The sequence below is a fragment of the Pseudomonas sp. 1176_21 genome (assembly GCF_052850635.1).
In genome coordinates this window covers 386,766-444,436 of record NZ_VXCV01000001.1, presented here as the reverse complement: position 1 = coordinate 444,436, position 57,671 = coordinate 386,766, and the positions used below count along the sequence as shown (strand labels likewise).

Annotated in this window: 36 protein-coding genes and 1 pseudogene (2 of these 37 cut by a window edge); 13 read left to right on the top strand and 24 right to left on the bottom strand. The window is 60.8% G+C overall.

The window, feature by feature from the left end; all coding sequences use genetic code 11:
- On the top strand, positions 1-1,254 hold the 3' portion of the coding sequence (gene preA, locus FW760_RS02240) for an NAD-dependent dihydropyrimidine dehydrogenase subunit PreA (RefSeq protein WP_043863980.1). The gene continues 21 nt to the left of window position 1, outside the view; 1,254 of the gene's 1,275 nt are visible here — the last part of the coding sequence; the start codon falls outside the window, past its left edge; its stop codon occupies positions 1,252-1,254.
- On the opposite strand, the gene FW760_RS02235 is transcribed toward preA, so the two are convergent.
- Complete coding sequence (locus FW760_RS02235) at positions 1,236-3,725, bottom strand: UvrD-helicase domain-containing protein (RefSeq protein ID WP_446443544.1); 2,490 nt, start codon at positions 3,723-3,725, stop codon at positions 1,236-1,238. The genes preA and FW760_RS02235 overlap by 19 nt on opposite strands.
- Before the next feature lie 222 nt (positions 3,726-3,947).
- Here FW760_RS02235 and FW760_RS02230 point away from each other — a divergent pair, with 222 nt between their 5' ends.
- Positions 3,948-4,646, top strand: coding sequence for a pirin family protein (locus FW760_RS02230; RefSeq protein WP_229590174.1), 699 nt, complete (start codon positions 3,948-3,950; stop codon positions 4,644-4,646).
- Positions 4,647-4,735: 89 nt separating this feature from the next.
- Here FW760_RS02230 and pgm read toward each other — a convergent pair whose 3' ends face one another.
- From pgm to FW760_RS02205, 5 genes are all read right to left on the bottom strand, one after another.
- Entirely contained in the window at positions 4,736-6,376 is a 1,641-nt protein-coding gene (pgm, locus tag FW760_RS02225) for a phosphoglucomutase (alpha-D-glucose-1,6-bisphosphate-dependent) (RefSeq protein ID WP_446443543.1), read from the bottom strand.
- Between the two features lie 95 nt (positions 6,377-6,471).
- Complete coding sequence (locus FW760_RS02220) at positions 6,472-8,733, bottom strand: ATP-dependent DNA helicase (protein ID WP_058540291.1); 2,262 nt, start codon at positions 8,731-8,733, stop codon at positions 6,472-6,474.
- Positions 8,730-10,382: a VRR-NUC domain-containing protein gene (locus FW760_RS02215; RefSeq protein WP_058540292.1), complete on the bottom strand. Its 1,653-nt coding sequence runs from the start codon at positions 10,380-10,382 to the stop codon at positions 8,730-8,732. Before FW760_RS02215 ends, FW760_RS02220 begins: the two co-directional genes overlap by 4 nt.
- A 71-nt stretch (positions 10,383-10,453) precedes the next feature.
- Positions 10,454-11,863 carry a hypothetical protein gene (locus FW760_RS02210; RefSeq protein WP_446443542.1) on the bottom strand — a complete coding sequence of 470 codons (1,410 nt, stop codon included), beginning with the start codon at positions 11,861-11,863 and terminating at the stop codon, positions 10,454-10,456.
- Positions 11,864-12,409: 546 nt separating this feature from the next.
- Positions 12,410-13,432 (bottom strand): zinc-dependent alcohol dehydrogenase family protein, encoded by a 1,023-nt coding sequence (locus tag FW760_RS02205; protein ID WP_043863985.1) that lies wholly within the window; start codon positions 13,430-13,432, stop codon positions 12,410-12,412.
- Between the two features lie 198 nt (positions 13,433-13,630).
- Between FW760_RS02205 and FW760_RS02200 the strand changes: the two genes are divergently transcribed.
- Positions 13,631-14,545 (top strand): LysR family transcriptional regulator, encoded by a 915-nt coding sequence (locus FW760_RS02200; protein ID WP_058540294.1) that lies wholly within the window; start codon positions 13,631-13,633, stop codon positions 14,543-14,545.
- A 731-nt stretch (positions 14,546-15,276) separates the two neighbouring features.
- Here FW760_RS02200 and FW760_RS02195 read toward each other — a convergent pair.
- From FW760_RS02195 to FW760_RS02165, 7 genes and pseudogenes are all read right to left on the bottom strand, one after another.
- Positions 15,277-15,381, bottom strand: a pseudogene (locus FW760_RS02195) (IS66 family transposase); the annotation flags it as partial.
- Positions 15,382-15,533: 152 nt separating this feature from the next.
- Positions 15,534-16,367 carry a hypothetical protein gene (locus FW760_RS02190; RefSeq protein WP_147303872.1) on the bottom strand — a complete coding sequence of 278 codons (834 nt, stop codon included), beginning with the start codon at positions 16,365-16,367 and terminating at the stop codon, positions 15,534-15,536.
- 149 nt (positions 16,368-16,516) lie between these two features.
- Positions 16,517-19,798 (bottom strand): hypothetical protein, encoded by a 3,282-nt coding sequence (locus FW760_RS02185; protein WP_116053792.1) that lies wholly within the window; start codon positions 19,796-19,798, stop codon positions 16,517-16,519.
- A 156-nt stretch (positions 19,799-19,954) separates the two neighbouring features.
- Positions 19,955-24,493: an ATP-binding protein gene (locus FW760_RS02180; RefSeq protein WP_147303871.1), complete on the bottom strand. Its 4,539-nt coding sequence runs from the start codon at positions 24,491-24,493 to the stop codon at positions 19,955-19,957.
- A gap of 202 nt (positions 24,494-24,695) precedes the next feature.
- Positions 24,696-25,529 (bottom strand): hypothetical protein, encoded by an 834-nt coding sequence (locus tag FW760_RS02175; protein WP_069552390.1) that lies wholly within the window; start codon positions 25,527-25,529, stop codon positions 24,696-24,698.
- Positions 25,526-27,604, bottom strand: a complete 2,079-nt coding sequence (locus FW760_RS02170) for an AAA family ATPase (protein ID WP_116053787.1) — start codon at positions 27,602-27,604, stop codon at positions 25,526-25,528. Before FW760_RS02170 ends, FW760_RS02175 begins: the two co-directional genes overlap by 4 nt.
- A 97-nt stretch (positions 27,605-27,701) precedes the next feature.
- The gene (locus FW760_RS02165) at positions 27,702-29,222 is read right to left on the bottom strand and encodes an Hsp70 family protein (protein WP_147303870.1); all 1,521 of its coding nucleotides are present in this window, start codon (positions 29,220-29,222) and stop codon (positions 27,702-27,704) included.
- 984 nt (positions 29,223-30,206) lie between these two features.
- Between FW760_RS02165 and FW760_RS02160 the strand changes: the two genes are divergently transcribed.
- The 3 genes from FW760_RS02160 to FW760_RS02150 all read left to right on the top strand — a co-directional run bounded on the left by FW760_RS02160 (position 30,207) and on the right by FW760_RS02150 (position 34,698).
- On the top strand, positions 30,207-32,276 hold the full coding sequence (locus FW760_RS02160) for an ATP-dependent endonuclease (protein WP_116053781.1): 2,070 nt from the start codon (positions 30,207-30,209) through the stop codon (positions 32,274-32,276).
- A complete protein-coding gene (locus FW760_RS02155) occupies positions 32,269-33,993 on the top strand; it encodes a UvrD-helicase domain-containing protein (protein ID WP_116053779.1) in 1,725 nt (574 codons plus the stop codon). The genes FW760_RS02160 and FW760_RS02155 overlap by 8 nt, the downstream gene beginning before the upstream one ends.
- A 531-nt stretch (positions 33,994-34,524) precedes the next feature.
- Complete coding sequence (locus FW760_RS02150) at positions 34,525-34,698, top strand: JAB domain-containing protein (protein WP_116053777.1); 174 nt, start codon at positions 34,525-34,527, stop codon at positions 34,696-34,698.
- 46 nt (positions 34,699-34,744) lie between these two features.
- On the opposite strand, the gene FW760_RS02145 is transcribed toward FW760_RS02150, so the two are convergent.
- Positions 34,745-35,911: a hypothetical protein gene (locus FW760_RS02145; protein ID WP_116053774.1), complete on the bottom strand. Its 1,167-nt coding sequence runs from the start codon at positions 35,909-35,911 to the stop codon at positions 34,745-34,747.
- 94 nt (positions 35,912-36,005) lie between these two features.
- Positions 36,006-36,317, bottom strand: coding sequence for an nSTAND3 domain-containing NTPase (locus FW760_RS02140; RefSeq protein WP_116053771.1), 312 nt, complete (start codon positions 36,315-36,317; stop codon positions 36,006-36,008).
- Between the two features lie 1,156 nt (positions 36,318-37,473).
- On the opposite strand from FW760_RS02140, the gene FW760_RS02135 reads away from it, so the two are divergent.
- From FW760_RS02135 to FW760_RS02105, 7 genes are all read left to right on the top strand, one after another.
- On the top strand, positions 37,474-38,346 hold the full coding sequence (locus tag FW760_RS02135) for a helix-turn-helix transcriptional regulator (protein WP_043863996.1): 873 nt from the start codon (positions 37,474-37,476) through the stop codon (positions 38,344-38,346).
- A gap of 17 nt (positions 38,347-38,363) precedes the next feature.
- Complete coding sequence (locus FW760_RS02130; RefSeq protein ID WP_100632663.1) at positions 38,364-39,944, top strand: hypothetical protein; 1,581 nt, start codon at positions 38,364-38,366, stop codon at positions 39,942-39,944.
- Between the two features lie 5 nt (positions 39,945-39,949).
- Complete coding sequence (locus tag FW760_RS02125; protein ID WP_446443541.1) at positions 39,950-44,269, top strand: AAA family ATPase; 4,320 nt, start codon at positions 39,950-39,952, stop codon at positions 44,267-44,269.
- 169 nt (positions 44,270-44,438) lie between these two features.
- Entirely contained in the window at positions 44,439-44,609 is a 171-nt protein-coding gene (locus FW760_RS02120) for a hypothetical protein (protein WP_157811395.1), read from the top strand.
- 20 nt (positions 44,610-44,629) lie between these two features.
- A complete protein-coding gene (locus FW760_RS02115) occupies positions 44,630-45,850 on the top strand; it encodes a hypothetical protein (protein WP_157811394.1) in 1,221 nt (406 codons plus the stop codon).
- Positions 45,851-45,861: 11 nt separating this feature from the next.
- On the top strand, positions 45,862-46,752 hold the full coding sequence (locus FW760_RS02110; RefSeq protein ID WP_185061928.1) for a JmjC domain-containing protein: 891 nt from the start codon (positions 45,862-45,864) through the stop codon (positions 46,750-46,752).
- Positions 46,752-47,771, top strand: coding sequence for a radical SAM protein (locus tag FW760_RS02105; protein ID WP_446443540.1), 1,020 nt, complete (start codon positions 46,752-46,754; stop codon positions 47,769-47,771). Before FW760_RS02110 ends, FW760_RS02105 begins: the two co-directional genes overlap by 1 nt.
- Positions 47,772-47,816: 45 nt before the next feature.
- Here the strand turns inward: FW760_RS02105 and FW760_RS02100 are convergent, their stop codons facing one another.
- The 9 genes from FW760_RS02100 to FW760_RS02060 form a co-directional block, all read right to left on the bottom strand.
- Positions 47,817-49,277 carry an aldehyde dehydrogenase family protein gene (locus FW760_RS02100; RefSeq protein ID WP_446443539.1) on the bottom strand — a complete coding sequence of 487 codons (1,461 nt, stop codon included), beginning with the start codon at positions 49,275-49,277 and terminating at the stop codon, positions 47,817-47,819.
- 21 nt (positions 49,278-49,298) lie between these two features.
- Complete coding sequence (locus FW760_RS02095; protein ID WP_043864003.1) at positions 49,299-50,480, bottom strand: pyridoxal phosphate-dependent aminotransferase; 1,182 nt, start codon at positions 50,478-50,480, stop codon at positions 49,299-49,301.
- A gap of 44 nt (positions 50,481-50,524) precedes the next feature.
- Positions 50,525-51,214, bottom strand: a complete 690-nt coding sequence (locus FW760_RS02090) for an ABC transporter permease (RefSeq protein WP_043864004.1) — start codon at positions 51,212-51,214, stop codon at positions 50,525-50,527.
- A 10-nt stretch (positions 51,215-51,224) separates the two neighbouring features.
- Complete coding sequence (locus FW760_RS02085; RefSeq protein WP_043864005.1) at positions 51,225-51,938, bottom strand: ABC transporter permease; 714 nt, start codon at positions 51,936-51,938, stop codon at positions 51,225-51,227.
- 36 nt (positions 51,939-51,974) lie between these two features.
- Positions 51,975-52,751 carry a transporter substrate-binding domain-containing protein gene (locus FW760_RS02080; RefSeq protein ID WP_054914377.1) on the bottom strand — a complete coding sequence of 259 codons (777 nt, stop codon included), beginning with the start codon at positions 52,749-52,751 and terminating at the stop codon, positions 51,975-51,977.
- 80 nt (positions 52,752-52,831) lie between these two features.
- Positions 52,832-53,611 carry an ABC transporter ATP-binding protein gene (locus FW760_RS02075; protein WP_043864096.1) on the bottom strand — a complete coding sequence of 260 codons (780 nt, stop codon included), beginning with the start codon at positions 53,609-53,611 and terminating at the stop codon, positions 52,832-52,834.
- Positions 53,612-53,684: 73 nt separating this feature from the next.
- The gene (locus tag FW760_RS02070; protein ID WP_116053753.1) at positions 53,685-55,286 is read right to left on the bottom strand and encodes a 5-guanidino-2-oxopentanoate decarboxylase; all 1,602 of its coding nucleotides are present in this window, start codon (positions 55,284-55,286) and stop codon (positions 53,685-53,687) included.
- Positions 55,287-55,472: 186 nt separating this feature from the next.
- Positions 55,473-56,474 (bottom strand): CobW family GTP-binding protein, encoded by a 1,002-nt coding sequence (locus tag FW760_RS02065; RefSeq protein ID WP_100632656.1) that lies wholly within the window; start codon positions 56,472-56,474, stop codon positions 55,473-55,475.
- A 14-nt stretch (positions 56,475-56,488) separates the two neighbouring features.
- Positions 56,489-57,671 carry the 3' portion of an amidohydrolase gene (locus FW760_RS02060; RefSeq protein WP_116053751.1) on the bottom strand. It continues 554 nt past the right edge of the window, so the window shows 1,183 of its 1,737 coding nt (coding positions 555-1,737); the start codon falls outside the window, past its right edge; its stop codon occupies positions 56,489-56,491.

Here is a 57,671-nt window from a genome sequence, read left to right as displayed (position 1 = left end):
TTCGCTGGCATCAAGGCGCCCAACCCGTTCTGGCTGGCCTCCGCACCGCCCACCGACAAGGCCTACAACGTGATACGTGCGTTCGAGGCCGGCTGGGGTGGCGTGGTCTGGAAAACCCTGGGCGAAGACCCCGCCGCCGTCAACGTGTCGTCACGCTACTCGGCGCACTTCGGGCCCAACCGCGAGGTGCTGGGCATCAACAACATCGAGCTGATTACCGACCGCTCGCTGGAGATCAACCTGCGCGAGATCACCCAGGTGAAAAAGGCCTGGCCCGACCGCGCGCTGATCGTGTCGCTGATGGTGCCGTGCGTGGAGGACGCGTGGAAAACCATCCTGCCGCTGGTGGAGGCCACCGGGGCGGACGGCATCGAGCTGAACTTCGGCTGCCCCCACGGCATGCCCGAGCGCGGCATGGGCGCGGCGGTGGGCCAGGTGCCGGAGTACGTCGAGCAGGTGACACGCTGGTGCAAGACCTACTGCTCGCTGCCGGTAATCGTCAAGCTCACCCCCAACATCACCGACATCCGCCAGTCGGCCCGCGCCGCGCACCGCGGCGGCGCCGACGCGGTGTCGCTGATCAACACCATCAACTCGATCACCAGCGTCGACCTTGAGCGCATGATCGCCCTGCCGATCGTCGGCGAGGCCAGTACCCACGGTGGCTACTGCGGTTCGGCAGTGAAGCCGATCGCGCTGAACATGGTGGCCGAGATTGCCCGCGACCCGGCCACCCACGGGCTGCCCATCAGTGGCATCGGCGGCATTGGCAGCTGGCGGGATGCTGCCGAGTTCATTGCATTGGGTTGCGGCTCGGTGCAAGTGTGCACCGCGGCGATGCTGCATGGTTTTCGCATCGTCGATGAAATGAAGGACGGCCTCTCGCGCTGGATGGACAGTCAGGGCTACCACAGCCTGCAGGACTTTCGCGGGCGCGCGGTGGGCCACACCACCGACTGGAAGTACCTGGACATCAACTACCAGGTGATCGCCAGGATCGACCAGCAGGCCTGCATCGGCTGCGGGCGCTGCCACATTGCCTGCGAAGACACCTCGCACCAGGCCATCGCCAGCCTGGTCAAGGCCGAGGGCGGGCACCGCTACGAGGTGATCGACGCCGAGTGCGTGGGGTGCAACCTGTGCCAGATCACCTGCCCGGTCGAGGGCTGCATCGAGATGGTGCCCCAGGACACCGGCAAGCCGTTCCTGGACTGGCTGCACGACCCACGCAACCCCTACCGCGAGGCGTCCTGAGGCTGCGCCCCGCGCAGGTCTTCGAAGCAGGCCTTGTTCCCGTCCACCTGAACAGACGCCCGGGGCAGGTTCGCCGCCTCCCCGGTCGGCGTCTCCACATGCCAGTAGCAGTGCTTGATCGCGCGGGTGATGGCCACGTAGGCCAGGCGCAGGATCTCGTCCTTCTGGGCGTTGTCGTAGCCTTCGGGGTCGCCCGCGCGGCCCAGCCCGGCCTGGCGGTACACCTGGTTCTTGTACGGCGAGCGCGTCAGGTGCTGGCAGTCACCGAGCATGAACACCGCATCGGCCTGCAGGCCCTTGGCGCTGTGGTAGGTGAGCTGGCGGAACCGCCGCTGCGCCGCCGGCAGGCCGGCCTCGTGGTTGAGCAAGGGCTGCAGGTGCTCGGCAATCACCGACTTGTCGACGCTTTTGCGGTACAGCAGCATCACCGACTCGCCATCGCGGTAGTGATCCATCAACTGCCGGGCCAGTGTGGCTTCGTCGCGCTCCATCACCATCACCGGCACCGGCTGCTCGGCCGCCGGGCCGCAGGCACGGGCCTTCTTGCCGGCAATTGCCGGGGCCGACTTAACGATATGCTCGGCTGCATCGATGATGTGCTGGTGGCTGCGGTAGTTGTCGGCCAGCATCACGCGGGTGGTGCTGGGGGCGACGAACTGCTTGGCGAACTCCATGAAGTACTTGGGCGAGCTGCCGCGCCAGCCATAGATCGACTGCCAGTCGTCCCCCACGCACAGCAGCGAGGAATGCTGCGCCACCTGCCCCACGTGCATGGCCGGGCCGCGCCGGCGGATCTCGCGCAGGCAGGCGCGCAGCCACGAGACGATCTGCGGCGACACGTCCTGGAACTCGTCGATCATCAGGTGCGACAACGGGCGCAGCATCGGGTCGGGCAGCAGGCGCAGGTTTTCCGGGTTGTTCTCGCCGAACAGGGCGAACATGCGGTTGTAGCTCATGATCGGCGGCGACTGTGCCAGCAGGTGCGCCTCCAGCGCCTTCCAGTACAGGCTCAGGGCCTCGAAGAACAGCGCGTCGGTGTCGCCCTGCGGGAAGCTCATGCCGCCCACCGCCACGCTCACATCCAACCCCAGGTTCTCGATGAACCCGGCAGCGCCGACGAACGCATCCAGCAAGGGCGCCGCGCCCAGCTCGCCCTTTACCTTGTAGTCAAAGCCCGGCCCGGCCACCGCATCGCCGGCCAGCGAGGCGGTGAGGCGTTTGGCCGCCGCGTAGTTTTCCAGCCAGATCACCGGCTTGTCGCAGAACGCCTGGAACAGCGTGCGCTTGATCACCCATTCGGCCCACACCGGCAGCTTGGCGCCGGGGCGCTTGTATTGCTGATTCTCCTTGGGGTCGAAACCCAGCACCACCCAGGCGTCCAGCTCGGCGATATGGCCGTGGAAATGAAAGCGGCTGCCGTTGATTTCGACGGTTTCGCGGCTGGGCTCAATGCCCTTGATCGGCCAGGCACCCGCCTGGAACCACAGGTCTTCGATCACGTCGCACAGCTCTTCGTCGCGCCCGGACGACAGCTGTGTCACCGCCACGCGCTTCTGCACGTCGGGGTGGTCGCGGTCCAGGGCCTTGAGCTGCAACGCTTCGCGGCGCAGCCCGGCAATCAGCTCGGCGAACCGCGGGCTGGTGTGCAGCAGGTCGCGGTAGCACAGGTTGAGTTGCTGGCGCTGGGCATCGTTGATGCGCAGGTCGAACGGGTTGCTGTCCACGCCCGCCTCGCTGCCCCCTGGCTGCTCGCTGCCCAGGGTCTCGAATGCCCGCACCTGGCTGAAGCCCGGCAGGCTGCGCACCAGGGGCAGGATGCGCGAATGGAAGGTGCGCACCAGCTCACGCGCCTGCACCGGGCTCAGGGCCAGTTGCCACAGGCCGAACACCTGCACCAGGCGGGCAATGAAGTCCTTGCGCGACTCGCGGGTGAAGGTGACCACGGTCATGGCCTCCAGCTCGAAGCCCAGGTAATGGCGCAGCAACAGGATACGCAGCACCAGCGAGGTGGACTTGCCAGCGCCGGCGCCGGCGATCACGCAGGTGGACGGCGTGTCGCTGAAGATCATCTTCCACTGCGCTGCGCTGGGTTGGGCGTGGGCCGGCAGGCGCGCGGCGACGTCGGCCTTGAAGCGCTTCTTCAGCTCGGGGGTCAGCGGCAGGCGCCAGTCGTCGAACAGGGCATCGTCCAGCCCCGGCACGCCGTGGGCATCCGGGCGCGTATCGCGGATCACCAGCACCTGGCGCCCGGCCTCGAAACCGTCCACGCGCCCTTCTTCATAGCCTTCACGCAGCCCGTCGGCATGCCCGGTGCGCTGGCCGTTGGCATGGCCCTGGAACCACGAATCTCGGTGCTGTGCCTGCAACCGGCTCAGGCCACGGCCCAGCAGGCGTGCGGCCAGACGTCTGACCCAGGGCAGTTGCGCGGGTGGGGTTAGATCCGTGGGTAGCTTGGGACGCTCGTGTGACACACCGACTCCGGCAATCAATTCAATCAGCGGCCATGTTCGCCTTATCACGACCAAATCACCAGCCGAATGCTTTCACATCAGTGGATTAGGCGACGAAGCGGCGAAACTACCGCAGGTTATATATCGAATATAACGATCATATTTAGCCGATATTTACGCTTTTTTTCGATGTTTATCGAGAGGATCATCAGCGCCATCCACCTGATTACCGAGGACACGAGCATGCTGCAACTGCGCCCCTTCGACACCCTTGGCCACGCCAACCATGGCTGGCTGGATGCCCACCATCACTTCTCCTTTGCCGAATACCACGATCCGCGCCGCATGAACTGGGGCACGCTGCGGGTATGGAACGACGACCTGATCGCCGCCGGCAGCGGGTTCCCGCCGCACCCGCACCGCGACATGGAGATCATCACCTATGTGCGTGAAGGCGCGATCACCCACCAGGACAGCCTGGGCAACAAGGGCCGTACCGAAGCCGGTGACGTGCAGGTGATGAGCGCCGGTACCGGCATCACCCACAGCGAGTACAACGTGGAGGCCGTGGACACGCGGATCTTCCAGATCTGGATTGTGCCCCAGCGTGTGGGCCAGGCACCGTCGTGGGGCGTGCGGCCGTTTCCCAAGGGCGAGCGCGACGAAGGGTTCGTGACCCTGGCCAGCGGGCGCGAGGGGGATGAAGGCAGCCTGGGGATCCGCGCCGATGCGCGGCTGGTGGCGGCGACGCTGAAGGCCGGGGAAAGCGCCGAGTACCGCATCGATGCGGGTCGCCGGGCCTACCTGGTGCCGGCCAAGGGCGTGATCGAGGTCAATGGCCTGCGCGCCGAGGCCCGCGACGGGGTGGCGGTGGAGGATGAGCAGGTGCTCAGGGTGGTGGCGCTGCAAGACAGCGAGATTGTGCTGGTGGATGTGGCGTAGGTACCGACGTCATCGCGGGTCAAGCCCGCTCCCACAGGGTTTGCGAACGCCGCAAAACCTTGTGGGAGCGGGCTTGACCCGCGAAGCTTTTAGGCGATGGCAGCGTCCACCAGCTCCTGCGCCTCACCCACCAGGCGCTGCAGGTGCGCGTCGTCGACGAAGCTCTCCGCATAGATCTTGTAGATGTCTTCGGTGCCCGACGGCCGCGCCGCGAACCAGCCGTTGGCCGTCATCACCTTCAAGCCGCCAATCGCCTGGTCGTTGCCCGGCGCATGGCTGAGAATCTGCTCGATCGGCTCGCCCGCCAGCGTGGTCGACTTGACCTGCTGCGGCGACAGCTTGCCCAACTGGGCCTTCTGCTGCGGCGTGGCCTTGGCATCCACCCGGGTGGAGAACGGCCTGCCCAGCGCCTCGGTCAGCGCCTCGTATGCCTGGCTTGGGTCGCGCCCGGTACGGGCGGTCATCTCTGCCGCCAGCAGTGACGGGATCAGGCCGTCCTTGTCGGTGCTCCACACCGTGCCGTCCTTGCGCAGGAACGAGGCGCCGGCGCTCTCCTCCCCACCAAAGCCCAGCGAACCGTCGAACAGGCCATCGGCGAAATACTTGAAGCCCACCGGCACTTCGTACAGGCGACGCCCCAGGCGTGCCGCCACGCGGTCGATCATGCCGCTGCTGACCACGGTCTTGCCCACGGCCGCATCGGCGCGCCATTGCGGGCGGTTCTGGAACAGGTAGTCGATGGACACCGCCAGGTAGTTGTTCGGCGCCAGCAGGCCGCCTGACGGGGTGACGATGCCGTGACGGTCATGGTCGGGGTCGCAGCCGAACGCCACGTCGAACCGATCGCGCAGGCCGATCAGGCCCTGCATGGCGTAAGGCGAGGACGGGTCCATGCGGATCTGGCCGTCCCAGTCCACGCACATGAAGCGGAACGTGGGGTCGACCTCGGTGTTGACCACGTCCAGGTCGAGCTTGTAGTGCTCGGCAATCGCCGACCAGTAACGCACCCCGGCACCGCCCAGCGGGTCGACACCCAGGCGCAGGCCCGCACCACGAATCACATCGAAATCAATCACATTGACCAGGTCGCTGACGTAACTGCCCAGGTAGTCGTGACGGTGCGTGGTGCTGGCCTTGAGGGCCTGTGCATGGCCCATGCGCTGCACGTCTTTGAGGCCATCGGCCAGCAGTTGGTTGGCCTTGGCCTCGATCCACTTGGTGACGTCGCTATCGGCCGGGCCGCCATTGGGCGGGTTGTACTTGAAGCCGCCACTTTGCGGCGGGTTGTGCGACGGGGTGATCACGATGCCGTCGGCCAGGCCACGGCTGCGGCCACGGTTGTAGCAGATGATGGCGTGGGAGATGGCCGGGGTCGGGGTGTACTCGTCATCCTTGGCCAGCATCACCTCGACGCCGTTGGCTGCCAGCACCTCCAGTGCGGTAGCTGCCGCCGGGGTCGACAGCGCATGGGTGTCGATGCCGATGAACAGCGGCCCGTCGATGCCCTGCGCCTTGCGGTACAGGCAGATGGCCTGGCTGATGGCGAGCACGTGCGCTTCGTTGAAGCCCAGGTCCACGGAGCTGCCGCGGTGCCCCGACGTGCCAAAGGCAACGCGCTGGGTGGCGACGCCTGCATCGGGCTGGCCGGTGTAGTACGCGGTCAGCAGCTGGGGGATATCGACCAGCACGGAGGCTGGCGCCGGTTTACCCGCCAAGGGACTGAGCTTCATGCAAAACCTCAAGTAAAGATGTACAGGGTGATGAAAATACGCAGTTTACTGGCACTTCGACCACAACGCGACGGCGGCGATCCCGCCCGCCGCGACTATTTGTACTGCGGTGCCCACCAGCCGGGAAACATCCGCTGCACCCGGGGCTCGGCAAAACGGTCGTCGATCAGCATGACCACACCGCGATCTTCAGTGCCACGTATCACTCGCCCGGCCGCCTGGATCACCTTCTGCACGCCGGGGTACAGGTAGGTGTAGTCGAAGCCCGCGTCGAACAGAGCGCCCATGCGCAGCTTGAGCTGTTCGTTCACCGGGTTGACCTGGGGCAGCCCCAGGGTGGCAACGAAGGCGCCGATCAGCCGGGTGCCCGGCAGGTCGACCCCTTCGCCGAACGCCCCGCCCAGCACGGCGAAGCCCACGCCCTGCCCGTCTTCGACAAAGCGTTCGAGAAAGCCCTTGCGCTGCGCCTCGTCCATGCCGGGCGACTGCGACCATTGCACGATGTGCGGGTAGCGCTCGGCCAGCAGCCGCGCCACCTGCTGCTGGTAGTCGAAGCTGCTGAAGAACGCCAGGTAGTTGCCCGGCTGGAGGCGGTACTGCTCGGCGATCAGTTCCACGATCGGCGCCAGTGACGCCTGCCGGTGCTGGAAACGCGTCGACACGCTGCTGATCACGCGCACCTGCAACTGCTCGGCGGCAAACGGCGAGGCCACGTCCAGCCACGCGGTGTCGGCCGGCAGGCCGAGCAGGTCGGCGTAGTAATGGCGTGGGCTGAGGGTGGCGGAAAACAGCGTGACGCTGCGCGCAGCGGCCATGCGCGGGCCGATCAGCGGCGCCGGCACCACGTTGCGCAGGCACAGGGTGGACAGGCTGCGCCGGCCCGGGCCGTCGCGCTTGCTGATGTCGAACACGAAATGCTCGTCGAACACCTCGCACAGGCGCAGGAACTGCGAAGCCTGAAAGAAGAGCTGCAACAGCGGCCCTTCGACGCCGGCAGGCTGCTGGTTCATGCTGTCCTGCACATGGCTGACAAAACGCTGCAGCGCCTTGAGAAAGGCCTCGGGCAACTGGCCGGTGGCGCGGTAGGGAACGTCCTGGTCCTTGTGCACGGCGTTCCAGGCCCGGTCAAGGCGCTGCAAGGCATTGGCCATGCCTGCCGGGGGATCACGCCGCAGGGCCTTCAATTGCCATTGATCGAGGCTCACGCTGTACATCTGGCGTGCACGCTCCACCAGGTTGTGCGCCTCGTCCACCAGCACCGCCACCCGCCACTGGTCGAGCTGGGCCAGGCCGAACAGCAAGGCGCTCTGGTCGAAGTAGTAGTTGTAGTCGCCCACCAGCACATCCACCCAGCGCGCCATCTCCTGCCCCAGGTAGTACGGGCACACCTGGTGCGCCAGGGCTACCTCGCGCAGGCGGGCCTGGTCCAGCACCGGCTGCTGCGCGGCGGCCTGGCGGGCGGCGGGCAAGCGGTCGTAGAAGCCCTTGGCCAACGGGCAGGCTTCGCCGTGGCATGCGGTGCCGGGGAACTCGCAGGCCTTTTCCCGTGCCACCAGTTCCAGGCTACGCAGGGCCAGCTCGGGGCTGGCGTGCATGACCCGCTGCACGGCCTCCAGCGCCAGCGCCCGCCCCGGCGTCTTGGCGGTCAGGAACAGCACCTTGTCCAGTTGCTGCGGCACCATCGCCTTGAGCAACGGGAACAGCGTGCCCAGCGTCTTGCCGATGCCGGTGGTGGCCTGGGCCATCAGGCAGCGGCCGGTGCTTACCGCCTTGTACACGGTCTCGGCCAGCTCGCGCTGCCCGGTACGAAAGCTGGCGTGGGGGAACGCGAGCGCCTGCAGGCCGCTGTTGCGCAAGGCCTGGCGTTGCATCTGCTGCTGGGCCCAGCGCAGGAACAGCGTGCACTGGGCGATGAAGAACTGCTCGAGTTCGGCGGCGGTATGGCGGGCCTCCACCAGGGTTTCGCGGTCGCTGTCCACGTCTAGGTACACCAGCGCCAGGTTCACCTCGGCCAGTTCTCGCTGCTGGCACAGCAGCCAGCCATACACCCTGGCCTGTGCCCAGTGCAGTTGGCGGTGGTTGTCGGGCTGGCTGGCCAGGTCGCCGCGGTAGGTCTTGATCTCTTCCAGGCGGTTGAGCGCCGGGTTGTAGCCGTCGGCGCGCCCGCGTACCTGCAACTGCTCGAACTGCCCCGCCAACGCCACCTCCGACTCATAGCCCCGACCCCGGCGCGTAACCACCGTGCGGTGGCCGGTGATGCCCTCCTGCGCCGAGGGCGACGGGGTGAAGCGCAGGTCCAGGTCACCGACCTTGGCGGTGAACTCGCACAGCGCACGCACCGCTACCTTGTAGCTCATGCTGCCGGCTGTGCCCACTGCACGTGGCACACCTCGACGGGCAGGCCGTGCTCGGTGCAGAAGGCGATCCAGCGCAGCTGGTTGTCCTGCAGGCGATCGCCCGGGCCCTTCACTTCGATCATGCGGTAGCGCCGTTGCCCGGGCCAGAACTGGATCAGGTCGGGCATGCCGGCGCGGTTGGCCTGGATATCCTCCAGCAGGCGCTCGAAGCAGCGCTTGAGGTGCGCCGCCGGCAGGCAGTCCAGGGCCTGCTGCAACAGCGTGGCATCCAGCAGTTCCCAGTACACGAAGGGTGATTGCAGGCCGTGCTTGGCCTGGTAGTTGGCCAGGATGGTGTGGCGGTAGCGCTCATCGTCCAGCTGCCCCAGGCAGGCGGCAAAATGCTCGGCGCGGCGCGCCTGGAAGCCGGCATCGTGCAGGTCCAGCGGGCCGCTCTGGAACGGGTGGAAGAACGCGCCGGGCACGGGCGCGAAGATGGCTTCCCAGCACAGCAGCCCGAACAGGCTGTTGAACAGGGTGTTCTCGACGTAGTGCACCGGCCCGTCATCGGCCGCCAGGTGCACCTGCACCGCCTGCTCCACGCCAAGCGTCGACAGATCGACAGGCAGGCACAGGTCCAGCCGGCTGATCGCTGCCGGGGCGCGCCGACGCTGTGGCGGGCCGCCCAGCTTGCGCTGCAGGCGGGGCACGATGCGCGCCAGCGCCTGGACCTCCAGCGCGTTGGCCGGTTTGGCGCCCACTACGCTGGCAAGCTCCAGGGCGGCGGCATGATCGGCGCTGCGCTCCAGCACGCGGATATGCCGGATGCGTGCCTGGGGGTGGTTGCTGCGGGGGTAGATGTTCAGGGCCTGGGCCCAGTCGCCGCTGCGCTCGCAATGCTGGCCAAGCTGGAACAGCAACCTGGCGCGGCGCCGTTCCAGCCACGGGTTGCTCGGCTGCAGGCCGTCCAGCAGTGCCAGCACCTGCTCGACCGGCTGCCCGGCCTCGAGCTGCTCGGCACAGGTGTGCAGGGCCAGGCACAGGTCGATATCGGCGCGCTCGCGCAGCGCCCGGGAATCCTCGCCGAACGCGACCTGCTCGTAGCGCAGCAGGCCAAGGTCGGCGAGCACGAACTCCGACCAGTCCTGGTGCAGGTTGCCGAAAAACAGCAGACGCAGACGATCGCACAGCGCCTGCAGGTGCAGCACGTACACCGGTTCGTCGAATTCGGGCCACCACTGACGCAGGGGCCTGGCCTCGGCATACAGCGCCGACAACTGTTCGAGCAGTTCGCCCTTGGCAGCCCGCGGGCGCTCCAGCACGTCGGCGAAACAGCGGGCGATTTCGTCCTTGCGCAGCAACTGGAACAGGTGGTCCAGGCCCAGGCTCGGCTGGTCGTCGAGCCAGCCCAGCGCCACCAGCGGCGCGGCGGCAGGCTCGATGGCGCCGATTTCCAGGTAGGTCAGCTTGCTGGCGCGAAACATCACGCCCTTGCGCATCACCATGCGTACCAGCAGGGCCTGGGAGGCCTGACCCAGCGTCGCGAACTGTTGAATGAAGGCGTGTTCGTGTTCATCGAGCAGGTCGGCGTAGCGCAGTTGCACCCAGGCCAGTACCTGCTGAAAGTTGCACAGGTAATAGAACGGGTCGGCGACGGAATGGGCGATCACGGAGCGGGTAACCAGCAGAAGGAATCCACTGGTTATACATACAGACAGGTGAGCTTGGCAACCTCAGCGGATCAATGGCGCAACCGGCCCGGATCGCTATCCCGGGCCCGCGCCAGCAGCGAACGTCCACCGGCGGCCGCTTCACTTTCTCGCTGGTAGAGCATCTGCAGCGTGCTCAGGGACAAGCCGCTGATCTCCTCCAGCCATTGCACCATGGGCTGTGGCGAGGGTACGCCCTTGAGTGCCTTGTGCAGGTAGGGCAGCGCCGCCTGCATGCCGGGGTGCCGCGCCTGTACGAAGCGCTCCAGGTTGCGCCCGCGGTCGACGAAGGGCGCGAACAGCAGGCAGGCCAGCTGTTCTTCGTTGAGGTTGTAGCCCTGCAGGGCGAAGTCGTCCGCCAGGCGGCGGCGCTGGCCGTGGCGCTCGCGGTCTTGCCAGGTTTCCATGGCCAGTGCCTGCAGCGCCGCCGGCACCGGTTTGCGCCGCAGCTGGGCCTTGACCTGCTGCAGGTGCTCGGCAATGCCCAGCGCATAGTCCTGCCCCTGCACGCACTGCGCGCGCAGCCCGGCAAGGTGTGCCATCAGCAACGGGTTGGCACAGGCCGACTGGCTGAAACCCAGGGCCAGCTCGTCATAGCGAAACCTGAGAAATTCGAGCAGCAGCACGCTCTGCCCCTGCTGGCTGTCCTGCAGCAGGTCGGCGATGTCGATGAAGCGCGGGATACGGCGGGGGCCCGGGACCTGCCGAAGGGGCTCGGCTGGCAGCCCCAGCACCTCGTTGAGGTAGATGCGGCGCAGTTGGCCAAGGCCCTGCAACAGGGCGCCAGGGTGTGAGTGGGCCGGCCTTGCACTGCTCAACCCGGCCTCGCGCATCATGCGGCGGCCCCACGCCAGGTAGCGTTTGCGCTCGGGCATCGGGTCGGCGTTGATCAATGCGTCCACCCCGCCCTCCCAGCCCATGCCCTGGCGGTACAGTTCGGCCAGCGCCAGGTAGAAGCGATTGCAGAACATCGGCCGCACCTGGCCGGCGGTCAGGTGCCCGGCAACCAGGGTGTCGAAGCGCTCGACCTGCTGCTGACGCGGCGACAGCGGCTTGAGTGCATCGAAGTGCTGGAGGCCGCCGTCGTCCAGCACCAGCAGCTCGACCCGCAGGTCGTCATGCAGCACCAGCGCCGAATAGCCACGCTCGATGTTCTCGATCACCGCCGTCGACATGCCCACATGGCGGGCGGTGACCACGCGCAGCTCGAAGGTGGCCGGAGCACGCGCCGCAATGCTCAACTGCGCGGCGCGCAGAAACGCAAGGGCGAAGGAGCTGTCCTTGCCGCCGCCATGGGCCAGCATCACCTTGAAGTCGCCTATGCGCTCGATCCCGCCGGCGGCCACCAGCATGCGCTGGATAAGCAATTGCAGCGACGCGCGCTGGCCCTGGGTAAGGCACTCGAGCAGTCGCTGCAGGACCTGCTGGTAAATGTGAGTCATGGCTTGATCGTGGAGGGTACTCATGGTGTATACCTGATTCGATAACGACTGCCGGCAGCCGGAAGTTACCCGATGCGGGTAACAGGACATCGTTGCGCAACAACGGCAAAGTGAATTAAAAAAAGAATGATGGTCTTAGGATGTTTCTTACAACTTCCTACGATTGTTCCGACTCAGATCGAAACAGCATCGCCCGATGACCACCCTTGCCCCGGACAGCGCCCCCCGGCGCGTTGCGTGCGAGGGCCCCACCTCCATGAACAGTACAGCTGGCACACCATATCTCGCTCCTTGAGATGATTGATGGTTGGATGAACAGCGCCGCCTTAGGCACGACAGTGCCCGACGCCCATAGGAAACAGCAGCCCTTCCACGCGAAGATGTAATTTTACGGACACCGGAAAGTCTTTATTCCCACGCCCACAACATAACGCAAGCGCCGTACTTAGTCCGCACAAGTTAAATAGGAAACATCTGAAACTTTAATAAGAAATTTCCACAAAAAAGCCCGAGACTCGGCTCGGGCTTGGCGTGTCGCGCAGCCTGTCAGGCGTCAGGCAGCACCAGTACCACGCGGCCTCCACACGGGCACTCGTCCATGTGGCGGTGTGCGGCGACGACCTCGTCGAACGGGTAGGCCTTGATGATGTGTGGCAATACCTGGCGGTCGGCGGTGAACTGGTTGATATCGCGCAGTGCGCGCTGCAGCGCCACCTGGTCCTGGGTGATGCCCAGCTCCGGCTTGCCGGTGAAGTTGCTCACGCAGTGCACGAAGAACTGGATGTTCTTCTGGAACGCCGCACAGGCCGGGAACGGCGTCTGGTTGCCGCCCTGCAGGCCGTACAGCACCAGGCTGCCGCGTGGCGCCAGCACATCGCCCAGCAACGACATCTGCGGGCCACCCAGGCCATCGAGCACCATGTCCACGCCGCGGTTGTCGGTGTACTTGTTGATCTGCATGAGCAGGTCCTGCTCTTCGGTCACGATGACCTTCTCTGCCCCCAGCTTGAGCAGGTTGTCGCGCTCGGCGCTGTCCTTGGTGGCGGCGATCACCTTCAGGCCCAGGGCCTTGCCCAGCTGCACGAAGGCCGGCCCGGCGCAGTGGCTGGCGTCGGTGACCAGGGCGGTCTGCCCGGCCTTGGCCCGCGCCAGGTCGACATAGGCGAAATAGGCGATCAGCAGCGGCGTGTAGTGCACGCTGGCCTCGATCGGGCTGAGGATATCGGGGTAGCGGGTCAGTGCGTTGCGCGGCAACACGATGACCTCGCCATACACCGGGTGCTCGTTGGGGCTGGTGGCCGGAAAGCTGGCGACCTTGTCGCCGATGGCCAGGTCGTCGACGCCGGCGCCGAGGGCGGTCACCACACCGGCCATTTCGTGGCCGATGCCGGCCGGCAGGCGCGCATGGGACGGCGCCAGGTTCTGCCGCCACAGCACGTCGTACCAGCTGATGCCGATAGCCTGCACCCGCACCTGTACTTCACCGGCAGCCGGTTGCGGCGTGGCCACGTCCTCGCACTTGAGCACCTCGGCCTGGCCGAATTTGTGAAAACGGATCATGCGGGACATCGCAAACCTCGCCTAGTGAACCTCTAATACCCGCAACTCTATCGGGGCTATAGCGGTTAGACCATCAGTGGCCATTAATAGTCAACATGCCTGTCATTGATTGGTGATAGCGCCTGCTGCGCAATTTATGCGGTGCAGGGTACCGTCTTTGCCCTTAAGATTCACCCCTGCCCCGACCAGACCTATGAAGCGAAGCCGATGAACCGTAACGACTTGCGTCGCGTCGACCTGAACCTGCTGATCGTGTTCGAGACCTTGATGCACGAGCGCAGCGTCACCCGCGCCGCGGAAAAACTGTTCCTCGGCCAGCCGGCCATCAGTGCGGCGCTGTCGCGCCTGCGCAGCCTGTTCGACGACCCGCTGTTCGTGCGTACCGGGCGCAGCATGGAGCCCTCGGCGCGGGCGGTGGAGATCTTCGCCCTGCTCTCCCCGGCGCTGGACTCCATCTCCACGGCGGTAAGCCGCGCTGCCGACTTCGACCCGGCCACCAGCACGGCGGTGTTTCGCATCGGCCTCTCCGACGACGCCGAGTTCGCCTTGCTGCCGCAACTGCTCAAACGTGTGCGCGCCGAGGCGCCGGGCATCGTGCTGGTGGTGCGCCGGGTCAACTACCTGCTGATGCCCTCGCTGCTGGCGTCGGGTGAAATCTCGGTGGGCGTGAGCTGGACCAGCGACCTGCCGGCCAACGCCAAGCGCAAGGTGCTGCGTCGCAGCAGGCCCAAGGTGCTGCGTGCCGACAGCAAGCCGGGCAGCCTGAGCCTGGATGAATTCTGCGCACGCCCGCATGCCCTGGTGTCGTTTGCCGGCGACCTGAGCGGGTTCATGGACGAGATCCTCGAGAAGCTGGGGCGCAAGCGCCATGTGGTGCTGGCCGTGCCGCAGTTCAACGGCCTGGGCAGCCTGCTGACTGGCACCGACATCCTCGCCACGGTGCCGGACTACACCGCCGAGCAGCTGACCGCCGCCGGCGGCCTGCGCGCCGAAGACCCGCCGCTGGAGGTGCAGAGCTTCGAGCTGCATATGGCGTGGCGCGGATCGCAGGACAATGATCCGGGGGAGCGGTGGTTGCGGTCGCGGATTCAGATGTTCTTTGGCGACCCTGAGAGTCTATAGGCGTCATCGGGCGGGCTGTTCAGCTGGTCATTTCTGCCTTCTTATAAACCATGGAGATCCATTCACTTTCAGTGGATTGCTACATTGGGGGCACATCTGAGGGCATGCTTTGGATGGTTTGAAAAGGATGCCCCAGCCTAACACTCGACAATTCCCTTCTTAGAAAATCACTCGCTGCTCGCTGCCGAACACTTTGCAATTGACCTAAAAGGGGTTCAATCCAACTTTTCGATATTGGCGCGCAACATGCCGAGTTCAAGCGTGATCTGTCGCGCCCCAGCATGCGCGATGGGCTGGTGAAGCACTTTGCCACGAGTTCTTTATCGGCAACACGATAAACGCGCCACAACTCGTAGCGGTCCCTTCACGTAATGCCTTTTTAAACTCTCTGCGAGGCCATTCGAACCTGCCACCCACGCCTGGCGTTGATTCCAGTTCAACCCACCGAGGCTGCCCGTTGGTGTCAATGGAGCGGATGTCATAGTCGGCGACCGGCTCGTCTTGCGATGTCCATACGACATACAGCTCAGGATTCGCGTAGCCCACATATCTCGCACTTTCTGAAACTCAATGTGATAGACCAGTTCCTCGCCACGTTGCCCCACGCGACGAGCCCATTCATTCTCTGAAGCCAAGGGTGGTAGCCAGACATTCGTGGTTCCACCGCCACCGCCCCTCCTCCGCGCGGTTCTATTTTCTACTCCTCGGGTCGGCGCAACCGTTAGTGAGACATGGGCGATGCAGCCGATCTCGGTCACGCCGAGTTCGAAACTGGCTTTGTAACCACCAAAATCATCGCAGACCAGCTTGCCCCGCCAGTCTTGCAGGAAGTTGCGTACTCACCGGCGCGGCTGAAGGCGACAGCGAGTCGATAGCATGGAAACAGGCCAGAAGACTTTTCGTCAGCAAGTCGCACTGGCTGGACGCGGGGGCGGAAGGCCGTGTACTGAAGATATCCCTTGGATATCTCTAGGAAAGTCTAAAGAGATTAAGAAACCATATTGAGCAAGTCTTCTATGGAAAAGCTGCAAGGACGGTTGCAAAGAAAGCGGCCGGCGTATCGGTCCACGAGATCCTGAGAGGGCTTCAGCCCACTCTTAATCTTCGCTCGGGCTAGCTTAAGCGCGTCAGGCATCTCGTCTCCATGTCCTAGAAACACTTCGGTAAGCAGGCGCTCCCGGCGCTCCTCAAGTGTTCTACCCTTCAAGCCTTTCTTGATATACCGAGCAAGTACGGTGAAAAGGACTTTTTCGCAGTGGACGTATCGAAACAGCTCACCTAGTTGTGCAACGGCTTGATCCAATGACGCCGTCTTGAAAAGAGTGTCATAGAACGGAACGACCCTGTCTTCGAGCATGCCAGTCAACACCTCTCCCTCAAGTGCGATGAGGGTGTAAAACGGTGAGGCCGAGTGAATGTCAAGCGAACGAATCGTTGAAAGCGAATGGCATACTCCACCGACAACCAGAAGCTTGTTGCCTGTCGCAATGTTCAAATCGCGAAGAGCGTTTCCGAGCGTTTCCCAGTCTAGGAAGCCAGTCCCAACCTTAATGCCCTCGCTCGGGCTACCGTGCATATCAAGGTGCACGATAGGTCTGACCCCTCCGTTGCATGCGGCCATGTTACGTAAATCTTGGAGGGCGAGAATCATCTCGTCGGGCGAATGCAGGTTGATCTGTATTACTGGAATTGGCAGTCGGCCGTGACCTTTAAGGTCTTCCACCATTCTGCGGGTTGGCCCTCGCTCATCTTCTGCTAGACCACACAGCCAATAGAGCGCATTCGCACCGAAGGAACTGTCAAACACAAATGACTTTGTCATGGAGCTCGCTAACATAGTGAACTAGTCGGGAGTCGCCAGACGTAGCTTGCCGGTTCTCACTCCAGTGAGGTGTAGCAATCGAATGCCTACTGCCCAGTGACCGCATCGCGACAGAGAAGCACCTTTTGCGAAAGCACGTCAGCTCTCAATCAGAGATCAATGTACTCAACCGATCTGCGCTTCTGAGCCGTCAGAATGATTTGGCTATTCGCCCAAACGACGTATAACTCTGAAACCTGCTGCTGCCCCTGCGCATAGGCATAAAATCGTGTATTCAGGCGCCTAGGTCTGGTACGCCAATGCGCAGCGCTTGCTACAGGCTCTATCTGCCGGTAAGGCTCGGCGCGTTCAATGAGGCGTTTTTTGAAGTAATTCTCAACAGTGCTCTGATTGGAAAGGAGATGCATGCCGCCAGGATTCGGGAAAAGCACCGCTGCCAGCTCATTTTCTTGAGCGATGCTGACGGCGACATCGAAAAACGCGTTGACGATGCTATGTACCGTATGAGTAGCCAACATCTCATCCATCGGGTTGATCGCGCGAACGATCAGGCAACGCTTGGTTGGATGGAGCGCCGGGATCGATTCGAAATAGATCATGGCCATCCCTGCAAGCCGACGTTGCACAGGGTCAAATACCACCATATGCGCGTGCCGCTCCTCCTTCCACATGTCCGTGTCATCGCGCGTGCACAGGTTCGCGGCTTGCCTAGCGAAAAACACTGCCGGATATTTTGACACGAACGCCTGCAATTCAGTGACTTCGTCGTTAGCAGGCATAGCGGTGAACTTGCCCTGCTCGCGCTTCAACCAGCCTGCACATGTCGCGAGCACAATTGTTTGGGTGTGTCTGACTGCGGCCTGTAATCTTCCACGGCCAGTTTGCGCCCCAGCCAGATGAGCCTCACCCACCATTCGCTTGGCCAGGCTATCAGCCTGCTCATCGTTGAAGTTCATTACAAACGCCGGCATATGCGCCTCAAGAGCGTCCGGTAAAGTGCTGGTGAAAAGCGTGTCGAGCTGCTCCAACCCCTCGGAGATATCGACACTAAAATCCTCCAAGGCAGCTATCTGTCCGAGGTCGGTTTCGAGCCACGATCCGATCAATGAGTCCTCACGACTCGCCGCGAACAGTACACCTAGATGAGCCGCTACGGACTGAGGATCACGCGACTTGTCGTATAGCCGCTTGGAACGGATGGCCTGACACGCGTCGGTGAAGTCCCTTTTTGAACAGATCTTCGCGCTGATCGTCTTTGCCTGAACAAGCGCTTGCAGACTACTGCGCTCAAGGCGCTTTTCCATGCGACGAATCGAGCGCGCCCAGCGCATCGGGTAACCATCCCACAATTTCAATCCAGCCATTTGCGATTCGAAACCCAGGACATTCTTCCACTGTGACCTGACGCTGTGGCTATCAGCCTTGTAGATCATGGATATAGCCTCAACCTCCTGAGCTTGCAGCTCAGCGCTTGATGGTCCGCGCCCCCTTAGAAGGCTCTCTACCAACGGCACCATTGCGTCCATCTGTTCTTGTAGCTGCTCAGTTGACGACCACGCATGGCGAATCATGCTCGGCAGCAGGACGCCACCCGTTTGGTTCAGAATGGCTGGTAAACGAGGCAAAAGTTTTAGGCTCTCGGCCTGAGCTAGAACTTCCCTTCGTTCGTCGTAGCGCTCGCGTGCCGCGTCGTTCGGTTGCTGGTGGCGATAACCGATGTCCGTTACCACCCGATCATCAATGGCTCTAATGACACAGCTCAGGTTCTCAGTGAAAGCAGCAAAGTGGTTACGACGGAAGGCATCGTCCAGCAGTACACGAGATGTTGAATTCAGGTCCCAGCAACAAAGCGTATGTACGCCACGTGCCTTGTAGTACCAATCCATGATTGCTTTGAATGAGTTCAATCCCTTGTTCTCGACTAAGTACTGCAAAGTGCCTAGTCCAAACCGTACAACGCGCTCCGCTTGGCACAGATGACTGAACTCTGGCATGGGCACGGCGGTGAGCAGATAGTGATACGGTTGGGCGGCCAGAGTGCCAGCACAGCGAATGATCCAGTCAACCAACTCGCGCTCTTTACGCGGTTTACGGTGCCCTTTGATTACAAGCCAAGTCTCAAGGCTCTGGACACCCATGACGGTATACGCACGCTGAAAACCCAGAACTGCCTCAGGGTAGCAATACCCATGGCGCTCAAGCACTGCCAAGTATTCCTGCAATGCTCTGGGGCGCGCCAAGTAAGTGCGACACTGCCCTATCTGCTCGAAGCTCAAGCAGTATGGAGCACCGGCCAACAGCGCGATCTCGGCGAGCGGTTCGCCCTCTCCCTCTTTTTTGTTGAGCTCCAATATGAGCGTCTGGCAATCCGCTAGGTCTTCGACGCTCGCGCCCAGAGCAATCAAGTGCTCGACCAACAATGAAGAAGGTTCGCAGTAATGGTCCAGCATACGCTTGCAGTGTTGAATCTGATCAGCTGAATGGGCCTTAACCACATCCAATACAAAGGCCCAATTTGCGCTGGAAGCTCGCCAAAGCGACTCTCCAATGACCTCGTAGATGGCATCTGCGCCTGCTGTGCCAGAAGCAACAATCAGTTGCAAGTTTACCTGCAGCCGATCCGGGTCTATAGCATCCAGGTCATGACGAAAGATACTCGCTACCTGCTTGCGCTTAACACCATTGGCCAGCAATAGATCAATGGCCTGTTTGAAGGTGCGAAGGGCTTCAGGGGTGATCTCGGACGCGTGGTAGCGCTCTTTCATTTGATAGTCTAGCCAGGCCAGCTCCGCTTCTGTCCGTACCACGTTGGTTAGCACCAGCAACTTGGCGAGTGGGCCCTTCAATCTGAAGTTGCCATAGCGAGCATAATGTTCGATCCTCGCAAAGCTCTCCACGCCAACCTTACGCGCGGCCATGAACCAGCCAGCATCCAATCTGTCGAGCTGTCTTGCGCGTTCATAGGAGAGCAGCGGCATGCCTTGTATGGCCTGATCAACGGCTGGGGTGTAGCGGTTCAAGCGACACGTCACGACTCGGTCGTAAAAGGTCTCGTAAAGAAAGGCACGTCCTTCGTAGGTGCGTGTTTTTGCTAACTGCCTACGCGTGTATTGCCATGTCAGCCAATGCGGGACGAAGAACATCCCCAACTTGCCATACCAGGGCCATTCCTCTGGTTTAATCAGTGACTGCGAAGCGGGTATACCAAGCATTCGGCGGATATGAAGTGCCTGGTCAGAGTCTTCGGCAAGCAGCTCGCTGACATTGTTCTGAACCCAACGCCGCGCAGCTCTTAATGTAATCCGCTGAGTAAATCTGGAGTGAACGTCGGCAGTTTCATCGTAATCGGAAATGGCCAGTCGTTTGACCGCGTCTCGCCCTTGCTCTAAGGCATGGGTACGAAATGCCCGATACCCACTTTGATCCCTCATTGTCATTCCTTTTACGTGGCGGTGCGGTCGTGCAAACGACTGCGGCTGAATCAGCTTCGTGGTTGATAGCCGGACAAGACTAAAAGCGAAGTCCGTTATTAATGCTCATTACCTCGTTGATGTCGCTCCTCATTCGGACACCGATAGCATTTATTTTCACGGATGGGCCAGAAGCTCCGCTAGCTGCTCAGGCCGGGGGGCCTGTTTCTCGAACTCAAGTCGGCCACGGATAGAGTCACCATCAAATCGGTAGATGCCCCTGTAATTCAGCATTCCACCCCACCCATTGCCATGACGCCTTCCACCATGGGCACTTTTTTCACCAGTAACAACCCACACGATTTCCAACCCTTCTGCGTCCAAAAATGCCCGCATCACATCGCGATCTACAACAGCCGCACTGAACCCGGGCTCGTCAACGGACGGATCTTTAAAAAGAATTCTGCTATCTGCTGTTGCATATGCAAGGGACCGTCCTTCCGCCAGACGCAGATTAAGTCCACGCATAAGCGCTGGAGCGGGAACCGTAAGATTGAAGCTTTCCTCAATCGAATAGTCATGGCCTGATCGCTCGACACGCCAGTCTGCTACCGTCGCTTGCGTGTGAATTGCTTCGTCTGAATCCATCTCGAAACTTCCATCGATGGTCTCGAATGCCGGATGCCAAGGATACTCGCCAAGGTAGCCATTCAGGGGCATATCGAATGCCGGAAAATGATCCCGATTATCTGCTGATTGGGTTAGAAACACCGTTAAACGCTCAACATCATCGCGTGCTACCAATATCGATTTAACTTTGTGCCAAGTCATCCGATGAATCACGCGTTCGCCATCAACCATAGCCAGATGATTACGGCCAACATTTGTGTCGAGTACGAGCCAGCGTCGGCCAGTCGGGTCGATGACATCAATCTGCTGCACTGGATCAGGCACGTCTCGCGATTGATCCTCCATCCACGCGACTCGCGATTCGGGCGGATCGTCGCGCCAGCGCGAAAAATGAGGGGACCACCAAGTCGGACCTTGACGATCCGAGTCGCGCTGTTTAGTACGAGTCACAAGGATAGTCGGATCCATCTCGCGTGAGCCGACTTGCCAAGGCCCGCGAAAGAGCTCGGGATCTTCTTGATAGTTACCACCTACGAGCGAGGTGTCAGAAAGACGTCCGGTCATTTCATGGTAGGCGATCCATTGATATTTTTTACCGATGCGCTCGACTCGGTGCTCATTACGGTCATGGCCCGCCATCTCGCGGTCGAATTCGGCGAAGCGTTCTGGAGTCCATCCAAGCTCATGCGCGCGCCAAGCGACCCAATGGCGCGACCTATCACCAGCATATGTTGGATGCCCGGCTACGGCTCGCTCGTCCCACATTCGGCCGCGCACAAAGCCGGCAGCACGAATACGAAACGCCTCTATCTCTCCCTCGTCCAAAAGACGCTCGAACTCGCTGATAGTCGCGTCTCGCTTTTTTTCGGACGCACGCCGCGCCTCCATCAGTTTTTTGGCTTCGTCGTGAGCTTGACGAAGAAAAAGCGAGAGCCCCGTAGGCATCGAATTGGTGCGAGCTGCGATTTCAAGTACCTGCTCAAACGCCGTGGTACGCGCCGGATGGGGTTTGATCGCTTCCAAGTACCAGGCGTCGTAAATCTCACGCATGGAACGACCATACTCCGAGCGTGGAAGTAACAGGAAGTCGCCGGCAAGATTATCGATTTTGTAGCGTGCAAAATCACCATCCTCGACTGCGGAACTGCAAATTTCATCACGCAATAAACTGCCGCCATAGTTCTGAACATACTTGCCAAGAGTTTCTTCGGTCACCTTCTCGAGTACCCTCCCTCCTGGATAAGGAGGCCGAGCGCAATCTAGCGATATGTCCGCAGGCAAAACGCCGCGACTGGCAGCAAGCTCAACGATCCCACGCGCGTGGTCGCGAACGAGCGCGTGGGTTGGTAGCTGGTCGCCAGTAAACACCGCCTCGAAGGCAACTCGCGCGAGCTCGGCAAGTCCCTCATCGCTGGAATTTCGCGTTGCTGCACCATATGCAGCAGCAAGCACGCGGTCGAAAACATAAGCGTCGTCAACATTGGAGAATTTCTCGATCATCTGGGCGGCGAGTTCACGGCGATTTACTAATAGTGTCGCAAGCGCTTTGGTCGCCATATCACGGATCCAACGATGGCTGAGACTAGTGAGCCATGCGAGCGTGATGGCGACTAGTCGAGCGCGCGGCAGCTCGATTGGCTCTAGTCCGTTGGCTAGCACCCACTCGATCAATGTTTCAATCGCGCCGTCGCCGTCGCCATCCACGGCGATGTGCGTCACGCGAGTCGACCATTCAATGTCGCGCTCGTACATCGGTAACGGTTGCAGCCAACGGTCAAGATAGTCGGCATTAAAGAGATTGTCAGGTTCAGTGGCGATCGCAAGCAGCGTCTCAAGAACTGCGTCACCTCCGATTACGTCAGCGCATTCATCAACCAGTTGGAGGGTCCGTTTGGTGAAGGCGTCCTGTCGACGCCACAGCAGACTGAGCTGAAAGGCATGAGCAAGATCCCAGCGGGCAAACTTGCCGTCGACAACGTCAATGAGTTCAACGCCGTAACGCTCTGGCAGTTGTACAGCCAATGCCTCGGCGATGCCTGCGAACCTGGAGGAGCCTCGACCCACCACATAAGATGCGAGTGGCCCCCCAGTGATGAAAGCTGCCGCAGGATCGCCGTCACCTACATGCGTATTGAGTAGCCTCTGGGCTATACGATGGTCACTTAACCGCTCGAAGGTAAAGCGAACCATCTCGTTGATCTCTTCTCCGTCGCGGACTGGCTCAACCGCGATCACACCTTCGCTTTCGAGCTGGAAGAAAAGGCTTTGTTCAGCGAGACCGTTTGAGTTGTGCAAACATTCGATGATTGAATTCGCGGCGTCAATTGAGAGATAGCCGGTACCCGCAACCACCATCTCTTCCGTGAGCGCCGTGAGGACCGCCTCTACACGCTTTAGCCTTGGCGCCAAGCCCATCCGCAAATTGAGCGTCTCGACCACCGCGTTGAAATAAAAATTGAAGACCTTCGACACGCCAGCCAGTCCACGCGGAAGTTCGCTTTCATTACGACGTTCAAGCATGTCACAGCAAGTTCGCAGGAACAGCGGATTTTCGAACTCTGGCGCGAAATGCGGGGCTGCCATTCGAACGATGCCACGCTGGTCGAGGTAGCGACGCGCGGCTTCAGCCGCCCTTCCTGCGAAACCTGGGTGTTCCAAGCGGGGTAACGTGGTCGTATCGAGGTCGCGCACGATATAAGGGATGAAGGTGGAGCGACAGGAGACGAGAACCGCTATATGCTCAAAGCGGTCGGCAACAGCGAGGAACGCGACAAGACGCTCGGACCAAACCGCTACACCATTACGCTCGTTGATCGCATCAACCATCACTAATGCGCGGGTGCCAGCTGCTTCGGCAGCGGAGTCAAACGCACCGAGAATTGCATCCGGAGGAGCATTTGTCAGCCCCAACTGCTCGGCGATCTGTCGCCAAGGTTCCGCATCACTGAACGCTCCACCAAGCATTAGGACGGCGGGAAAGCCCTGCGCAACATGATGCTCGGCGACATCAGCCAGCAAGTGTGACTTACCAACGCCCGCCTCTCCGCTCAGCAGCAGGCGGTGTGAATTAGCGAAGTTGGTCGAGGGGGCATTGATTTCCTCGACAACGCGATCGATCACTTCGCGCAAATGTTCGGCAAAATGAAGACCGTCGCGACCACTGTCCTGAGCCGCTCCGGGTTGCCGACGTAGCTCCCAGATTCCGCTGCGACAGCGGTTGAGCGCCGCAGTTGCAATCGCCAATAAAGCGCTCCATTCCCCGAATGGAATGAGATTCGCTGGGCCAAGTGGTACGCCGCGAATTGCTGAAGATATCGCAGCCATTTGGTCGCCGAGCGCAGTGAAATCTATATCACATGTTCCCCCCAGCGCCGCGCCGATGCTGCGTAGCGAACGATGTCTCGCCTCGTCGAGATCATCAGCCCAACCAATGATCTTGCACGCGAAATCGGGATCTCGTGCGAATGCGACTAACGCCTGACGAATAGGCAGTTCGATATTAAGTTCTGGCGTGTAGCGGCGACCGAGAGCGGCACGGCTGATCGCAAACCGGTCTTTAAACCATTCGCACCCAAAATGAGGGAGATCGAACCAATAGGTACGACGCCCCACATACAGTGGATCATTCCGTGAGAGTCGTTCTGTGAGCTGAAAGCCGCCCCAGAGTTGGATTTCAACTATACGAGGCGCGATGGAAGCTTGACGCGCAATCACCCAGTCATCCCAGCGATCGCGCTCAGACTTGCGGCCTTCAACACGGCCGTCAGACAAGTCGAAAGGTATGCATACGATGAAGGTGGCGAGTGCCGGGTGCTTGGCTACGGCGTTTTCAAAGGAGTCTTTGAGCTGCCCCGCTTCGCCGCTACCAAGCTCGAAGAAATACTTGGCCTGCCATCCAGTTTCAGAGCCATTGGGCTCGACTCGATAACATTCAAGTCCTGCGTCGGCACCCGCACCCTTGCGGTGGAACGGTACGCCCCCCTGAGACTCGAGCGCGGCAAATTGGCAGACGAGCTCCTCGAAACCCGCGTGCTGGCTGCCGTGATGTGTGCGGATGGCTCGGAAATCAATCATTGGTGTTGCCATCGGCGGTCCTCAAGTCAGTTACAGAACTCTGCTAAGCCGCGATAGTTAAGCATATTTAAAACCTGTAGCAATGATCTCCGAAAGCGCACTCGATACCGACATCATCAACACCTTTTCAGTTGGGATCGTAATACGGAGGGTGTGTCTATCCGAGCTCGAATCACGCTTGCAACTTTTGTAATTGTATGAGCGGCTCGCCAACCTACCCTTCAATGGCAAACCGTAGTTCCTCAAGATAAGGGCTCATATGTTCCCTCACTAGCGCCCGGGTGTAAGCGACATAGGCTTCATCAGGCGATAGCAACTTCACCAGATCTTCAAGATCAGTCCCCGGATCGCGCCCTTCCTTCATGGCGGCGAATGTATGACGAATAGCTGACATGACTACTCGACGATGACGAGCGCGCATTTGAAGTAGTTCAGCCCTGGCCAAGCCAAGATATCGGATGCTCGCGACCCCTTTCGGGCTGAGCTGACCGGCGATGATGGCGGGTTCTATCCTACCGTCATCAAGGAACACCAAGTGCTCCGCTGGATCATCGACGCAAGGATTTAACAGCAACGGTTCCTCATTCCTTAACCCCCGGGGTCCCGTCGCCCGCTGAGACTCGTCGACTAGCGGGAAGTAGTTGGCCTTGCCGATTACTCGCTTGCGGTTGTCATAGTCAGGTTGGGTTCTCGGCCGATTACAATCGGCGCAAGAGATCAGCAAATTGGGCCATTTTGCAGCCAACCAGTAGTAGCCGTCCTTTTTTATCGGATCGCCCCCTGGGACAGCCGACTCCACAATCACGGCTCCTTTGGGACGGAAATGCTCGATATCACCCGACTGAGTGCCGGCAAGGATTGACTCGCAAAATGCGCACTTGCGACCAAAAAGCTTATCCAACTTGTCCCGGACGCTCTTGGTGGAATATGCGGCAAACTTCAGCTTCTCGTTCGCGATTTTGGCGATTCGATTCCTTCGCCGTTCTTTGACCCCCGCAGCAGCAAAACCCTTTGGCGCACTATCCTTGGGCCGATCGACCTTGATCATAGTGGAGTTACCTCATCTGGCGATGTCTTGGGCGACATCTCCTGCATGACAAACCTCAGTCGAGCAACAGTTGCCTTCGAGAGCTTCTCGGCGCTCACATTCTGCAGCGCTGGTAGTTCTTCGGTGCCTGAGGAATCAAGTAGCTGTAGAGCCAGCCGTTCGCGCTTGGTAGTCCCCAGATATCGTTCATCGGTCAATTCCTGGACGAGCTCCTTGAGTCTCGACTCATCCTCTTCGGTACGATTCGGTGTTCCCAGCAGTGTTTCGTATTCTTTGATGTCCGCTTCCATTTGCGGATCTGCAGTACTGCGTAGCCCAAAGTGCTCCGAGGACAGCAACTGCTCTACCCGAAGCTTTGAAACCGGGGGTAGGTCTTCCAGGGCATAGATATGACCGAGCCTGTCTCGCTTCAGTACCGCCACTTCCCCCTCGTAAAGGCCCCGAAGGCACAACGGATCGTGGGTGCTATAAATGAACTGAGTGCGTGGAAATGCACTTCGCAGAGCGGACAAGCATTGCAAGCGCCAGGCCGGGTGGAAGTGATTGCCCAGCTCATCAATCAGGACGACTCCTTCTGTTGATTCTATGTCTGAGCCAAACCGATACAGTACTTGCATGATATCCACCGCCATGCCTAGCATCGACTGGTAGCCATCGCTCAGATGACTGATTCGACGCCCTAGTGCACCACCTACCTCCAGTGAAAGGTCGCCCACTCCAGCCCCTTGGATTACCTTCACAAGATGGTCATCAGGCATCAGACTGGCGAGCACTCGGTTGACTTCATCCAACTGCTCGTGAGCAAGCTCCGCCAACCACTCCTCCGGGGCAGTCAGTGGCAAAAACGGGTCAAAAAGGTTATCGACTTTTGCGTGGTTTAACCCCGCCTTTGGCTTATGGCGCCCTCGTGGAAGTAATCTCGTTGCGCCGTAAGCCAATACAAGTGACCTAGAATGCTCAGTGTTGAAGCTCAGAGGCTTGGATCGTCGAAACGTTACGACCGTGTCTTCGTCCGCACCAACCACCGACACCCTAACCTCGCCCTCGTAGGCGTCAGCAGTTAGTAGCTTGGCGCTGGTCATTTTTAGACGTTTCGCGTAGGCCTTCCCCGACAACGCCAAGGCCAAGGCCCGTAACACAGTGCTCTTACCCACCCCGTTTTCACCAAGCAGAGCAAAACAAGGCGCTTGCTCCGACAGCGACTGGCTGAGGTCGAGATCCAAGTGGTGGATGGGGCCATAATTTTTGATCTGGATTCGAGTGATGTATTGAGAGATGGCTTTATAGCTTTCGACTCCGATACCCAATTCAGTATCGATGGAAATCTGTGCCGTACCAGGCATAAAACGGCTGGGTCCAGCATCGACCGGATCCCTGGTAAGCGGTCTATCCCCGGCGCGTAGCAACTGTCGCCAAACAGCACAGTGAGCAGAGTGGCCCTCGGCTCGTGCGACCCGCTCCTCATTACTAGCGCTCTCGAATAGTTTTGCCTGTTCCGATCGTGCGAGCACCAACTGCCGACGGTTCAGGTCAAAGAGTTTGATGTTATCCCAGCCGCGAGCCGTGTGCGCCTCTACGGAGCCGTCCGACATGAATATCAAATGCTCATCGGGATCGTCCCTACAGGGGTCAAGGAGCACTGGACTCTCAAACTCGACGATTTCGATGTATGGAGCGCCGCTTTTTGCGAGGGAGTTGTAAAGAGGAAAACGATCAGCCTTGTAGCGATTGCACGTAGAACAAGCCCAATAGAGATTGCGCCAGTCAAGCTGCAGATGCCAATAATTCTGATCGAAGGATTCAGACGCAGACCGGGAAGATTTAGGCCTAAATCGCTCTATAACACCAGCAGAAGTACGATCCGCGTATATCTCACAGTAGCAGCAACGATGTTGGAAAACTTCACTTAGAAGATCGCGAAGCGACCTCAGATGGTTATAAATTTTGCTCGGATAACCGGCGCGAGTTGTAACTAAGCTCTTGGCCAGGATGATGCTGGCCGAGTGCTCAGGCGGGAAATCAGATAGATAGGGGGTGAGGTAATCTGGGCACGCTGGCCGGTGGATCGGGGTCATCCTTGTCTCCTTGGCTTGCAATTACGCATACGGAACAATGTGCTGGCACAAACCTGGGGCTCTCGCCATTGCGTGAGTTGGGCAGTGGCCGAAGCAGTCAGAGTTTTGCATGAGTGTCAAAGGGCGTCTTGTGCACCGTGGACGCATGCATCGCCAAGCCACCTACCACCCCTAGCGACGCATCTCCATGGTGTATCTCACTACCTGGAAAGTGACGTTTGACAGCCTCTGCGATATAGGGCGCTCGCGACATGCCGCCGGTAAGCAACACAATCGGAGTTCGGCCAGCGGTCGCCCCCCTCACCTGACTGAGCAACTCGTTGAAGGAGCGCATGTACCTTTCATATCCAAACTCCAGATCAGATGTCCCCGCCTTGGCTCGAAGCCCCTTCTGCACGTAATCGAGAGAAACGTCTGCTTCAGCTTCTGAACTGAGAGCGACCTTGAGCCTTTCTACGTCACGATTCATCCTGACAGTGACCCCATACCGCTGCAGCGCAAGCAAACGCTTCTTGTAAGGAGCTTTGATCGAATCAACGTCTACTTTTCGAAAGGCCGCTTGCCGGTTCTGGTCGCTGACCATGGCAGCGTCGACGTAAAACGGTGCGAGCAGGCGACAGTCATTTTTTCCAAATAGTGGCATTACCGCGCGAAGAGAAAGTCCAAGGTCCACATCGGTGCCGCCCTTAGCTAACCCCCAACTGGCGTCCAGCTTCGGCGCCCCCTCCTGACCACCGACATGCCCAACGGCGATATCAGTGGTACCACCTCCTACATCCACGACTACCGCAAACTGGGACTCTGGGAAATCCATGTGATAGGTTATTGCGGCTGCTGCGGGCTCTGCCAGGAAATCCACTGATTTGAATCCCGCACGATGTGCTGCTTCGCGCAGTAGCTCCACTGCCTGGTCACTTCCCTCTGGCCCCATGGAGCTTCTAAATACAACAGGCCTGCCAATAGTGGCTTCAGTGACATCGACACTCAATTGCTCAGTCGCCGCACGCCGGACGTGCTTTAGGACATTCGAGACGATTTTCACAATCGCTTCGCGCTGTGGAGCAGCTAACCTGAAACCAAGCATGGATTTCGGAGATTGGATGAGTCGGCCTTCCTCGTACCAAAAGAATTCCTCAATCGCGTCTTCGCCAAAAACTGCTGATTCGTCGACGTTAATCGAGCTAGCCCTACCCGCCTCCCTCTGCTCATGGGCCCAATGGCGTCGAGCTGCGGAAATGGTCGCTCTCCGAATTTCCGCAGCCAAAGGCGATACAGGCTTCCTCAGCTCCGAGGTAGCCAAGGAAATTCGAGCCTGTGCCTCCTCTTGAGTAATGTCGCCATTCTTCGCTAGCGATCGATAGTGGAACCGAATTTTGCTGGTTGCCTCGTCGTATTCTCCGAGAGCCTTCGTATACGCCGCCGTCGAAGCACTAAGGTTGTCGCGGACCTGCTGCTCATAGGCGTCTGGCTGGAAAAGGGTCCAGTCAATAGACTTCTCCGGTATGAATACCGCAGTTCGAAACTGGCTGTCGCCGCCGAAGGAAATATGTCGAAGCTCACCGTCTATGTAGGCAGCTGCTGCGGTGTAGCTCGTTCCAAAATCAATCCCTATGCGCATGCTCATCCTAGACATTCAAAGCGGAGGTCGCAGAACCCACCTCCCAACGTTACTGGGGTGTAGGCAATATGCTATCACTTTCAGTCAGGTTGTGATCGGGGGTTCACAATTAGGAGTCTCAACTGATCCATGCGCGGCCTTATACTGTGCCAGAATGCCGGACGCCCTCCGCTTTCCACCGAGGTGGCGCTGAAGCCCCAGGCATGACTGCTGCCGCACAGCTACGGACGAAGTAACTGCCGTAATCGAACCAGCAACGCCGCCTGAAGGCCGGGAAGCAGATACGCAAAGAGCCACTGACAGTCCGCCATGGAGGTACACTGGAGTCCAGTGGGCGCCACCTCGTTCGACAGCTGTTAGAAATCGCCATCCTCGATCACGCATCCTGCTGGGGGTATAGGGGTATTTCTGGGGGAGTACATTTCCGTTTCTGCAAACCAGAAATACCGCCCTATAGCCCTGTCCAAATGTTCGTTATCCAGGTGCATCGTGCTGGTCCATCTCCCCCAACTCGCCATGGATACCATCCAAGAGCGAGAACACGCTGTCCATGACCTCCCCAAGGTGCCGCACGTTGACGTGACGTATGTCTGGCAGGCTGACTTCACCTTCTTCGTGGTTGGATAGCGAAACGCGAACGACTGGGGATCAACGTCATCCAACTAATGAATGAAAGCCTCCATGGCTGGAACCTTATCACGAGGGGTCAGCTCGTTCAGTAGCGCCCGCAGCTCTGATCACAGAGGAATCAGACGCAGTCGTGATCTGCCTTGGCTGACTTGTCGCCAGGCGCCTGGCCAGCGGCAGGACCAGTTTCAACTGCTCAAAAAGCATATTTAGCTGGTTCAGGCACAACACGCCCACGCGGAAATATCTTGAAACTCTTTAGGCGCGACATCTCTGAGCATAAATTCCCACATTCTTCGTAAGAGTATGGCACCGTCTGTAATTTAAATGGAACCGCCATAGCTCAAGGAGAACCTGATGCGAATCCATCAAGTGGAGATCAAGAATTTTCGCCTTCTTGCCGACGTTAACTTGGCGCTTGAAGCGCAAACGACTGTCATTGTGGGGCGTAACAACAGTGGCAAAACTTCGCTATCCGAAGTCATGCGTCGGCTGCTAGCTGACGGTAACGCACGTTTTCGTCTAGAGGACTTCTCCAGTGCCAGCTACGACGGATTCCGCAAAGCCTATCAAGCGCATGCTGAAGGCGCAGATGATGCAGCAGTACGTGCGCTACTACCTGTCATAGAGCTACGCATCAAGATCAAATATGACCCAGACAAACCGCAGCTGGGACCACTCGCGCCGTTTGTAATTGACCTTGATCCCGATTGCCATGAGGCTTTGCTCGTCCTGCGCTACGAGCTAAATGACGGAGTGCTGGATGTCTTCTTCGCTGATCTAACCATTGATCCTGAAGACAGCGAATCGACAGCTGTGTTCTTCCGAGCATTGCGAGAACGCATCCCAAACATGTTCAGCACAAAGCTGTTCGCCGAGGATCCCAACGATCCGGAAAATTGTAGGCAACTGCCACCAGCAGCGCTGGCGGGCTTGGTCAAGACGGGGTTCATCAACGCGCAGAGGGGATTGGACGATGTGACCTCTCGGGAATCAGATGTCCTTGCCAAGACACTGGAGAGCCTGTTCGCCACCGCGTCTTCTGCCTCGGCAGAACCCGCTGACAAAATGATCGCAGATGCCCTGAAGGAAACCGTTAACGATATCCAAAAACAGGTCGATGGTAGTTTTAGCGAACAGCTGAAGGCGCTGGTACCGGCGTTACAAATCTTTGGCTACCCTGGACTGGGCCAACAGGAACTTCATACAGAAACCATCCTGGACATCCAGAAGCTGCTATCGAATTTCACCAAGGTGCGCTATCCAGGCCACAGCGGCATCACGCTCCCTGAGGCCTACAACGGGCTGGGCGCACGAAACTTGATCTTCATCCTCCTGCAGCTAGCCAGCTTCTACAAAGCCTTCCGGGCAGAGGCAAAACAGCCTGGGATACACCTCATCTTCATTGAGGAGCCGGAAGCGCATCTGCATCCACAGATGCAAGAGGTCTTTATTCGGCAGTTGGACAAGATCGCCACAGAGTTGGTTGCAGGCTCAGCCGACAAGATGCCTTGGCCAGTCCAGTTCGTTGTATCTACGCATTCATCGCACATTGCGAATGCAGCTGGATTCGAGAGTATTCGCTATTTCCTCGGCCGCGCGGCACACGGCGGGCCAGCGGGTGTCCGGCAAACCAAAATTAAAGACTTACGCAAGGGGCTCAAGTCAACCCCGCCAGAAGACAAACAGTTCCTGCACCAATACATGACCTTAACGCGGTGCGATCTGTTCTTTGCGGACAAAGCTGTGCTTGTCGAAGGCCTTAGCGAGCGCCTTCTGCTACCGGAAATCATCAAAAAACTGGAAGCAACTGATAGTGCGACACCAAAACTATCCAGCCAGTACATGACGGTCATGGAAGTGGGTGGCGCCTATGCTCATCTGTTCTTCGAGCTCCTGGACTTCCTTGAGTTGCGCACATTAATCATTACCGATCTTGACGCAGTGGAGAAGCCTGGCGGCGAGGCTTGTACAGTTCATCAAGGCAAGCATTCGAGTAACGAATGTCTTAAAGCTTGGTTCAAGGGAGATCAGCCAGTCACATTGGCAGCCTTGACGGCTATGACGGACTCACAGCGAATCCTGAAGGGAAATCGCATTGCCTACCAATGCCCAGAGAATGATGAGGGGCCCTGCGGCAGAACATTCGAGGATGCCTTCATTCTTGCAAATCCGACGCTGTTTGGTTTGACGGCTACCACGAGTGACACACTGGAACTTGAAGCTCGCGCAATTGCTAGCAAGCAGAAAAAGTCCGAATTCGCCCTCAAGTACGCCATTACCGAGACTACCTGGACTGCTCCTAAGTACATGCTTGACGGCATACGATGGCTGGCCGATAACGACAGCCCGCTCAATCTGCCAACGAAAGGAGCAGCCTCAATCGGAGCTGCGTTAGCGGCATCGGGAGAGCCGGAAAATGCCTAAGCAATCACCGGCTGAGCACGCCAGCCAAGTAGCGTTGGAGCAGATGTTCGATTGTATCAACACCGGGCAGAGCTTCCTTTTGGAGGCTGGCGCTGGTGCAGGCAAGACCTACTCGCTGATTGAAGCACTCAGATACCTGCTCAAGCGGGACCAGGCCACACTGCTGAGACAGAACCAGCAGATCGCCTGCATAACCTTCACCAACGTAGCCAAGGATGAGATTGCCGCGCGGACTGATCGTAATCCCGCGATCTTTTGCGAGACAAGCCACGCCTTCTGCTGGTCATTGATCAGCGGTTTCCAGAAGCCTCTGCGTGCGCTGGTAGAGCAACTGCCAAAGTGGCAGGAACTTCTGGCTGAGAAAGGTGAGTGCATTGGAAGTCGAAGCATCGAGTACAATCTTGGGCATCGATCCCTTCGAGATAGCCGAGCGCTGTTGCATCACGATGACGTGCTCCCTCTCACTATCGCGCTAATGGGCCATGCAAAATTCCGCAGCATAGTCAGGGATCGCTTCCCCATCATTCTGATAGACGAGTATCAGGACACCGACAAAGATTGGATTGAGGCCATCAAGGCTCTTTTTCTTGGCCAACCAGAGTCACCTTTGTTCGGGTTCTTTGGCGACCACTGGCAGAAAATCTATGACGGTGGCTGCGGCAGGCTTACTCACTCCTCGGTGACAGAGATTGGAAAAGGGGCAAATTTCCGCTCCGTCAAACCTGTGGTGGACTGTCTCAACCGCATGCGACCAGGCCTAAACCAGTGTGTGACAAATCCCGATGCACCAGGGCAAGTTCGCGTCTTTCTGACCAACACGTGGACGGGGACGAGACAGGCAGGCGCTCACTGGGGAGGGGATCTCCCAACGGAAGTTGGTAAGGTCGCCTTGAATAGCGTCAAGCAGCAGCTAGAGGCAGACGGCTGGAATCAGCAGGATACGAAGATACTGATGCTGACGCATCGCCTGCTCGCTGCAGAACAGGGCTACTCAAATCTTGCTGCTAACTTCACGTTCAATGAAGCTTTCACCAAGAAGGAGCACCCTCACATCGCCTATTTTGTGGACGCGCTGGAGCCTGCCTGCAATGCGTTCGCCAACCACCGGTATGGTTTGATGTTTGAGGCATTGGGCGGCAGAACTCCGCTTCTGCAGAGACATCAGGACAAAGCGGCTTGGGACACCGCCATGAACCAATTGGAAAAACTCCGAAACGAAGGCACTGTGGGAGAGGTCATCAAACACCTACAGAGTACACGCCGTCCTCGACTCCCGGATGCCATCGAAAAGCTTGAGCACGAGCTTGAAACCTTCGATAGCGCAGAAGAAGACATACCACGAAGGCTGACAGAGCTAATGGGACTTCATGGGACTCCTTATTCCGAGGTACAGGCGCTCTGCCGATACTTGGACGGTCATTCACCTTTCGAAACGAAGCACGGCGTCAAAGGTGCTCAATTCGAAAATGTGCTTGTCGTTGTAGGTAGAGGTTGGAGCAAGTACAACTTCGGGGAAATGCTTGAGAATGCGAGCCGTCCAACTGTGCCCGCGAACAGGCAAGAGAAATTTGAGCGGAATCGCAATCTATTCTACGTGGCCTGCTCCAGGCCCCAGATCCGATTGGCGTTGTTGTTCACTCAAGAGATATCTGCCCCCGCAAGCGCAACTCTACGGAACTGGTTCGGCGCTGATTCAATCACGGAGGTGCAGTTCTAGCCTCCCAGACCCGACCCCGAAATTCAGTTGCTACGGCAACCGGATCGATCACTGAAGTAAGGCCCTGATACAGACATGCTCACGTCATTCCCGAGAACAGAATACGTGAGTATGTTCAAACAGCTATTAACGTTGATTGCCACGTGTGGGATCTACCTTCTGGTGCTGAGTCAGCACGCCAACGCACTCCCCATTGACCATAATCGAACGTACCCAGTTACCTGCCGCAGTTGCAACTGCTCGATCGTCACCAAAAATCACGTCAACTTGGCATGGCACCATTTGCCATTGCCCCAGCACGAACCAGCCGCGAGTCGGGAAGCTAGTTGGTCGAATGTGTTGGCCAGCTCGAAGGCCGGGAAGGCTTCTGGGACGCCGTGGTCTGGGTCTACCTGCATACGCAGGGTAATGGCCGCGGGCTGGTTGCGGAGACTGCTTACCCTGGATTAACCCATCCCTGCAACGCTGTTTGACCGGCGAACAAGTGGCGCATACCGTCAACGGCCAGAAAGCTGAGGCTTTGGGGAGCGGATTGAAGGCCACCTCCACACTGCGCCTGATCGACAATCACAGCCCAGCGAAACCGACAGGACCCTCACTCGAACCTTGAAGCAGTTGCTCAGCCAGGTGGATGTACAGGTGCTGGATCATGTCATTGTCGGCAGTGGTGAAGCGTTTTCGTTTGCAGAGGAAAGCCTTATCTAATGCTCCAAGGCCAGTGACTGTATCTGCAGCACTGGCCTCCCACATCTCATTCAACGGTTCTAACGTCCACGATTGCCCGCCTTGCATGCTCAACCCCTTCAACGATGTCCTTGATCAAGCTATTCACTTGCTCAGGATCGACAAAGTAAGGACTGGTCCAGTCCTCATGCTCGAAGTTGAACAGCATCGTGCTGTCGCCATCTTCCTCGACTTCCATGCCTTGGTGTTCGACAACGACTTGCTCCCAGTCATAGCTATCCTCATCCCTGAAAACGTTCAACAGCGCTTCGCTCGCTTTGCACACCGGCCGCAGGTACCGCAGAGCAGATATCCGGGGCAAGTAACGTGCTAGATCATTCATCAAAGCAAAGCCTTGCTCCATGATGATGGGATCTTGACTGTCTACGTCTTTCACCGCAACCGAGTAGGTTTTGGCCACCCGTACAGCGCGCCAAAACTCTTCGATGAACTCCCCGAGCCCATCGAATACCTCTCGCTCAACTTTTGAGTCTGCGACCAGATTGACAAGTCCCTCAGCATCAACAGAACGCAAGAGTCCTTCAACAGCGTCTTTGGAGTCTCGTCTATTCGGCAGCGCATCCAGCTTGTTCCTGAGCGCGTCCATGGTCTCAGCCAAGAAGCTCACATCCAACGTTGGGAGATAGGGGTACTGATGGATCACGGGGTGAGCCACCCCCCACTTCCACATCAAAAAATTACTCGCAAACAAATATCCTTTGAGTTCCCTCCACCCCATGATGTGAAGCATGGGGACAGCCACACCCACCTCAGAGGCAGCGTTAGCGTCATCTGAACGAGCATTCGTCCTGCGCTGATTGGCCTCATCCACCCAATCCTGCAAGGCCTTGGGCACGCCGTCGCGACTCAACAGAAAGATGTAGTGGGCAACCGGCTTACTAAAGCTCTGAAGCTTCTGAACTTCATCCTCAAGATGGGAGACGTAAACCTTTCCTTGGTTTTTACACTGGGCTGCAGCCAGAGTCGCCGGATCATAAATGTCCACACCACCCTGTGAATCGCCACTGACACCCCGTGCAACGATCCGTGAGTAAGGGCCCCCGATGATGGGAAACCCTTGTTTACTCAGGACGTGCTCAAAAATATCTAGGCAGAGATCTTCAAATTCATCACCACGCTTTGGCGCCGCAAAATTTTCAAGCTTGCTGGCAACAGCTTTGGACAGCATTTTCATCACCACTCCTTGTTCCCCTGAAAGCCATCCCAGGCAGCAATCATCCAATCCTGATGGAACCATACGTCAAACACCCCCTTCATGACATGAGGCATTACATCGAGTCTCTGCACAAACACGGGCCTGCCCTTTCCTCGATCAAAGGAAATGCCGTTCTCTTAAGATCACGCCGTGCGCTGTTGTAGATGTAATCACGGCTAGTCAGGACTACCCGATGGCCCGCTCGGATCATCGTCGAGAGCGCTGGGAGTATCCGGTTCCATTCCATCACCAGGTCGGCTTCGTACTGCATCGCCCCAAAGGCGTCATCAACCCAGATGAACTGCGATGCTTCGTCCGTATTCCAGTGATCTCGAATTTGCTCGGGCTTTTCCAGCTTCAACACCCTACTTCCCCACTTATCCATCGCACACATGGCCATAATCGATGACGGGGACTCCGCTATCGCAGAAATCACTCATTTTTATTGGCGTCTTATCAGACAAAATCTTGAGATGACGCGTGCTCGCGCTCCGTTCTATGTCGAGGAAGCTTATTGGGCAAGCACAGGACGCGCCCTTCCCCCGGCACTGTGGATTGATGGCATATGCGCTCTAGACGAACCATCAGAGAGCATTGTCGGCCGCCTCTCCATCAGCGGTATCCCAACTTACTCTGATGATGTGCTGGTATTGTGCCCCGAATGGCTGCACTACCTGGAATGGCGGCATGATCAGGGCAATTGGATGCACTACCTCGACAGGAACGGTGTCTGCGTCGCAGGACTTATCTGGTGGCGTGATGGTGCCCCTCAGGACGTAAACCAAGATCAGTTCTAGGGCGAAGGTGTCGCCCTCGTAGCAACACGAGAGGGACGGAGCGCGTTGGAGGGTGTTGCCGGCCCTCTGAACATTGGCGTCCACTCACGTAGATCTGCAGATGGTACGAGCCCCTCTGAGTCGCATGAGCCGAGTTGAGCAATAATGTTCGAACATCAGTTAGCGCAATCACCCGCAAGGCGCCCTAATCAGGTGCCTTTTGACGAGGGGGTCTATCAACAATGATTGGCGCCCAGTGAATCGCCCCCTGGTTTCGTAGAAGCCTCCAAGCCCAGTAAACCAATTACGCGGATGCAAATATTTGGTCGAACACAGCCGATCGGAGTCGCTGCTCTCGAGCGAGAGCGGATTAGCTTGTCCTTGATGAGCCATGCACCCTCCCTCCAGATCCAATGAGGAGTTACACCGAAAGCCAGCAACTGCCATGCTGGAGTTCGTGAGAAATCGCCGCTCGCGAGCGCTCTCGCACCCTGTGTAACTGGGGGCAAAACTGGGGGCATCATTAGTTTTTTATGACCTGAAACTACCGCCCTAGAGCCAAGTCAAAATGTTTTTTGGCGACCCTGATAGCCTCTGACAGACCGGCCTCCCAGCAAACCCCGCAAAACATGGCCCCAAGCCACCATTCAGGTTATTGTCGACATTTTTCCCGGCAGAGGCGCTCTAATCGTGTCAGTGCCACTGACACAGCCTGTCAGTCGTCCTCGCTAGAGTCGCCGCCAAGCCCATCGACAAGGACCCGCCATGGCGGCCACCGATCACGACACCCTGGCCCTGCGCCTGGCCGATACCCTGCGGTTGCTGCAAAGCGGCGAGCGCCCTACCCGCCTGCAACTGGCCGAGCGCTTCGGGGTCAGCGAGCGCACCATCTACCGTGACCTCAACCGTCTGGGCGATGTGATCGAGCCCGGCGCCAACGGGGTCTACCAACTGGCCCGCCATCACCGCAGCAGCCTGTCCCCCGCCGACCTGCAGACCTTCGCCCGCATCAGCGGTGTCGAGCAACTGTTCCCGGCCAACGACCGACGCTCCTGGCTGGACCTGCTAAAACCCGGCCCCACCAGCTTCCTGGTACGCGACGGGCATTTCGCCGCCCAACGCCCGGACAGCTGCGACTTCCGCGAGCTGGGACGGGCGATCGAGCAACAGCGCCGCTGCCAGCTGAACTACACCGGCAAGCAACGCCGAATCGAGCCCTACAGGCTGATCCACAACAAGGGCATCTGGTACCTGGCCGCCACCGAAGACGGTCGCCTCAAGAGCTTCGCCTTCGCCCGTATCGATGCCTTGCAGGTGCTGGACGAATCCTTTGTTGCCGACCCGGCCACCCAGGCGCAGATCGAGAGCGACGATGACATCTGGTTCGGCGAAGACCGCCTCGAGGTCACCGTCCAGGTCGCCGCCAGCAACGCCTACTACTTTCTTCGGCGCAACGTGCTGCCGCACCAGCAACTGATCGAGCAGCAGGCCGACGGTCGCCTGCTGCTGCGCTGCCGGGTCAATCACCCGAACCAGCTGCTGCCGATCATCCGCTACTGGATCCCCCATGTACGCATTCTCGAGCCCGCCTGGTTGCAGCAGCAACTGCGCGACGAGCTCACCGACTACTTGCACTGAACAGCAGGACGACTGACATGACCGAAATGGAAAAGCCCCTGGGCGACGACTACAACCGGGACGACAGCATCGACTTCGAGCAGGTCAATCAGGATCAGGCCCGCTACCTCGAGGCCGAGCTGTTCGACGGCGACAGCAGCAACGGCGAGAAGACCACGGCGGTGGTCGCCTCCTTCGTCGACTCGTGCAACGCGCGGGGTGAAAAGCCGCTGGACCAATGGCTGAGCGACGAGTTTCGCAAGTACCCGCATCTGTGGAGCAACGAAGAGGAACTGCTGAGCACCAGCCAGCAGGTGATCGCCTCCACCGTGGCCTTCAACCAGTCCCGCGAATCGCTGCACGCGCACATGGACAAGGGCCGCAGCAAGGCCTCGTGGCTGGCCGGCGAAATCGAGAAGAACGCGGGCCTCTCCGGCTCGGTACACGTGGGTCAGTACGCCGGACACATCGACAAGGCGCTGGCCGATGCCACGACCAACGCACGGGACATGGTCACCACGCTCAAGGGTGACATCAACCGCAGCCCGCACCTCAACGGCCTGATTGCCGAGCAGCACCACGTCGACACGTTCAACATCGACGCCGTCAGCAAGGGCAGCCCTTACCGCGCCCGCGTGGTGGGCTCCCAGGAAGCGAACTCGGTGGACATCGAGATCGTCGACGGCAACGGCAATGTGGTCGGCAAGTACCAGGCCAAGTACGGCGCCGATGCCGACGCCACCAAAGAGCTGCTCAACCGCGGCGACTACGAAGGGCAGAAACCGCTGGTACCCGAAGGCCAAGGTGCGGACGTGCCCGACAGCGCGGAGGTGATCGAAGCCGATGGCGTGAAATCCCGCCCGCTGTCAAAGGAAGAAGCCCGCAAGCTGCAGGAAAAGGCCCAGCAGGAAGCCGAGTCGCGCCAGTACGACTGGAACGACACCAACCGCGCCACCATCGCCCGCCAGATCGGCAAGCAGGCGGTCATGGGCGCATGCATCGCAGTGGGCATGCAGGGCACGCGGATTCTGGCGCGGCGCTTCTGGAACCGGTTGAACGGCCGGGAAAACCCCAGCAGCCAGGACGACCTCAAGGAATTCTTCGAGAGCTCGCTGCGCGCCGGCACCAACACCGCTGCGCAAGTGGCGGTTTCCGGTGCCGTGGTGGTGGCAGTGAAAAACGGCTGGCTCGGCGCGGCGCTGCGCAACACCCCGGCCGGGCTGATCACCAACATCGCGTGCGTCGGTCTGCAGAACGCCAAGGTCCTCTACAAGTTCGGCAAGGGCGAGCTGACCGGCGAAGAGGCCATCGACGCCATCGGCAACACCACGGTAACCACCACCATGGCCATCGCTGGTGCAACCAAGGGCGCGGCGCTGGGTGCAGCGCTGGGTACGGTGTTCGGCCCGGCAGGTACGGCCATTGGGGGTTTTGTCGGTGGCGTGGCCGGTGGTATCGCCGGCGGGCAGATCGGCGAAGTGGTGTACGAAGCCGGCAAGTCGGTCGCCAGGACGGCTACCCGGGTCGCGGCCGTGGTGCTCGAAGGCACAGGCCGTGCACTCGAATCGGTGGGCAGCGGCCTGCGTAACCTCGCCTCCAGCCTCTTGTCCCTGTGGTGACTGCCATGAACCTGCTCGAACTCAAGGACAAGATCAAATCCCATCTGGTCGCCGGCTATCCCGGGCTGTACATCCACTCCGGCGAAGAAGCCAGGGTCGATACCATGCTGCAGGATGTCGCGAGCCAGTTGGGCATGCACCCCAAGGAATGGAACCTGGGCTATGGCTGGGTGGACTTCGTCAACAAGCAGCCACGGGGCAGCCAGGGGCCTAGGACAGACCTGGCCGAAAGCCTGCCATCACTGCTGGACGACGATCTGGACCACAAGCTGTTCATCATCAAGGACGCCCGCAGTGCGCTGGAAAACCAGCCGCTGGCGGTGGCTCGGCTCAAGCAGTTGCTCAACCGTATCCAGCGCCATCATCGCGGCACGTCGGCGGTGGTACTGGTCTCGGAGACCCTGCACATTCCGTCGCAGATCGAAGCGCAGATCACCCTGCTGCCCCTGCCGCTGCCCCGGGGCGAGGAAATCACCAGCCAGCTTGAAGCGGTGTGCCAGCAGCTTGACCTGCTGGTACCCGAGGGCCTGCGTCAGCGCCTGCACGCAGCGTGCAGCGGCCTGAACCAGGAAGAGATCCGCTCGGCACTGGCGATGGTCCGCCAGCACCACGAGCAGATCAACGATGCCGCCCTGGTACTGATCCAGCATGAAAAAGAGCAGATCATCGCCAAAAGCGGCGTGCTGGAAATGCTGCGGGTCAACGAGAACGCCACCGACATCGGCGGCCTGGAAAACCTCAAGACCTGGCTGGGCCGCCGCGCACAGATCTTCCGTCGCCTCGGCGAAGCGCGTGACGCGCGGGTGCAGGCGCCCAAGGGCGTGCTTATCGCCGGCATGCCCGGCTGCGGCAAGTCGCTCACTGCCAAGGCCGCCGCCGGCCTGTTCCAGTTGCCGCTGCTGCGCCTGGACATCGGCTCGCTGCTGGGCAAGTACGTCGGGGAAAGTGAGCACAACATGCGCCGAGCCCTGAGCATGGCCGAGTCGGTCAGCCCGTGCATCCTGTGGATCGACGAGCTGGAGAAAGCCTTCGTCGGCCTGACCAGCGGCAGCGGCTCCGAAGTCTCGTCGCGGCTGTTCGGCTACTTCCTGACCTGGATGCAGGAGAAGACCGGCGCAGTGTTCGTCATCGCCACCGCCAACAACATCGCTACCCTGCCGCCGGAACTGTTGCGCAAGGGGCGCTTCGACGAAGTGTTCTATGTGGGCTTCCCGAATGCGGTCGAGCGCGGCGCGATTCTCGATATCCACCTCAAGGGTGAGACGGTGCAGCTCGAACCCGCGCAGCGCAGCAAGCTGGTGACCCAGTGCCGCGACTACGCCGGGGCGGACATCCAGAACGCCATCAACGAAGCACGCGAAACCGCCTTTCTGGACGGTCGCCCGCTGAAATTCGAAGACCTCGAAGCCGCCATCGACCTGACCGTGCCGCTGCGTGAAACCCTGCGCGATCAGGTGGCCAAGTACGAAGAGCTGTTCGAGAAGTTCAAGCTCAAGCCAGCTTCAGCCAGCGACGGCCTGAGCGTGGCGCAGATGATTCAGATGGCCGAAAACCACAATGCGCTGCGCCGCGAGGAAGTCGCCCGGCATGAAGACTGCCCTGACGACCTGCTGGAGAGGCTGGTCGGCGATACCGACGCCAAGGTTCGCACCGCGGCCTACGGCAACCCCAACTGCCCGGAAAAGCTGCTGACGCTGCGGATCAACATCGAAGAAGGCCAACCCGGCTTCGATCGCGCCCTGCTGCACCTCGCCTGCCTGCATGCCCACGCGCCGCATGACCTGATAGCGGCGCAGTTCGAACGCCTCGAGCTGGACGCCGAGCAACGCCGTCAGTTGGCGAAAAGAACCGACGACGAATCGTTGCAGCAACGTCTGCTGGCGGATCAGGAGCCGCTGGTACGCAGGGCACTGGCGACCAACAAGGCCGTGAGCAAGGTCGTGCAACAACAGTTGGCCAAGGACACAGCCGTTACCGTGCGCGATTACCTGATCGGCAACGACAACCTGCATCCCGAGGTACAGGAACAACTGGCCCGCGATCCTTCCTTCGAGGTACGCGAGCGCCTGGCTCGGCGTGACGAACTGAGCGAAACCGTGCAGTTGCTGCTGACCCGTGATGAAGACCAGGATGTACTCGAAGCGCTGGCCCGCCGCGCAGGCGCGACCGCCCTCCCCGACGCGGTACAACTGGAGCTGGTCAAATGCGACCCTGATGTGCGCGAGGCCCTGGCACGCAACGACAACCTGGGTGCCCCTGCCCAGTTGCTGCTGGCTCGGGACCCGAGCCTGCAGGTACGGCGCATTCTTGCCGACCACCCGAACCTCACCAGCGCCGCCCTGCAATGCCTGACCACAGACGTAGAAGAGGTACAGGCAAGCCTGGCTGGCAACACCAACCTGGGGTCCGCCTTGTTGCAGATGGGCCTGAGCCAGCATGAATCGGAGGACGTGCGTCGCGCTCTGGCAGGCAACAGCGCGCTCAATGTCGAGGTGCAGGCGCGGCTGCTGAAGGACCCCGAGCCCAACGTGCGCGAGGCGCTGGCAGGCAACGACCACCTGGCCGAGCAGATCCTCGAGGCACTGATGTACGATGAGCAGGACGATGTGCGCGAGCGTCTGGTGCGCTGGCGCGACACGGTACAGCCAAGCGTGCAGCGCCATCTGGCAGCAGACCCAAGCACCGACGTCCGCAGATGCCTGGCACGCGTAGCAGACCTGCTGGATGACGTGCAGCAGCAACTGGCCGGTGACCTGCCCGAGATCCAGCAGGAACTGGCGGAAAACGCCGCCCTCGGCACTGACATCCAGCAGCGCCTGCTGGAACGAGGCGATGCGCAGACCCTGTGTGCGCTGGCGGGCAATCAGGCCGTGACAGCACCGCTGCAAGCCCGGCTGGCCGATGACAGCAACATCGATGTACGAACCCGCCTGGCAAGCAACCCGGCGCTGGCCGGGCCGGTCGCCGACAAGCTGATCGGCGACGTGGAAGCGGTGCAACGCGCCCTGGCCGGCAACCGCCACCTGAGCGAGGCACAGTGCCTGCGTCTGTACAAGATCGGCAGCGAGCACGTCCGCCAAACCCTGGCAGCAAACACGGCCATCGGTGAAACCCTGATGACCCTGATCTGCCAGACGAAAACAGCAGCGCCAACCGAGGCCAGTGATTCGGTAGGAAGGGCCATCGGCATGATCTTCTCTGGTTACATGGGCGCGCAACAATCGCCCGTGAGCGGGCAGGAGCAGCCTCCAGGCAAGGAAAAGCTGGTGCTGGCTGCGCAAGGCAAGCTGCCTGCTCATCTGCAGGCCGACCTGTTGGCCGAAGGCGCACAGGCGCAACCCCTGCTCGAAGCGCTGGCCGACAACTCGACGCTGACCAGGCCCGTGCAAGAGGCCCTGGCGGCGCACAAGAGCGCCAAGGTCAGAGCTCGACTGGCCGCCAACAAGGCCGTCGACAGCGACATTCTGCGTCAGTTGCTGCGCGACCCCGAACCCGACGTGCGCATCGCACTGCTGCGCGACTGGTGGATGGATCGCGACATGGAACTGGAGCTGGCACAGGACAAGAATGTCAACGTGCGCTTCGCCGTGGCCGCCAATCAACACGTCGGCACAGCCGCACAACTGCTGCTGGCCAACGACCCGGACGAGTCCGTGCGTGCGCGCCTGATAGAACGTGACAGCCACTTCATGTTCACCCTGCATTCGCGGGCCCAGGAGATCCTGGCACAAGACGTCGAACAGGACATCCGCGAATCGCTGGCTACCTACCCCAAGCTCAAACCATCGGCGCAACTGGTGTTGGCCAAGGACGACGAGATCTGCGTGCGCATCGCACTGGCCAGGGGCAACAAGGACTGGAATGGAGGTGACCTGTGCGAGGAAGCACAACTGCAGCTGTTGCGCGACGAGGAAAGCAGCGTGCATCTGGCGCTGGCTGAAAACCGCCGGCTGTCTCCCGCAACCCAGGCGCTGCTGGCCCAGAACGCGCTGGCAAGCGTGAGGCTCAAACTGGTGGAGTCATCCAGCTACATGAATCAGCTCACCCCAGAGGCGCAGCGGATCCTGGCCAGGGACAAGGACAGCAAGGTCCGCCAGGAACTGGCGAACAGGCTGTTTGGCCTGCTGGCCATGCCCAGTGAAGAAGACGTGCAGTTGACCCTGGCCAGCGACCCGGACACAGAGGTCAGGCTGTCGATCCTGGTTTCCCTGCGCTATGGAAGCACCCGCGTAAGCGATGCAGTCAGGGCGCGGTTGATCGAAGGGCTGGACGACGACACCCGCCAGACCGTGGAAGAGATGCTCGACAGTTGCGAGGAAGATTGAGCCCTCCCCGAGTGGCATCTTCCGAGCAACCTATTCGCGCAGGTTGCCGCTATGTTGCAACCTGCGCAAACGAACTTTCCGCTCGACAGGCCCCTCTGTTGCCAACGGAAAGTATTACCCCTAGCATCGTGCGGTTAAACCCCGCCCAATCCGATAAAGGACACTCGTGATGCAATCGAAAACAGTTGAACTTCAATCCCCGGCACTGGACTCGATGACCGAAATCAAGCGCCCGGCACTGAAATTGAGCGAGCTGGATCCTGGTACCCTCAGTGACTTCGAGGCCATGTTCGGCCTGTGGAAAGAAGCGGATCACTGCGACAAGGAACTGCGCGACTGACGCCAAGGGCGGTGGCGGCAATGACAATGTCAGTTGATTTGCAGATCGTTTCAGGCTTGTCGTCGGCCGCCGCTTTGCCCGGCGTCCTCGGGGCGCATCTTGAAGCCCTTGGACATCCTGTGCACCAGCGTATCGATACACTCGATACCGGCGCTGCTGGATGTGCAAGGCACCCGGACACACCCTCTACTGCAGCCATCGTGCTGGTGCTTCCCATCCTGGGCGATAACGACCTGTCGGACGAACACCTGCTGAGCCTGCGGCACTGGCGCGATACCCGGAGCCTGGCGGGCCGACGCATTTTTGTCACCCTCAAGGGCGATCGTCATGTATCGGATGAATTCGTATCCCCACACCACCCCATCCACATCAAGTTGCGCAAGCTGTTCTATTTTCTCGGTGGGTTGAAGATTCTGCCCATCAAGCTGGACAGCGACACGCCGGCACGCATTGCATCGCTCATCGCCGCAGAACTGCAAGCAGGCAGCACAGCCCCCTGCAAAGCGTGGGACCATCTGGCGCAGCTCACCGGCAGGCCCCCCATGTGGGCCCCCGACCGCAAGCTGCTCGACTTCGATGACGAAGAGAATGGGTCGAGCCTGCTACTCGAGACTCCCCGAGCGCGGTTGAACGATATCTTTCACGCCATCCGGGCATTGACCCCCCGCACACTCAAGCTCAATCGGGCACGGTTGTGCGACAGCGATATGACCCGGCTGCCTGCCATCCCCAGCGTGCTGGCGGCAGAGCTGGGCAGCAACTGCATGAGCCTGCAGAGCGCGTCCACGGTGTTTCCCGGCTGCAAATGGCTCGGCCTGGGGGCGAACAGCTTGCAGACTCTGGACCTCACCGCTGCACCCCCCGGGCTCGATACCCTGCTGGTGTACAAGAACAGTCTGCGGGAGCTGCGATGGCCCGCCACTGCTGGGTGTCGCCTCAAGCACCTGAGCCTCTATCGCAACAGGTTTCGACATATCGACTGGCCGGTCGATCAGCTGGACATCGAGCGGCTCAACCTGGGAGCCAACCCTGTCGAGGCACTGCCCGAGCAGTTGGCCCAGGCCCGTCATCTGCGCTGTCTGGGCATTGCCCGGACTCACATACGCCGCCTGCCGGACTGGCTGTTCGAGCTGCCCGCGCTGGTGGAAATCGATATCAGTCATATCGAAGACCAATTGCCGCCCGCGCAACTTGGCAAGTTGATCGATTCAGGTATCACGCTCATAAACAAGCCCAGGTAGAGCCCTGCCCCATGACCCTATTCAACTTCATCTTCGAACACATCAGCCAGCAGCAGTTTCTGGATGAATACTTCGATCGCGCTGCGTTGCACATCAAGGGCAGCCCGCAGAAATTTTCCAGCCTGTTGGATATGCAGGCCTTCAACCAGATTCTCAACAGCAACACCTTGCTGTACCCGAAGGTGCGCATCACCAACCACAACAACACCATTCACAAATACGATCTGATCGATGATGTGGATCGCTATGCAAACAACCAGAACAACACGCTGAACAAGAAAAAGATGCTGCACGCGATTGCCCGCGGCGGCACGCTGGTTTTCGACAACATCCAGCAACACAGTGCGCGACTGGAGAATTTCACCGATACGCTCGCCTCGGAACTCAATACGCGCATCGGCATGAACGGCTACTACACCGCCGCCAACCAGCGAGGCGTCAATCCTCACTTCGACAGGCACGATGTACTGGTGCTGCAGATCCACGGCAGCAAACGCTGGTACTACCGCGACGAACAGCATGTGTTGTCAAAGGCCATCCGTCATCAGCGCGTTCCTGCAATCGATGCGGCTGCCACCGGCTGGTCTTCGGTGCTGCTCGAACAGGGCGATGTCTTCTATTGCCCTCGCGGCCTCTGGCACTTCACTCGTACCGAAGCCCGGCACTCGGCGCACCTGGCTGTGGGGCTGTACCCACTGACCTTGAGGGAGTGGCTGGTGCGCCAGGAGCAGGATGAGAACTTCGCCACACTGCTGGAAACCTACGTGCGCCAACCGTTCCAACCTTCGACCTCGCCCATCCAACAGGCGCCGGTGCAGGCCCTGGTCGATCACCTGAGCGCCACCTCGCAGGCAGACTTCGACCTCGACCTGCACGCACGGCCCTATCTCGAGCTTGAATGATGGAACAGTTCTATTTCGTACTGACCGAACGCTGCAACCTGGCCTGCAGCCACTGTATCCGCGACTCTTCGCCCTATCGCGACGAAACCGCCGAGAAGGCGATGATCCTCGACGCGCTGTCGCAGATCCGCCAGGACCATGCGCATAGCCTGGTGCTGCTCACGGGCGGAGAGCCCACGCTGCATCGCCATTTCGACAGCATTCTGCGGCACAGCCTTGCGCTCGGACTGCAGACCAAGATCAACAGCAACGGCGTGACGTCGTTCTACAAGCAGAACATCCTGGAGCAATGGGCCGGGCAGCCGTCACTCTCGGTACAGATATCCCTGGATGGTACAGAAGCCGAACATGACCTGGTGCGTGGGGCCGGCACCTACAGGCGCGCGCTGCGCACACTCGCCAGGCTGCGGGCACAAGGCATTTCGTGCAGTGTGTCGGCGACCGTCATCGACCTCGATTTTTTCGCGCGCATCGAACAGTTCATTCAACCGCTGGATGACCTTGAACTGACCCATATCGCAATCAAGCGGGCAACTTACGCAGGGCGCGCCTCATCAGGCATGGAGGTCTGCAGCCAGGCCTGGAACCAGCATGTCTATGCGCTGCGCAAGCAGCCCTACAAAACGCGCATCCTGGCGTTTCCAATGTACGACTTCAGTCGGCTGCAAGCGCTGGGTGACGACGACATCGCCGAACTTGGCCGAACCATCACCACAAAAAACTGCGGTGCTGCGACGGCGAAGGTCTATATCTACCCCAATGGCGACGTGTGCTCCTGCACCTGCTTCAAGGCCCACCCCATGGGCAACCTGTACCAACAACCGCTATCGGCCATTCTTGCCCAGCCACTGCAGATCAAGGTGGAGCATCCCACCTGTCAGGGCTGCCGCTACTTTGCCGTATGCAACGGTGGCTGCCTGGGTAGCGGCTACCAGCATACCGGCGAGCTGGGAGAGCCCGACCCCCGGTGTCCGCAGATCCAGGCAGCACGTGGTGCAATACCGGCATTCAACATCTGATGCCAGAGGTGATGCTTGCGCTGGGTGTGTTGCGGCCAGCGCCAATCAACCAGCACTCACCACATGCTTCAACTCCTGAAACGCTGCCAGCCCCCAGGGGCCGAGCTCGCGCCCGATGCTGCTCTGCTTGTACCCACCCCAGGCGGTCTGCGGGAAGATCACCTGAGGCGCATTGATCCAGACCATGCCGGCCTGCAAGGCATCCGCTACCCGGTTGGCCGCAACGCGGTCGCGGCCGACCACCGTGGCCACCAGGCCAAAATCACCCTGGTTGGCCAGCGCGATGGCCTCGGCTTCGGTGCCGAAACGGCGGATGCAGATCACCGGGCCGAAGATCTCCTCGTTCCACAAGCTGCTGTCCAGCGCCACGTCGGTGAACACCGTCGGCGCAACGTAGAACCCCTGCGCCAAGCCCTGCGGGCGCCCACCGCCGCACTCGAGCCGGGCGCCCGAAGCCAGCCCGCGCGCGATGTGCGCCAGCACACGCTCGTACTGGGCACGGTTGACCAGCGCACCCATCTGCACCCCGTCGACAAAGGGGTCGCCAACGGTGATCGCCTGGGCGCGGGCCCTGACCTTTGCCACGAAGGCGTCCGCCAGGTGCTCGGCGACCAGCACCCGGCTGGTGGCCGAGCACATCTGGCCAGCGTTGTAGAAGCCGCCGCCACAGGTCAGCTCGACCGCCAGCTCCAGGTCGGCGTCCTCCAGCACGATGAGCGAGGACTTGCCGCCCAGCTCCAGGCTGACACCCTTCACCGTCTCTGCCGCGCGCTGCATTACCTGAACCCCCACCGCGTTGCTGCCGGTGAAAGAGATCTTGGCCACCTGCGGGTGCGCCGACAAGGGTGCGCCCACGGCCAGGCCGGTACCGCACACGATGTTCAACACGCCCGCCGGCAGGCCCGCCTCGAGAATGATCCGCGCCAGTGCAAGCTCCGGCAACGGCGTGACCTCCGATGGCTTGAGCACCACCGTGCACCCCGCCGCCAGGGCCGGCGCCAGTTTCCAGGCCGTGGTGACCATGGGGAAGTTCCACGGCACGATCAGCGCAACCACGCCACACGGCTCGCGGCGCAAGCGCGCGGCATAGTCGCTGGCAGGCAGCTCCACGCCACGGTCCTGCGCAGCGTCAAGGCCCTGGGCCAGGTCGGCGTAATAGTCAAAGGTGGCTATCACGTCGTCCACGTCCAGCCCCGCTTCGGCCAATGGCTTGCCGTTGTTGCGCGATTGCAGCGCCATCAGGTTTTGGCGGTTCTGCTGTATGCCCCGGGCAATGCGGCGCAACACCTGGGCACGCAACGCGCCAGTGCTGGTTGACCACTGCGCAAACGCTGCAGCGGCGCTTTGCACGGCAAGCTCGACGGTTTCAGCATTGCCCCCGCCCACCGTGGCGATCAGCGCCTCGGTGGAGGGGTTGATGACCTCGAGCAGCGGGCCGTCGGCGAGCCACTGCTCGCCGATCAGCACGCCGGCGAGCACTTCGGATGAACATTCAGGAGGGAGCATCGTCATTCCTTCGCAAGCGGCTCAGAGGCCGGCCTGCAGCTTCTCGATGAACTGGCGGATCCGCTGGCAGGCGTCCAGCAGGTCCTTGTCGGCGACGGTGAACGACACCCGCACGAAGCCCGCGCAACTGGCGCCAAAGGCCTGGGCATCGAGCACCGAGACGCCGGTCTCGCGGAACAGCGCCCAGGCAAAATCGACGCCCGACAGGCCCGTGGCACGAATGTCCAGCAGCATGAACATACCCGCCTCGGGCACCTTGCCCTTGATCAGCGGCACCCCGTCCAGCTCCCGGGCGATCAGGTCACGGCGGCGGGTGTAGAGTTCGCGGGCCGAGGCGACGATCTCATCGTCCAGCTCGATGGCCTTGAGCGCGGCTTCCTGAACAAAGCCCGGCAGACCGTAGAGCATGCACAGCAGCAGGTTGTCCAGGTGCTGGACAAGGCTCGTGGGCGCCACCACCCAGCCGACCCGCCAGCCGGTCATGGCGTGGGATTTGGACAGGCTGTTGAGCACCACCGTGCGCTCGGCCATGCCCTCCAGGCTGGCGATGCTGATGTGCGGCGCGTCGTAGGTCAGCTGGCAGTAGACCTCGTCCGAGATCACCCACAGGTCGTGACGCCGGGCCACCTGCGCCACGGCCTCCAGCTCCTCGCGGGTGTAGACGTTGCCGGTGGGGTTGTTCGGCGTGGCCAGGGCGATGCCACGGGTGTTGGGGGTCAGTGCGGCTTCAAGCGCCTGGGCCGTGAGGCGAAAGTCCTTCTCGGCAGGCTGCTCGATGCACACCAGCCGCGCACCGGATGCCTGCACGCTGGCAGCGTAGGTCAGGTACATCGGCTCGGGCACCAGCACGTCATCGCCGCTTTCGAACAGGCACATGGCTGCGGCGTACAGGCCGTTCTGCGCACCGGCCACCAGCGCGACGTTCTCGGCGGCCACCGGTATGCCCAGCAGCTTGCGCTGCTTGGCCGCGATGGCTTCGCGCAGCTTTTCCCGGCCCACTACCGGGGTGTAGTGGGTATCGCCGGCCTTTAGGGCCTGGATCGCGGCCTCGCAGATCGCATCGTCCGTCGCGAAATCGGGGTCGCCGATGCTGAGGATGATCGCGTTCTCGCCCCGCTCCTGCGCCTGGCAGGCAGCATAGTGAATGTCCCATGCGGCTACGCTCTCGCCGCTGATGCGTTGAACCAGAGATGAATACTTCATTTGAATTCCTTGTGGCGTACAGACCGACGCCAATACGTTAGCCACTAGACTCGACGCTGCGAGGTGGTGCCCATCAACTTGAAGCTCTTTTCGATGATCAGGGCCAGGACGATGTAGGTGATCGCCACCAACAGCAGCGGCTCATAGACCCGCAGGGTCTGCGAACGCACGATGTTGGCGGCGCCGAGCAGGTCGGTAACCGCGACGGTGGAGGCCAGCGCCGTGGATTTGAGCAGCATCACGCTCTCCCCCGCCAGGGTCGGCCTGACCATCTGCAATGCACGCGGCAACCAGACCCTGCGCAGGATCTGCCCGCGGCGCATGCCATAGGCGCGTGCCGCTTCAAGCTCGCCCCTGGGTACGGCGCGCAGGCCACTGCGCAGCACTTCGCCCACATACGCCCCCACGCTCAAGGTCAGTGCAAGGGCCACATACCAGAACCCTTCGCGCAGGTAGGGCCACAACACCCCGCCCCTGATCAGCGGGTAGCTGGCCAGCACGCTGCCGACGCCGTAATACAGGATGTAGATCTGCACCAGCAGCGGCGTGCCGCGAATCACGCTGCTGACAAACCGGCAGGCGTTGGCCAGCACGACGCTGTTGGACAGGCGCCCCAGGGCCATCGCGATGGCCAGTACAAACCCGAAGCCTGCCGAGATGAGCAGCAACTGCACGGTCAGGCCGGCACCGCGCAGCAGTTCACTGGAAAAATCATTCAGCCAAGTCAAATCCATGATCGTCCCCTTATACGTTCCTGGGCATCCAGCGTTCGAAGCCGGCCTCGAACTTGCGGAACACCATGCTGGAAACCAGGGTGATGACGTAATAGAACGCCGCGACCACCAGGTAGAACAGCAGGTAGTGCTTGGTGCTGGCCGCAGCCTGACGCCCGGCGGTCAGCAGTTCGCTGTAGCCCACCACGCTGATCAGCGCACTTTCCTTGACCAGCACCAGCCACAGGTTCGACAGGCCCGCGATGGCGAACGGCAACATGCACGGCAGGATGATCCGGCTCAACAGCTTTGCCCGCGACATGCCGTAGGCCCTGCCGGCCTCCACCAGCCCCGCAGGAATGGCCTCGACGGCGCCGCGAATCACCTCACCCGAGTAGGCGCCCTGGACAATCCCCAGCACCACGACCGCAGCCAGAAAACCGTTGATCTCGACACTGGGCCGGCCCATCGCGGCCATCGCCAGGTTCAGCAGGTCGGTGCCTGCGTAGTACAGCAGCAGGATCAGCAGCAGTTCCGGCACGGCGCGGTACAGCGTGGTGTAGCAGTTGGCACAGGCGACCATCCAGCGTGGCCCCCTGAGCTTGATCAACGCGACGAGCAGGCCGATGCACAGGCCCAGCGCGAAGGCCCCCAGGGAGATACCCAGGGTTTTCACCGCGCCCTGGGCCAGGGTTTGAATCCAGCCCTCGGCGAACAGCAGATTGGACATTTCAGAAATGGTCATACAGGCACCCGATCACCCGCGCAGGTTTCAACCGCCTCATTGGGCGGCTGTGACACTGGATTTGAAGTAGCGCGCACCAATGGCGTCGTAGGTGCCGTCTTCGCGCACGGCCTTGAGCGCCTGGTTCAGCTTCTCGCGCAGGGCATCGTCGCCCTTGCGCACCGCCGCGCCGATGCCCTTGCCGAACAGCGGGTCGGCCGGCGCGATGCCCTTGCCGGCCAGCATCGCGTTGTCGGGCAGTGCCAGCATCGGCTCCACCGAGATCTTGTCGGCCAGCATGATGTCGATGCGGCCGCTGCGCAGGTCGGCCAGCAGGTCGTCCTGGTCGTTGTAGTAGCGGATGGTCGAGCCTTTGCCGAAGTACTCCTTGACGTAGGCCGAATGGCTGGTCGAGCCCTGCACGCCAATGATCTTGCCCTTGAGCCCTTCCGGGGTGGGCGTCAGTTCCAGGGCGGCATCCCCGACCCACAGTGCGGGCGTCTCGATGTACGGGTCGCTGAAGTCCACCACCTGCTCACGTTCGGGGGTGATGGACATCGAGTTCATGATGACGTCCACCTGCTTGGAGCGCAGCGCCGGAATCAGGCCGTCCCAGGCCATTCCCTTGAGCGAGCACTCGGCCTGCATGCGCTTGCACACTTCGCTGATCAGGTCAGGCTCGAAACCGCTCCACGCACCATTGCTGTTTCTGAAGGAAAACGGCGGGTAGGGTTCCTGGGAAATCGCGAACACCACCTTGTCCTGGGCGTGAGCGACATTGATCGCCCCGGCCAGCAGGAGCGAGTGCACGACAGCAACGAGTGTCTTTTTCATTTAACAGTCCTTATGCAGCTATTGTTTGGTTTTTGGCAGCGGACAATGCAGGGGCACGCCCCCGCGGATGAATAGTGTTGTTATGAGCGATTGTTCTGCGCCATCACGAACTGGCGGCACCGCTCGCTGTGCGGGTCGAGCATCACCTGTTGCGGTGGGCCCTGCTCTTCGATCTGGCCCTGGTGCAGGTACACGACCTGGGTGGAGACATCCCGCGCGAACGCCATCTCGTGGGTCACCAGGATCATCGTGCGGCCCTCCTGCGCGATGTCGCGGATCACCTTCAACACGTCGCCCACCAGCTCCGGGTCCAGCGCCGAGGTAGGTTCGTCGAACAGCATCACCTTGGGCCGTACCGCCAGTGCCCGCGCAATGGCGACCCGTTGCTGCTGGCCACCGGACAGAAACGAGGGATAGTCGTGGCGCTTGTGGGCCAGCCCGACCTTCTCCAGCAACTGCTCGGCATGCGCGATCGCGTCCTGGCGCTTCTCACCCAGTACATGCACCGGGGCCTCGATCACGTTCTCCAGCACGGTGCGATGCGGCCACAGGTTGAAGTTCTGGAACACCATGCTCAGGGTCGCACGCAGCCGCTCGACCTGGCGCAGGTCGGCGATCTCGCGCACCCCGCCACGCCCCTGCCTGAACCTGACTTCCTCGTCGTTCACGCGCAGGCTGCCGGCGTTGGGAATCTCCAGCAGGTTGATGCAGCGCAGCAAGGTGCTCTTGCCCGAGCCGCTGGAACCGATCAGGGACACCACGTCCCCCTCATGGGCACGCAGGGAGATCCCTTTGAGGACGTGATGGTCGCCGTAGCTCTTGTGCAGGTCATCGATGGCGACGACGGGGGTCGACTGCATGCTTGGCAGCCCTTTTTCGTGGATCATGCTTCGATGTCCCATTGTTGTTGATCAACCCGACCGGACAGCCCCGTCAGGCAGGCAGAAAGTCCGAGGCGTTCAGTTCGATGACGTGCGGCTCGCCGCTCTCCAGGCCTTGCAGCAGATCGCGCAACCCTTCCAGGCTGCCGGCGGTGTGGTACTGCACATGACAGGAGCGTGCGAAGGCCGCGAAGTCCGGCGTGAGGATGTCCACGCCCAGGGGCGCAATGTCGCGCGCCGTCATGTAGTCGCGAATTTCGCCGTAGCACTGGTTGTTCCACAGCACCAGGATGACCCCGATGCCGTGCTCGCGCGCCGCGATCAGTTCGGCGCTCGAGAACTGCAAACCACCATCGCCCACCAGCGCCACCACGGCACGTTCAGGCAGGGCAACCTTGGCACCGATGGCCGCCGGCAGGCCGTAGCCCAGCGTTCCGTACCCGGTACCGGCGTTGAACCAGGTGCACGGGGCCGGTGCGCGGTAGCCCAGCGCGCCCTGGTACACCGGCTGCGTCGAATCGCCAACCAGGATCGGCGCCGGCAGGCTGTCGCGCAGCGTATCCAGCAGCGCCTGCATGGCCTGCTGCCTGCCGGTCCAGCTGCCGCGCTCGGCGGCATTGACCCGCGGCACGTTCAACGCGGCCCAGTCACTGTCTGCGGCCGCCCCGGGCAGCGCTGCGATCAGGGCCTGCAGCCCCAACCGTGCGTCGCCAAGCAGCCCGACGGCTGCGCGTTGCACGCCCAGGATCTGCATCGGGTCGATGTCCAGGCGAATCACCGGCACCTGCAGGGCCAGTGGCCCGAGGCCGAAGAAGTCGTAGTCGGTTTCGCCCAGCTCGGTGCCCACCGCCAGCACCACATCCGCCTGGGCAAAGAGTGCACGGCCATGGGCGGACGATTGCACGCCATCGAGCAGCAGCGGGTGCGCAGGCGGCAGGATGCCGCGTGCATTGGTGGTCAGCGCAACGGGAGCCTGGAGACGCTCGGCCAGTGCCCGCAGTGCATCACTGGCACCGCGCGCGCCGCCGCCGGCGAGAATCAGCGGCCGCCGTGCCGCGCCCAGCAAGGCGGCGGCCTGCTGTACGGCCGCCTCGGCAGGCGCGCTGGCCAGCGGCAATGCGCGAGGGCTCAGGTCCAGGCCATCGGCCGGCATTTCCAGCACATCCAGCGGGATCTCGATATGAACCGGGCGCGGCCGGGCGCAACCGAACAGCGCGAAGGCCCGGGCAATCACCTCCGGCAGTTCCTGCGGGCGCTGCAGGGTATGGCTGAAGGCGCACACGCCGGCCACCATGGCGCGCTGGTCAGGCAGTTCGTGCAGGTAACCGTGCCCCAGCCGCTGGTGCTCGCGACGGCTGGTGGTGGAAATCACCAGCATCGGCACCGAGTCGGCGTAGGCCTGGCCCATGGCGGTCAGAATGTTGGTCATGCCGGGGCCTGTGATGATGAAGCACACCCCCGGCTTGCCACTGACTCGGGCATAGCCGTCCGCCATGAACCCTGCGCCCTGCTCGTGGCGAGGGCTGACATGGCGAAGCCGGCTACCGTGCAATCCGCGATACAACTCAACAGTGTGCACGCCCGGAATACCGAACACGGTGTCCACACCATAACCTTCAAGCAGTTTGACGAGCGCCTGAGCACAACTAGTCATTGGGTCTTCTCCTGTTATTTTTACCAGACCGCCGAGGCATTTTTCAGTAGATGCTGGGCAACCACAATCGAATTAAATTTGGCTGATTGTTGATATCTGCTCACCACTCCTGCCCCCTCCGCACAGGCCAGAAGGCCACTACCACCCACATTGCTGAACCTGATAGAGGCCGTCGCCAACTCCGCTTCACCCATGATGTGAATAAAGCTTGTCATTTGTGTGGACAACGCACGCCTGGAAGCCGGCCTCGAGCGCCTCGGGGGCCAGGGTGCCGCGCTTGCCGATGCACACGAGCCGGGTGTGGGGCGTTTCATCGCCCCAGGCGCGGTCGGGCAGGATCTCGCAGCGGCTGCCGACCAGGTGCATGATGAACCGCTTGCCCGGCACTTCGGCGATGTGCAGCGTGCCCTTGGCCCGATAGATCGACGCCGGCAGCTGCGCCAGCGTCGCGCGCAGCGTGTCGAGTGCCATCGGTCTGTCGCTGGCGAAACTCCAGGACTCGAACACGCTGGCGTGATCTGCCGCGTGCCCGCCCAGGCTCGGCGCTGAGGCCGCCTTGACCGGCGTGAACGACGCCAGCGGGTTGCCGCGCCCCACGCCCAGCACCAGCTCCAGCGGCACATCGCCATACTGGCATTCGAGCATTCGCGCCCGGGGGTACAGCCAGCGGCTCTTGAGCGCCTCGATCTGGCTGCGTTCGACCCGGTCCACCTTGTTCAGCACGATGATGTCCGCCACGTCCAGCTGGTCCATGGCCAACTGCGCCATCTCGCCCTCGAGCTGCCCGAACTGCTCGGTGTCCACCACCGTGATGATGCTGTCGATCGACAGCGCATCGCGAAACTGCGGGTACTTCAGCGTGCGGGCGATCTTGCCCGGGCTCGACACCCCGCTCGCCTCGATCAGAATGTACTCCGGGCGGTTCTGCCGGTCGCCGAGCAGGCGCCCCAGTTGCTCGATCAGGTCACTTTCAACCGTGCAGCAGATGCACCCGTTGGCCAGGCTGAGGGTGGTCTGGGTCTGGCTGACGATCAGCTCGCTGTCGATGTTGATCGCGCCAAAGTCATTGACCATCACCGCCATGCGCAAGCCGTGATCGCTGCCCAGGATCTTGTTGAGCAGGGTGGTCTTGCCGGAGCCGAGAAACCCCGACACCAATGTCACCGGAATGGGAGACTGCTTGTTCATCAAAACGGCCCGCCTCAGAAGTTGGGGAGTTCACGGCGCCAGGTGGCCGCGTGGATGCCGGCATCGAACTCGCCGTTGCGGTCCCAGGTGATTTCACCTTCGAGCACGGTGATCTGCACCTGGGTGTTGTGGATGTTGCCCTTGGGCTCCACCTCGAACAGGTTGCGATCGAGCACGATCAGGTCGGCGGACTTGCCCGTCTCGATGGAGCCGGCCTTGTCCTCGATACCCATGCACCACGCCCCGTTGATGGTCATCACGCGCATGGCCTGCTCCAGGCTGATGGGCGAGCCGTAGAAACTGCCCTGCTCCTCGCCGAACGGGTTCTGCCGGGTGACCATGGCCTCGAAGCCGATCCAGGGGTTGATGCTGGACACCGGCCAGTCGGTGCCCATCACCGCGACGCCGCCATGCTCGAACACGCCCTTGAAGTTGTAGGCGCGCTGCATGCGGTCCTCGCCGAACACGGCGCGGGCGTTGGCGAACGATGAAGGGAACCAGCCCACCGGGGAGAACTCGGCGGTGACGTTGAGCGCGGCAAAACGCGGCAGGTTGGCATCCAGCAAGGTGGTGCTGTGCGCGCACTGGTGGCGCACGCCGTCGGGCCCGTTCTTGGCCCGCGCCATGGCCACGGCATCGAGGAACAGGTCGGAGGCGCCGTCACCGGTGCAATGGGCGATGACCCGGATACCCCGGCGGTCCATGTCCACCACCATGTCGGTGATGTGCTCGGGGGTCAGGTTGAGGTGGCCGCGCCAGCGCTCCTCCCCCGGCCATGCGCTGGACAGGTACGACGAGCGCGATTCGTGGGTGCCGTCGAAGTGGAACTTGACCGCATTGGCGTTGAGCCGTGCGCTGCGATAGAAGTGACGCTCACCCGCCAGCAGCTCCCAGCGACGCTTGACCGGGAAGATGTCGTCCTGCCAGCTGATCGCGGCCTCCACGCGCACCGACAGCTCGCCCGCCTGGTCGATGGCCTTGAGCGCATTGAGACGGTGCTCGCACACGTGCACATACTTGGTGCCCACCACCCCATGACCGCTCTGGAACCACACCCCTTCGCGATAGGCACGCTTCAGGGCGTGTTGCGGCGTGGGCGGCATGGCGGCGTGCATCAGTGCATAGGCACCGTCCACCAGGATGCCGGTCGGCTCGCCGGTGACGCTGTCGCGCTCGATGTAGCCGTGGCGCGGGTCG

Excerpts from the sequence above, each read along its gene's own strand:
- FW760_RS02110 (WP_185061928.1), top strand. The coding sequence starts at position 45,862 with ATGACCCTATTCAACTTCATCTTCGAACACATCAGCCAGCAGCAGTTT.
- FW760_RS02160 (WP_116053781.1), top strand. The coding sequence starts at position 30,207 with ATGCGAATCCATCAAGTGGAGATCAAGAATTTTCGCCTTCTTGCCGAC.
- FW760_RS02180 (WP_147303871.1), bottom strand. The coding sequence starts at position 24,493 with ATGGCAACACCAATGATTGATTTCCGAGCCATCCGCACACATCACGGC.
- FW760_RS02155 (WP_116053779.1), top strand. The coding sequence starts at position 32,269 with ATGCCTAAGCAATCACCGGCTGAGCACGCCAGCCAAGTAGCGTTGGAG.
- FW760_RS02135 (WP_043863996.1), top strand. The coding sequence starts at position 37,474 with ATGGCGGCCACCGATCACGACACCCTGGCCCTGCGCCTGGCCGATACC.
- FW760_RS02065 (WP_100632656.1), bottom strand. The coding sequence starts at position 56,474 with ATGAACAAGCAGTCTCCCATTCCGGTGACATTGGTGTCGGGGTTTCTC.
- FW760_RS02070 (WP_116053753.1), bottom strand. The coding sequence starts at position 55,286 with ATGACTAGTTGTGCTCAGGCGCTCGTCAAACTGCTTGAAGGTTATGGT.
- FW760_RS02190 (WP_147303872.1), bottom strand. The coding sequence starts at position 16,367 with ATGACAAAGTCATTTGTGTTTGACAGTTCCTTCGGTGCGAATGCGCTC.
- FW760_RS02210 (WP_446443542.1), bottom strand. The coding sequence starts at position 11,863 with ATGACTCACATTTACCAGCAGGTCCTGCAGCGACTGCTCGAGTGCCTT.
- FW760_RS02205 (WP_043863985.1), bottom strand. The coding sequence starts at position 13,432 with ATGTCCCGCATGATCCGTTTTCACAAATTCGGCCAGGCCGAGGTGCTC.
- FW760_RS02100 (WP_446443539.1), bottom strand. The coding sequence starts at position 49,277 with ATGCTCCCTCCTGAATGTTCATCCGAAGTGCTCGCCGGCGTGCTGATC.
- FW760_RS02185 (WP_116053792.1), bottom strand. The coding sequence starts at position 19,798 with ATGAGGGATCAAAGTGGGTATCGGGCATTTCGTACCCATGCCTTAGAG.
- pgm (WP_446443543.1), bottom strand. The coding sequence starts at position 6,376 with ATGAAGCTCAGTCCCTTGGCGGGTAAACCGGCGCCAGCCTCCGTGCTG.
- FW760_RS02130 (WP_100632663.1), top strand. The coding sequence starts at position 38,364 with ATGACCGAAATGGAAAAGCCCCTGGGCGACGACTACAACCGGGACGAC.
- FW760_RS02120 (WP_157811395.1), top strand. The coding sequence starts at position 44,439 with ATGCAATCGAAAACAGTTGAACTTCAATCCCCGGCACTGGACTCGATG.
- FW760_RS02140 (WP_116053771.1), bottom strand. The coding sequence starts at position 36,317 with ATGGATAAGTGGGGAAGTAGGGTGTTGAAGCTGGAAAAGCCCGAGCAA.
- FW760_RS02170 (WP_116053787.1), bottom strand. The coding sequence starts at position 27,604 with ATGACCCCGATCCACCGGCCAGCGTGCCCAGATTACCTCACCCCCTAT.
- FW760_RS02090 (WP_043864004.1), bottom strand. The coding sequence starts at position 51,214 with ATGGATTTGACTTGGCTGAATGATTTTTCCAGTGAACTGCTGCGCGGT.
- FW760_RS02105 (WP_446443540.1), top strand. The coding sequence starts at position 46,752 with ATGGAACAGTTCTATTTCGTACTGACCGAACGCTGCAACCTGGCCTGC.
- FW760_RS02200 (WP_058540294.1), top strand. The coding sequence starts at position 13,631 with ATGAACCGTAACGACTTGCGTCGCGTCGACCTGAACCTGCTGATCGTG.
- FW760_RS02095 (WP_043864003.1), bottom strand. The coding sequence starts at position 50,480 with ATGAAGTATTCATCTCTGGTTCAACGCATCAGCGGCGAGAGCGTAGCC.
- FW760_RS02230 (WP_229590174.1), top strand. The coding sequence starts at position 3,948 with ATGCTGCAACTGCGCCCCTTCGACACCCTTGGCCACGCCAACCATGGC.
- FW760_RS02220 (WP_058540291.1), bottom strand. The coding sequence starts at position 8,733 with ATGAGCTACAAGGTAGCGGTGCGTGCGCTGTGCGAGTTCACCGCCAAG.
- FW760_RS02115 (WP_157811394.1), top strand. The coding sequence starts at position 44,630 with ATGACAATGTCAGTTGATTTGCAGATCGTTTCAGGCTTGTCGTCGGCC.
- FW760_RS02075 (WP_043864096.1), bottom strand. The coding sequence starts at position 53,611 with ATGCAGTCGACCCCCGTCGTCGCCATCGATGACCTGCACAAGAGCTAC.
- FW760_RS02125 (WP_446443541.1), top strand. The coding sequence starts at position 39,950 with ATGAACCTGCTCGAACTCAAGGACAAGATCAAATCCCATCTGGTCGCC.
- FW760_RS02080 (WP_054914377.1), bottom strand. The coding sequence starts at position 52,751 with ATGAAAAAGACACTCGTTGCTGTCGTGCACTCGCTCCTGCTGGCCGGG.
- FW760_RS02145 (WP_116053774.1), bottom strand. The coding sequence starts at position 35,911 with ATGAAAATGCTGTCCAAAGCTGTTGCCAGCAAGCTTGAAAATTTTGCG.
- FW760_RS02165 (WP_147303870.1), bottom strand. The coding sequence starts at position 29,222 with ATGCGCATAGGGATTGATTTTGGAACGAGCTACACCGCAGCAGCTGCC.
- FW760_RS02085 (WP_043864005.1), bottom strand. The coding sequence starts at position 51,938 with ATGACCATTTCTGAAATGTCCAATCTGCTGTTCGCCGAGGGCTGGATT.
- FW760_RS02175 (WP_069552390.1), bottom strand. The coding sequence starts at position 25,529 with ATGATCAAGGTCGATCGGCCCAAGGATAGTGCGCCAAAGGGTTTTGCT.